This is a genomic window from Dactylosporangium salmoneum, from assembly GCF_039532525.1.
GTDB classification, from domain to species: domain Bacteria; phylum Actinomycetota; class Actinomycetes; order Mycobacteriales; family Micromonosporaceae; genus Dactylosporangium; species Dactylosporangium salmoneum.
Map to the genome: position 1 here is coordinate 1 of NZ_BAAARV010000063.1, position 41,290 is coordinate 41,290.

Sequence of the window (41,290 nt, forward strand, 5' to 3'; positions counted from 1 at the left end):
TCGCGCGTCCTCCTGGGCTGTGTCAGGGCTCTCAGTGCCCGCGCGGTCCGCCTCGCGCGTCCTCCCGGGCCGTGACAGGGCTCTCAGTGCCCGCACAGCCATCGAGGACGATGATGCGAACTATGACGGGGGTGTTGGAACGTCCCGCCGCGCTCATGGTCGCGGTGTCCCGGCCCTGGTTCTGGCCGGTCTCCTGGGTGCCGGCGTATCTCGGCACCGTGCTCGCGGGCCACGCGTGGTGGCCCGACGCCGCCACCGTGCCGCGGGCCGTGGTGGCGCTGCTCGTGCTCGGCCCGCTGATCTGGGGCGCCGTGCTGGCCCAGAACGACCTGCACGACCTGCCGAGCGACCGCGCCAACCCGCGCAAGGCGGACGCGCCCCTAGTCACCGGGGTGGTCTCGGCGACGAGGCTGCGGCGGTGGTACTGGGGGATCTCCCTCGCCGCCGTCGCCGCCGCGGTGTTCGTCGGCCCGCTGTTCGTGCTCGGCGTGCTCGGGGTGCTCGCGCTCGGCTGGGCCTACAGCGTGCCGCCGCTGCGGCTGAAGACCCGGCCCGGCTGGGATGTCGCGGTCAACGCGGTGGTCGTCGGGGTGGTGTCGCCGGCGGCGGGCTGGTCCATCACCCGGCCGCCCTGGGAGTTCCCGTGGCAGTTCGGGCTGATCGGGCTGCTGTTCGCGGCCGCGCTCTACGTGCCGACCACGGTCACCGACCTGGCCGCCGACCGTGGCGCCGGTGACACCACGTTCGCGGTGCGCTTCGGGCCGCGCTTCGCGCACCGGCTCGGCGTCGCGCTGTGGGGCGCCGCGCTGGCCTTCTCGGTGCTGTGCGCGTGGCGGGGCGTGCTGGTGCCCCGCTCGACGCTCGTGCCGCAGCTGGTGATGGTGCCGGTGCTGCTGGCCGGCTACGCGGTGCTGACCGTCCGGCCGACGATCGCGAAGATGGCCGTCGTCTCGCTGCTGTTCGGGGTGCCGACGATCGGCTTCGCCTACGCCTACGTCGGCTGACATATTTCAGGCGTGACTTATATAAGTACGGGGTGACATTCTCGATCCGTGCACGCCTTCGACGTGCTCGGGGACCCTGTGCGGCGCCGCATCCTGGAGCTGCTCGCCGACGGCGAGCGGCCCGCGGGCGCGATCAGCGAGGTCGTCCGGGCCGAGTTCGGGATCTCCCAGCCGGCGGTGTCGCAGCACCTCAAGGTGCTGCGCGAGGCCGGCTTCGCCACGGTGCGCGCCGACGGCACGCGGCGGCTCTACGCCGTCGACGCGGCGCCGCTGCAGGAGGTCGACGCCTGGCTGGAGCGCTTCCGCGGCTTCTGGAGCCAGCGCCTCGACGCCCTGGCCACCGAGCTCGCCCGCGGCCGCCGCAAGCGGTCCGGTCATGCCACTTCCGAGGAGGACACGTGATCGACATCGTCAACCAGGTCAACGCCGTCCACCGCGAGCTCGGCGACGCGGCGGTCACCGGCGGCGCGGGGCGCTCGGTGCTGCTGCGCCGCACCTACGATGCCTCGGTGCAGGACGTCTGGAGCGCCTGCACCGAGGCGGACCGGATCGGCCGCTGGCTCGCCCCGGTCGAGGGCGACCTGCGCCTCGGCGGCACCTACCAGCTCAAGGGCAACGCGGGCGGGCAGATCCTGCGCTGCGAGCCGCCGCGGCTGCTCAAGGTGACGTGGGAGCTGGGCGAGGGCATGCCGACCGAGGTCGAGCTGCGCCTGGCTCCGCACGGCGACGACGGCACGCTCCTCGAGCTCGAGCACTCCGCGCCCGCGGCGATCGTCGACGAGATGGTCAAGGCCTACGGCCCGGGCGGCACCATCGGCATCGGCGGCGGCTGGGACCTCGCGCTGCTCGGCCTGGACCTGTTCCTGCACGACGCCGCCCTCGACGTCGAGGCGTGGCAGGCCGACCCCGAGGTACGCGAGTTCGCCGCCCGCAGCTGCGCCGCCTGGGGCGCCGTCGTCCAGGCCGCCTGGGGCACGTCCAACGAGGACCTCGCCGCCGCCGTGGCCTTCGCCACCCACCATTTCGGCGGCGAAGCCTGACCCGCCGGCCGCCTCGACCGGCCGTTTCCCCGGCGGTGGCGGGACGGTGGCGCTACGCTGATCCGGTCAACCGATGCGGACCGGCTGATCGAATGCCGCTGAGCGGTGGCGCGTTGCCGCTGCCGTCAGCGCCTGGAATGGCGACGTGTGTCGCAGACTGGGACGGTCCATGAACGTCACGATCATCGGCGCTTCCGGATGGCTGGGCGGCACCATCGCGCGCGAGGCCATCAGCAGAGGCCACAACGTCACCGCCGTGGGCCGCGACGCGTCGCGGCTGTCCAGGGTCGAGGGGGCCCGCGCCGTCGTCGCGGACCTCGACGACCCGGACTCGGTGATGGCCGCGGTCGCCGGCAGCGACGTGGTCGTCGCCGCGGTCACCGACCGTTCGACTGAAGATCGTTCCCGCATTCCCCAGGCGGCGCGCACGTTGCTCGACGTGCTTCCCCGGGCCGGGGTGAGCCGGCTCGCGTTCGTCGGCGGTGGCGGTAGCCTGCAGGTCGCCCCTGGTGTGCGTGCCGTCGACGAGGCGGGGTTCCCGGAACAGTACCGCAACGAAGCGCTCGCGCAGGCCGAAGCGCTCGCCGTCCTGCGCGCCTCCGAGGGGGTGGAGTGGACGTACATGAGCCCGCCGCCGCACCACCTCGTGCCGGGCGAGAAGACCGGGCGGTATCGAACCGCGGCAGGCGACAGCCCCGTCATCAACGACCAGGGCGAGGCGACGATCACGAACGGCGACTTCGCCGCCGCGTTCGTCGATGAGATCGAGCACAGCCGCTACGCGCGGCAACGGTTCACCGCCGGCTCCTGACCGCGCGGCCGCGGGGTCCTCGCTCGTTGCACACCGAATCTCCACAGCCGCATGGAAGGATTCGCGGCCGTGGCGGTTGGTTGGCGGGCCGGCTTGGCCGGGTTGCTCCTCGGCGTGGTGACGTTGCTGCTCGGCGACGTGCTGCCGGGCGGCTCGAGCCGCCTGGCCAACTCGGGCGCGGTCTGGGCGGTCGGCGCGTTCGCGGCCGGCGCCGTGTGGCGCGACGGCCGGTGGCGGACCTGGCTCGCCGGCACGGCGGTGCTGGTCGGCGCGGTGCTCGGGTACTACGGCGCCCTGGTCGTGTTCGCCCACCACGCGGTCGACCGGGCGCACGTGCACGGGCCGGTGCAGTGGTCCGCGGTGGGGCTCCTCGGCGGCCCGCTCTTCGCGACCGCGGGGGCGTGGTGGCGCGACGAGCGGCGGCATCGGCGGGTCCTGGGGCTCTGTCTGCTGGGCGGGGTCTTCCTGGCCGAGGGGGCGTACCTGCTGGTGAGCCACCGGCCGGTCGGCGAGGCGGTGATCGTGGCCGTCATCGGGGTGCTGGTCCCGCTCGCCTTGGGCCGGGGCGCGCGCGACCGGGTCTACGGCGCGCTCGCGCTCGCCCCGGCCGCGGCGGTCGGGCTCAGCGGCTACCTCGTGCTGGACCTCGTCATGGATGTCGCCTTCACGAGGCACGGCGGCGGATGACGCCTTGCACCGGACGGGGCGGCGGATGACGCCTTGCACCGGACGGGGCGGCGGCTGACGTCTTGTGCCGAACGGGGCGGGGCGACGCATGACGCCTTTTGCCGGTGGGCCGCGGGGCGGCGGTTGACGCCTTGCGCCGGACGGGGCGGGGCAGCGCATGACGCCTTTTGCCGGTCGGCCGCGGGGTGGATGACGCCGTGCGCCGGACGGAGCGGGGCGGCGGATGAACCCCAGACGAATGGGAGCCGACGGAACGGGCCGATATCCGACGGCGGGCGCAGGGGTGCCGGACGGCTCGGGAATGATGGGCCTATGACGCTGGAGCGCACGCGCGCCGAACGCCTCGGGGACCTCCTCACGGCCTGGGTCGACCGGCTGCCCCCGCGCCTGCGCCGCATCCTGCCGCGGGAGCTGGTCGGCTTCGCGCTGCTCGGCGCGTTCACGTTCGGCATCGACCTCGCGGTGCTGGCGATGCTGCGGCACTGGACGCACCTGCCGATGCCGGTCGCGGTGTCGATCGCCTACATCGGGGCGTTCGGGCTGAACTTCACGCTCAACCGGACCGTCAACTTCCGCTCGCACGCGCCCGTCGGCGGCCAGATCGCCCGGTACGTCGCCGTGACCGTCGGCGACTACCTCATCACGGTCGGCGTCACCACCGGGCTGGCCGCGCTGGGGCTGGACTACCGCATCGCGCGGGTCCTCGCCTCGGCGTTCGTGGCCGTGTTCACGTACACGGCGTCGCGCTGGTGGGTGTTCCGGGACCGGCCCGCGGCCCCGGCGCCCGTCGCCGAGGAGCGCGAGGCGGTCGGCCGGGCCGTCTCCTGAGGCCACGCCACCAGGCGGCCGCATCTTCACCGGCCGGGCGTCGGCGCCCGCTGTCGTGGCTTCCGGCCGCTCCAGGCCAACGCCCGCCTCCTGCGGCGCCGCCGCACGCTTCAGCGCGTCGAAGACCGGAGGGGTTGCTCCAGTTCGACGGCAAAAGCGGCTGATTTCCAGCAATACCAACGGATCCGGGCTGTTACTCTCGCCGACCATGACCGGCGTCGGCACCGCCGCGGTCGCGGGGCTGTACCTGGTCGGCGGCTCCAGCCGGATCCCGCTCGTGGCCACGATGCTGCACGAGACGCTCGGCATCGCGCCCGTCGTGGCGGAGCAGCCGGAGCTGGTGGTGGCCGAGGGTTCGCTGTACGTCAACCGCATGGCCGGCGCCGCCACGTCCACGGCCGCCGTTCCCGCCGCCGCGCCCGTCTCGGCCGTGCCGGACTACCCGCGGACCCAGGCCTTCTCCGCCGCGCCCGTGTCCTCCCCGGCGTACGCCCCCTTGCCGGTCTCCCTGGCCGCGCCGCCAGTCTCGCCGCCGGTCGGGCCGCCAAGCCCGCCGGCGGGGATGCCGTCGTTTGGGCCGCCAAGCCCGTCGGCAGGCATGCCGCCGGTCTACCCGCAGCAGTCGGTCACCGGACCGATCCCGCAGGGCCGGCGCGGCACGTCCCCGGCGCTGCTGGCCGCGCTCATCGTCGTGGGCCTGCTCGTGGTCGGCGGAGGCGTGTACGGCGCGACCCGGCTGTTCAACAAGGACACGGGCGGTCCGTCGAGCTCCGCCTCCGGGGGCGCCGGCGGTGGCGTGCCGGCGACGAAGGGAGGGGCCGGGAAGTACGACCTGGCCAAGCTTCCCGAGGACCTCTGTACCGTCTCCGACCCGACCTCGCTGTACGACCTCTTCGAGGCCGAGAACGCCAAGCCGTTCGCGCAGCGGGTGCCCCAGTCGGTCGTCAACAGCGCGTCGTGCACGTTCATGCGGCTCCACGACGCGAACAAGCCGACCCTGCAGACGGGTACCATCTCGTTCCAGGCATTCGCGTACAATGATGCCTCCGTCGCTGCCACCCAGCACAACAGCGACATCGACACCGCCAAGCTCGCCGGCCCTAACGGCCCCGTGCCCGGACTCGGGGAGGACGCCATCATCTACGAGACGCCCCCGGTCAACGCCGACCTCAAGGGGACCGTGCACCTGACGCTGGCGCTGAAGGACAGCAACGTCATCTACAAGCTGGACTTCAACGGCCAGCGCAACGACGGCGGCGAGTGGAGCCAGAAGTCGAAGAATGACATCCGGGACCGCATGATCACCGCCGTCAAGAACAGCCTTCCCAAGACCCTCGCCGGCATGGCCAGATGACCCGGCGCCGCGCACTGCTGACCACGGCAGGCCTGCTGGCCCTCCTGGCGCTGTGCGCGGGCGCCGCGGTGGTCACCGACCTCGTCCACTACGCGACGGGCAAGCGCGGCACGATCACGGTCCAGGCCTGCACCCAGGACAACGCGGCCCGCAAGCCCCGCTACGAGTGCACCGGCACGTTCGAAACTGCCGATCATTCGGTACGCCGGGACGAAGTCGAATTCGTCGAGACCTACGCCGAGGACCCCGGCGCCCGGGTCCCGGCCACGCTGAACGGCGACACGGTCAACGAGGTGAGCCCCGCCGCGACCGCCGCCGGGGCCGTCGTCACCCTGGCCTCCATCGCCGGCATCGTCGCCCTGCTCGTGGTGCGCCGCCGGTTGCCGCCGCAATAGCCGACGGCCGGCCACCCGTGCGGGCGACCGGCCGTTCGTAGCGCGCTCGATCAGCTCGACGCGATGCCCAGCCCGGCGGAGCCACCGTGGAACTCGGTGCCGTTCATGAACGCGGAGTCGAAGCGGGCCTGCAGGGCGTCCATCTCGCCGAACTCGGCCTGGTGCGCGTTCTCGCTGCCCTCGGCGGCGAACACGTGGTCGTCGACGCTCGCGTCGTGGCTGTAGTTGGTGTACTCGTCGGCCTCGTAGTGCACCGACGGGCCCTGGTCGAACGCGACGTGCGTGCCGTGGTTGTAGTCGGTCGACGTGTCGGCGTGGTGGTCGTTCTCGTACACGCCGTACTGGTTGTTGTAGTCGGCCTCCGAGCCGTGGGCCTGGTGCAGCTGGTCCAGCGCGCCGTGCTCCTGGCCCGCCTCGTAGTGGCCGTAGTCCACGTCGCCGTGGCCGCCGTCGTAGCCCGCGTCGATGTCGCTCATCGTGGTTCCCCTTGTATTCGGAAGGTCTGCGTCCTCGCTGTTGATGAAAACGTTAGGCCCCCGCGGACCGGCTCAAATCCCGGAATCGTGCCACCCGCCGCCGGCCCCCTCGCCGGCCAGGACTCGGGCCGGCCGGGCGTGCCAGCCCCCGTCTCCCGGCTGAGCTTGGGGACCACAGTGGACGGTCCGCCGCCCGGGTGCGCGCCCGCGGGGGTACGGTCGGCGTTATGCGTGTGGTGTCGCTGCTGCCCTCGGCCACGGAGATCGTGTACGCGCTCGGGCTGGGGGAGCGCCTCGTCGGGGTGACGTTCGAGTGTGACGAGCCGCCGGCCGCCCGCTCGGAGAAGACCGTGGTGGTCGGGGGCCGCGACACGAAGGGCATGGCGCCGGGCGAGATCGACGAGTACGTGCGGTCGCAGTTCGCGGCCGGCGCCGACCTGTACACGCTGCACGCCGGGGCCCTCGCCGCGCTCGCGCCCGACCTCATCCTGACCCAGGACCTGTGCCGGGTGTGCGCGCTGCCGTCCGGCCACGTCGAGGAGGCCCTCGACCACCTCGGCTGCCGGGCCGACGTGCTCTCCCTCGACCCGCACACGCTCGACGAGGTGCTGGCCACGATCGTCGCGGTGGGCGAGCGGGCCGGCGTGCCCGACCGGGCGGCCGCGCTGGTCGCGGCCCTGCGCGACCGGCTCGCCGCCGTCGCCGCCCGGGTCGCCGGCCGGCCCCGCCCGCGGGTGCTCGTCGTGGAGTGGGTGGACCCGCCGTTCCGGGCCGGGCACTGGGTGCCGGACCTCGTCACGGCGGCGGGCGGCACCCCAGTCGCGGCCCGGCCGGGCGCCCGCTCGGTGCAGGCGGAGTGGGCCGAGCTGGCCGCCGCCGAGCCGGACCTGGTCGTGGTGTCCCCGTGCGGCTACCACCTCGACGGCGCCGCCGCCCAGGCCGAGACTGTCGCGCGGCACTTCCCCGGCCGCCAGGTGTGGGCCATCGACGCCGACGGCCTGGTCGTCCGCCCCGGCCCGCGCCTGGTCGACGGCGTGGAGGCCCTCGCCGCCGTCATCCACCCCGAGGCCGCCGCCCCGCCACCCCCCGGCGCCGTGCAGAGGATCGCGTAAGGCCGAAGGCACCCCAGGAGCCCCGCAGCTGCGGCTACGGCGGACCGTCGCGTGATCGACGTGCCGAAGGCGTCCCAGGTGCGCCCGGAGCTGCGGCTACGGCGTACCCGGACTTGGTCGGCCTGGTGTGCGTCCGTCCCGCGTACCGCGCCCGCAAAGCGCCCCTGCGTAGACCCCTGGATGCGCCTGCTCCAGCCCGCCGACCTGGCGGCCCCGGTCCCGCTCGCCGCGCAGCCAGGGTGGCGGGGACGGCCGTAGATCGTTTGGTGGCCTATCGTGGGCGCCATGCGGAAGAGCGCCGTCGTCGGCGGCCTCGTGCTAGGCCTGCTAGTCATGGGCATCGGGGTGTTGGGCCTGGTCCCGCTCGTGCCGGGGTTGGGCACGCCGGGGCGGGTCACGACCACCGACTGCGGGACGCTGCCCAAGCACGGCCCGACCTGCTGGGGCGAGTTCACGCCGGACGGCGGCGGCCCGCCGCGGGCGGTCAGCATCGACGACGTGGACGAGGACGACGCGACCGTCTCCGCCAGGATGTACCCGTGGGCGCCGGACCAGGCGTTCCGCACGCCGCCGGGCGTGCGCGCCGTCATCGGGTCGATCCCGCTGACGGTGATCGGCGGCACGTTGCTCGCCATCACGATCGGCCGGCTCGTCCGCGACAGGCGACGCAGGGCACCGGCCGAACCGGGCCGGTAACAGCCCAGGGGAGCCGTAGGGGGCGGGTCAGACCGGGGCCGGGGAAGTGGTCAGGATCGTGACCGCCAGGGCGTGCTTGCACGGGCCGCGGTCACCCCGGTGCTTGGCCCACCACGGGCAGGTGCAGGTCATGGAGCCGTCCGGGAGCCGGCGGACCCGGTACGTCTGATCCCCGCTGCGCACCGTCGCGGCAACGGCCGGCGGGGCGCCGGCGAGCGGGTCGAAGGTGACGGCGCCGGACTCGGCCAGGGCGCGGGCGCCGACCAGGCGCGGGTTGTCGCGCTCGGCGCGGGTGGCGTCGTACGGCAGGACCCGGTGGAAGTACCCCGCCTCGGCGACGTCGTAGCCCACCCGGCCGGCGGTGCCGAGCTGGGCCAGGGCGGCCCGGACCCGGTCCGGCGGGAGGGCGGCCGAGGCGGACAGGTCGGCGACGTCGATGGTGGGGTCCCAGGACAGCAGGGTGCCGATCGCGTCGGCGTCGTCGGTGACCTCGTCGGCGGCCAGTGACGTCAGGGCGGCGCCCTCGCCGGAGAAGCCGCGGTGCGGCTCGGGGGAGAGGGTCAGGGTCAGGCGCAGGGCGCCCGTGTCCAGCTCCCAGGCGCTGGCGACGGCGGACGAGCCCGAGCGGACGGGCGGGCCGTACACGCGCAGGGCCGTGCAGTGCCGCAGGAGGCTCTTCAGGGCGGCGAGGCGGCCCGCCCCGGCCAGGCAGACGGCCCCCGGGGCGGCCCGGGAGGTCAGGCGGAGCGTGCGGCCGGCGGGCACGGCCCACAGGACGGAGCGGTCGCTCGCGCCGGGCAGGCGGCGCAGGAAGGCGGCGGCCTCGGCGGGGTTGAGCTCGGCGCGCAGGTCGAAGGCGGCGGACAGGACGTGGACCTCGGCGAAGCCGCGCAGCCAGCGGGCCGGGAGGGGCACCTTCTTCTCCACGACCGTGCCGTCGAGGGTGGAGGCGGTGAGGTCGTCGGGGCCGACGGACAGGTGCAGCGGGTCGAGGCCGGCGATGCGGGCGAGGGACTCGCGCAGGGGCGGGTTGATGTCGACGTTGGTGGTGCCGTGGCCGAGCATCTCGCCGTCGAGGCCGGCGGGGAGGGCGTCGAGGCGGGCGTAGACGCCGCAGCAGGCGGAGAAGGACTCGAAGCGCAGGCGGTCGGCGCCGCCGGTGACGACCGGGTCGAGGAAGGCGGTCGGGCGGGGCTGGAAGTAGCGGGTGCGGGCCACGTCGGCCACGGCGAGCAGACCCGCGGCGGCGGCCGGGGGCGTGGTGAGGAAGCCGGAGAAGAACCGCGGGTTGGCCGCCGGGCCGCCGCAGGTCTGCAGGGCGACGCCGGACGTGCCGGCGGTGGACGGGGCGAGGTAGCGGTACTCCTGGACGGCGCTCATGGCAGCCAACCTAGCCGGGGGGTACGACAGTTTCAGGCGATGCCCAGGCGGCCCATCATCAGGTGGGCGTGGCGGCGGGCCGCGCGGATGGCGGCGTGGCGCTGGGCCAGTCGGGCCGGCGTCGTCGTCCCGGGCGGGGTCGCGCCTGTCTCGGCGGCGTGCAGCATCAGGTTGACGGTGAAGGGCTCGGCGATGTCGGCGTCGGCCACCCGGTCGTCGATGTCGCGCCGGCTCGGCGCGTCCGGGGCGACGAGGGCCAGGGTGGCGAGGTCGAAGCCGGCGAGGTACATGCCGGCGGCGGCGAAGCCGGTGAGCGCCAGTCGCCCGGACGGCAGCCGCACGACGCTGCCCGGGGTCAGGTTGCCGTGCGCGAAGGCGCGGTCGCCGGCGCAGCGGCGCAGGAGGATGCGCAGGCGCCGGGCGTCGTCGGCGGTGAGCTGGCCGGTGCGCTCGTGGCGGGCGATCCACGCCGGGTAGTCGACCGTCCACGCGGCGGCGTCGCTCGGGTCGGGGCGCCATGTCGACAGCAGCGCGGCGAGCCGGATGACCGCCGACCACTGCGCCGGGTCGGGGTCCGGCCGCAGGGGCTCGCCGGCCGCGCGGGCCAGCACCAGGGTGCGTTCGTCGTGCCAGCGGTACTCGTCCGCGCTCACCAGCGGCGGATCGCGCCGGAACGCCTGGGCGACGGCCACCCGCCGGTGGAAGCGGCGCACGGCCGCCGGGTCGTCGGCGGCGCGGATCACGACCGTGACCGGCTCGCCGTGCCAGCGGCCGGCCAGCGCGATGTCGGGGCCCCCGGGGCGCGGGTGCGGGTCGAGGACGAGGCCGGGTGGCAGCCGGGGCGTCCACAGCGTGCGGCCGGGGACCGGCGAGGGGTCCGCCGCCGGCGAAGGGTCCGCGACCGGCGAAGGGGCCGGCGGGGGCGGGTCGGGCGGCGCGCTCGCGCTCATCAGCTGCAGCCGCCGGCCGCACCGGGCGGCGAAGCCGTCGAGGAGGTTCAGCTCGTCGATGCTCCAGGCCCGGGGCCGCACGTCGATCGCGCCCAGCGCCCCCACCACGTGGCCGTCGCGCCCGTGCACGGGGATGCCGGCGTACCCGGCGGCGGCCAGGTCGCGGACCCCGTCGTTGGAGTGCAGGACCGGGTCGCGGCGCACGTCGGTGATGGCCAGCCGGGCGCGGGCGCCGATGACGTACTGGCAGATGGACCTGGCCAGCGGGGTCTCCCGCCGCTGCTGCAACAGCTCGGGCAGGCCGACGGCGCCTGGGAGGATCTCGCGGTACCGCTCGATGAGCACCAGCAGCACGACCGGCACCCCCACCGCCTGTCCGGCCCGCGCGACGAGGCGATCGAACCAGGGATGCGGGGCTGCCGGCAGGCCGGTCGCCGCCACCGCGCGCAGCCGCGCCGGATCGCGCACGGCCGCCTCGGTGCCCAGCACATCGATCATGGCACCTCCGGCTTCTTCGGCACCGTACATCTCCGGTGTACCGCTCGGAGTGTTTGTGCTGGTATCGGCCACACGGACGGGGCTGCGGCAATTGCGTGCATAGGCATAAGATGAACGGCCGATATGACCGACTTCTCGCTCTGCATCGACAGCCTGGACGGCCTCAGTGTCGGGGACGCGCTGGGCGCCCAGTTCTTCGTTCCCGGCACCAAATTGTCGGACCTTTTCGACGGTACCGCACCAGCAGGCTCCTGGCCGTGGACCGACGACACCGAAATGGCCACCGTGCTCGTGGCCGAGCTGCGCCACCCCGGCCCGCTGGACCAGGACCGGTTGGCCCGGGCCTTCGCCGGCCGCTACGACCCGTACCGCGGCTACGGCGGCGGCGCGGTGGTGATCCTGCACCGCATCCGCGACGGCGAGCCCTGGCGCAGCGTCGCCCGCGACGCCTTCGACGGCGTGGGCTCGATGGGCAACGGCGCCGCGATGCGGGTCGCCCCGCTGGGTGCCCTGCACGCCGGCGACAGCAAAACCGCCGCTCTGGAGGCGATGCGCTCGGCCGAGGTGACCCACGCGCACGCGGAGGGCATCCTGGGCGCGGTCGCCGTGGCGGTCGCCGCCGCCGAGGCCGGCTGGGCCCGCCTGGTGCGCAACCGGCCCACCCCCGCCGAGCTGCTCGACGCGGTGCTCGGCTACCTCGTCGACGGGCAGGTCCGCGACGGCGTGCGGCGGGCCCGGCGGCTGCTCGGCGCGAGCGTCGGCGAGGCCGCGTACGAGCTCGGCAACGGCTCCCGGGTGCTGGCCCAGGACACGGTGCCGTTCGCGCTGTGGGTCGCCGCCAACCATCTGGCCGACTACCCGGCCGCGGTGCTCGCCTGCATCGAGGCCGGCGGGGACATGGACACCATGGCGGCCATCGCCGGCGGGATCGTGGCCGCGCACACCGGTCGGGCCGGCATCCCCCCGCTGTGGCTGGCGCAGCGCGAGCCGCTGCCTTAGGCCTTAGACCAGGTCCTCGATCGCGCGGGCGATCGCCTCGACCTCGTCCGGGGCGAAGCACGCGGTGTCGGCGTCGAGCATCAGCCGTACCGCCCTGAACCGTTGTTCCTGCACGTCGTCCACGTGCAGGAACAACGGTTCGGTCGGCCCGGGTAGCGGCTCGGACCATTCCACCGTGCCGGGCCGGGACGTGCCGAAGGCGTCGCCGAACGCGGTGGCGGTGCTCGATCGCCGGTCGTTGAAGCACGGCGTCGGCGGGGCGTCGAGGGCGAACGGGTCGTAGTAGGCGTGCTTGCGGGCCGGCAGCGCGGCCCGGGCCACCGCCGCCACCGCCGCGTCGAACCCGCCGGAGACGTCGGCGGCGCACAGCCCGAGCTGGGTGATCGGGCTGACCACACCGGACAGTCCACTGCGGAACCGGTTGGACACCACCTGCCGCACCGCGACCGTGCCGCGCCCGGCGACCCTGCCGATCGCGGTCAGGTAGGCGGCCAGCAGCACGGTCGACTCGTCCACGCCGGTGCGCGCGGCCGCGTGGGGCAGCCGGGTGGCGAGCCGGGGCGACTCGAGGAGGCACTTGCGGTACCGCGGCCCGTGCACGACCCGTGGACCGTACGCGTCCAGCCCGGCCGCGTGCCGCTCCCAGTGGCGCAGCGCCCCCGCGTGCTGGCGCACCCCGGCCGGCGAGGCCTGCCAGTCGACGATCTCCAGCGGGGTCAGCCCGGCGACCGGGCCGGCCACCCGGCGGGTGACCTCGTCGACCATGACGGCCGCGCCCAGGCCGTCGGTGACCAGGTGCGGCATGACGGCGACCAGCCGGGCCGGGACGCCGCCGCGGCAGACGACCGCCATCCGCATCGGCCAGTCCCGGGCCAGGTCCGGCTCGGCCTCGCGGTAGGAGCGCTCCACCGCCACGGCGACCTCGATCGGGTCGGCCCCGCCCGCCTCCACGACGTCGAGGCAGGCCACGCCGGCGCCGGCGACCACCTGCGCGGGCGGCCCCTCGCCGCGCGGCCGCAGCCGGGTGCGGAAGGCCTGGTAGCGCTCCATCGTGTAGCACAGCTCGGCGGCGACCGCGGCGACCGTGGTGCCCCCGGCCACGCCGCGATGCCCGCCCATCGGCATCCAGGAGCGCTCCCGGAGCATGGCCTGGTACATCGCGCGCTGGCCCCAGGTCAGCTCGGCCTCGCCGGACCCCTCGCCGGCGAACGGGACATCGACGTGGGTGACCTCCATCGGCCAAGGATCGGCACCACCCGCGCGGCCCGCAAGACTTGATATTTCGGCCGGGATGGGGTTCTCCCCGCGCTCACCCCAGCCGGGCCGGGAAGCCGCCGGTGGCCACCGGGCCCCAGCGCTCGATGGTGATCCGCAGCAGCGACTTGCCCTGGGCCCGCATCGCCTCGCGGTACTCGTCCCAGTCCGGGTGCTCGCCGGCGATGCTGCGGTAGTACTCGACCAGTGGCTCGAGTGCCTCGGGCAGGTCGAGCACCTCGGCCACGCCGTCGACCTGGACCCAGGCGTCGTTCCACTCGTCGGACAGGACCAGCACCGAGATCCGCGGGTCGCGGCGCAGGTTGTGCACCTTGGCCCGCTCCGGGTAGGTCGACACCACGATCCGGCCCTCGCCGTCCACCCCGCACGAGACCGGGGAGGCCTGCGGCCGCCCGTCGGCGCGGTTGGTGATGACGATGCCGTGGTGGCGCCGGGCCAGGAACTCCAGCAGTGCCGCGCGGTCGACCCGGTCGTTGGTCGCGATCTTTCGTGCCATGGGTCGACCGTACCCGCAGCGCCGCCTCGCCGCGCTGACCCCGCGGGAACGGGCCATCCCGCGTGAGGTCGCCCGCGGGCGGTCCGGCGCCGGGATCGCGGCCGCGCTGCTGAACTGCGCGACCGCGGCCTACGAGTCCGGCCGGGGAGCCGAACCGCTACTTGGCCGGGCGGCGGCCGAAGAGCAGCTTCCACGGCATGAGCGCCGACTCCATCTGCACCTTCAGGCTCATCTTGGACGCGCCGTGCGTCCGGTCGGAGAACCGGATCGGGACCTCGGCGATGCGCCCTCCCGCGCGGACGGTGCGGTAGTTCATCTCGACCTGGAAGGAGTACCCGTTGCTGCGGATCGAATTGATGTCGATGCGGCGCAGCGTCGCGGCCTTCCACGCCTTGAACCCGGCGGTGGCGTCGCGCACCTTCATCCGCAGCAGCGTGTCGACGTAGAAGTTCGCCCAGGACGAGAGCGCCTTGCGGTGCCACGACCAGTCGTCGGCCACGGATCCGCCCGGCACGTACCGCGAGCCGAGCACGACGGCGACGCCCTCGTTGCGCAGCGCCTCGATCATCGCCGGGATCGCCGACGTGGGGTGCGACAGGTCGGCGTCCATCTGGATCACGATGTCGGCGCCTTCGTCGAGCGCGCGCTGCATGCCGGCCACGTACGCCCGGCCGAGCCCGTCCTTGGCGGTGCGGTGCAGCACGCCGACCGGGACCGCGGCCTCCACGGCCAGCTTGTCGGCCACCTCGCCGGTGCCGTCGGGCGAGTTGTCGTCCACGACGAGGACGTGCAGGCCCGGCAATTGCAGCGCGGTGAGTTCCGCGACAAGCTCCGGTAGGTTCTCCCTCTCGTTGTAGGTCGGCACGACAACCGTGATCTTCTGCAGCTCGTCTGGCACTGATAATCCCCTAGCGCACCGGGCGCCGATCGATGGCTCGCTGGTCGATGACTATTTGGGCGGATCCTTCGTAGGTTGCACGATATCGGACCGGCCCCACAGGGCCGTCACGACGGCAGGCTAGCGGCCTTGATCAGCGCGCGCCACCGCATCGCCGCAACCCGTCCACGATCCGGTTACGCATCGGGACAGTGCCATTACCCAAAAATCATCGCTCGTACCGCGGGGAAGGCGTCAGTACCGGAACACCGCCACGGTCCGCCGCAGGTCCTCGGCCACGCCGTTGAGCTCGGCGGCCGTCCCGGCGGTCCCGCGGGCCACCTCCGTGGTCTCGTCGGCGACCGCCGCGACGCTCGTCACGTTGCTGTTGATCTGGTTCGCCCGGCCGGCCACCTGGTTCACCGTGCGGCTCATCTCCGCGGTGGTGGCCGACTGCTCCTCGACGGCCGCGGCGATGCCCGCCTGCGCGTCGCGGATGGTGGTGATGACGCCGCTGATCTGCTCGATCGCGGCGACCGCGGCCGAGGAGTCGCGCTGGATCGCCCCGACCCGCTGGGCGATGTCCTCGGTGGCCCGGGCCGTCTCCTGGGCCAGGTCCTTGACCTCGGTGGCGACCACGGCGAAGCCCTTGCCGGCGTCGCCCGCGCGGGCGGCCTCGATCGTGGCGTTGAGCGCCAGCAGGTTGGTCTGCTCGGCGATGGAGGTAATCAGCCGGACCACGGTCTCGATCTCGCCGGAGGACTGGCCGAGCCGGTTGAGCACCCCGGTGGCGTCGGCGGCCTCGCGCACGGCCCGGTCGGCGGTGGCCGCCGCGCCCGACGTGTTGCGGGCGATCTCGTGGATCGACGCGCCGATCTCCTCCGAGCCGGTGGCCACCGTGCCGATGTCCTGGGTGATCTCCTCGGTCGCCCGCGACGCCGTGCGCGCCTCGCCCGAGGAGCGCACGGCGCTGTCGTTCATCGCCCCGGCCGCCCGGGTGAGCTGCTCGGCCGCGGTCGAGACGCGGGCCACGTTGCCGTCGACCTCGCGCAGCGAGCTGCCGAGCCGCTCCAGGCCGCTGTTGAGCGCGGTGCCCATCCGGCCTACCTCGTCGCGGCCGCGCACCTCGAGCCGGCCGCTGAGGTCGCCGCCGGCGACGCCCTCGAGCACCCGAACGGTCGCCCGCAGCGGCCCGGAGATCATCCGGCTGACCGTGGCGACCAGGATGGCGGCCAGCAGTACCGCCGCGAGAATCAGCCCGACGATCAGCCACCGCGACCGGCTGTAGGAGCTCTTGGAGGCGGCCAGGGTGTGCCGGGCCTTCTCGACGACGCTCGCGTCGAGCCGGTCCAGGGCCGCCTGCCCGGCGGCGGTGAGCGGGTCGGCCTTGCTCTTGCGCAGCGCGATGAGCGCCTCGGCGTCGGTCGTGGCGGACCGCGCCACGGGCAGCAGATGCTGCTCGAGCACGGTGCGGTACCCGCCGACGGCGGACTCGAACGCCTGGCGATCGGCCTCACTGCCGGCCGAGGGCAGCGCCCGGAACTGCTGCCACGACTCGTCGAGCGCGCCGTTGGCCTCGTCGATGGCGGCGAGCGCGGCCTTCATGTCCTCGTCGGTGGCGGCCAGGCCAAGGTTCGCCACCTGGTACTGCACCGTCCGGAACGCCAGCGCCACGTCGTCGAGGTCGCCGATGTCCTGGAGGTTGTCGTCGTACATCTCCTGTAGCCGCGACTGGGCCGCCCTGAGCTGGACGATGCCCAGCAAGCCCACCCCGATCAGCAGCGCACACACCACGGCGACCGTCGACGCGAGCTTCGCGGCGATCGGGAGGTTTCGGATCATGACACCCCAATGCGAGTCCGACTCCCTGCGCCCATGCGCATCGGCGGCCCCGGCCCGAAGCTGAGCCCAAAGTGCCCTCGCGTTCAGGCCGCGCCGAGCTGGGCGAGCAGCACGTGGATGTCGGACTTATAACCTGGCGGGGCAAAAGTCAGATAAGTCGTGGCGCGGAGCGCCCGACTTATCTGGTTCGGGGGCTACGGCCCCATTGCGGCCATGCTCAGGGGACGAGGACGACCTTGCCGGTGACCGTGCCGGACTCGGCCAGCCGCATCGCCTCGGCGGCGTCGCGCAGCGGCACCCGGGCCGCGACCTGGGCGGTCAGCGTGCCGTCGGCGAGGCGGGCGAAGACGCGGGTGAGGTCCTCGCGCATCCGGGCCCGGAACGCCTCGGGGCGGCGGTTGCCGGCCCACAGGTTGTAGAAGGACGCACTGCGGCCGTTGGGCAGCGCGTTCCACCACAGCAGGCGGGTGAACAGGGCCAGCACGGGCAGACGGGCGTTGCCGGCGTCGTCGCGGGTGGCCGCCGTACCGTATGAGACCAGGGATCCGCCGCGGGCGACCAGGCGCCACGAGTCCGCGATGCCGGCGCCGCCGACGTGGTCGAACACGGCGTCGTAGCCGCCGGGGGACAGGGCCCGGGCCCGCTCGGCCAGGTCCGGCGCGCGGTAGTCGAGGGGCTCGGCGCCCAGCGCGCGCACCTTGTCGTGGTGGCGCGGCGACGCGGTGCCGACGACCCGGATGCCGTCGTGCCGGGCCAGCTGGGTGAGGGTCGAGCCGACGCCGCCGTTGGCGCCGTGCACGAGGATGGTGCCGCCCGGGCGGGCCTTCGCGACGCGGTACAGCATCTGCCACGCCGTGACGCCGTTGACCACGACGGTCTCGGCGGCCGCCGGGTCGATCCCGTCCGGGACGGGGATCAGCGTGGCGGCGTCGAGCAGGACCGCGGTGGACCAGCCGCCGGTCTTGGTGACCGCCGCGACGCGGGTGCCGACCAGGGCCGGGTCGACGCCGGGGCCGGCCGCCTCGACCCGGCCGACGAGGTCGTAGCCGGGGGTGAACGGGAAGGGCGGCTGGTCGTAGTACTTGCCGCGGCGCATCTGCTGCTCCGCGAAGGACACGCCGGTGGCCTCGACCCGCACGAGGGCCTGGCCGGCGGCCGGGGCGGCGAGTTCCCGGTCGCGCACGAGCAGGCCGGCGGGCTCGACGACGCCGGGGAGGACGATCTCGGTGGCGGTGCGCATGTGCGGTACCCCTTCCTCGGTTTGTATGTGTGCACTCACTTACATCTCGCGCCACGAAAACGGCGCCGGGGTCACGGCACGTGCCGCATCCCATCGGTCAGGGCGCGGGCCCACGACTCGTCGACGCCGTCCAGCCCGGCGGTGACGATGAGGTGGCACAGCTGCCCGTAGGCGACGAACTCCTGGATCTGCCGGTCCGTGGCCCCCGCGGTGCGCAGGAAGTGCACGAGCCGCTTGTAGCCGGCCCGCACCGCCGCGCCGACCTCCGGCACGTCGCTGACGCCCTGCGCGTGGACCTGGAACAGCAGCAGGTCCCGGTCGGCGATGAGGTCGGCGTAGGCGTCGCCGAGGGCCTCGAGCAGCTTCGCCGGCTCGTCGGTGCCGGCCCGCTCGGCGGCGGCCTCCAGCGTGGCCATGATCCGGTCGTAGCAGGCCTCGACGGCCGCCACGAACAGGCCCTGCTTGCCCGAGAACAGCCGCAGGGCGTAGGCCTCCGAGATCCCGGCCGCCGCGGCCACGGCCGTCACCGGGGTCGCGTGGTAGCCGTTGCGGGCGAACACGGACACGGCGCGGTCGAGAACGGCGGCCCGGCGGGCCTCGGCGGTGCTGCGCATGTAAGTCAGTACACACTTACAAACCTGCTCTGTCAACCCGCGCGGACCGTCAGTGCTGGGGGCGGGGGAGGCCGGGCGGCTGCTCGGCCCGGTCCTGCGCGGCCATCGCGGCCATGGCGGTGTGGTAGCGGGCCCGGTCGATCCGGCCGGTGAGCAGCAACCGGACCGCGTCGCGCTCGAACCGGTCGCGTCGGCGCTGGGCGGTGCGGGCCAGCCACAGGGCCAGCCGCGGGCGGTAGCGGTCGTCGGCGGCGCCGCGGGCCCGCAGCGCGATCAGGTGCATGACGACCAGGGCGAGGTACCCGCACACGAGCAGCGCGGCGACGCACAGGGCGGCCACTTCCGGGCTCACGTTCGTCCTCTCCCTCGCTCGGGTTGCGGCGCGGTGCGACTCCATCGACGAGAGTAGGTGGTCCGCGCCCGCCCGGCGATGTTTTCCCCATCAGCGCACAGGTATGCGGGGTGGCGCAGCCCCGGGTCGGTCAGCGCCGCGGCCCGGCCCAACAGGTCCAGCTCCGCCCAGCGCAGCGCGTGCGGCATCGGGTGGGCGCCGTCGATCCAGGCCAGGGTGTGCCGCGCCGGTCGGCCCGGCCCGCGTAGGTGGAGGTAGGTCGCGCCGTGGTCGATGTCGATCTCCAGGACCAGCGCGTGGCCCCCGCCGGCTTCGGCCGTCACCATCCAGCCTGGGTGGCCCTCCCAGCGGTCGCCGTCGAAGGGGCGCTCGCGGGCGCCGTGGTGATCGGCCCAGAAGTCCGGCTCGGCGAACAGGTCGTGCAGATCGGGCGGCAGCGGCACACCGGGCACGATAACGGCAAACCGTAAAGGCGTTGCCGGGCGTGCCGATGGCCGGGTGGAGGGGTGTCGGCATGCAGGAACCGCAACAGCGCAAAGGGCGTTCGCTGCGCGCCCGGGTGTACCTGGTGGTCGCGGTGTGCGCCGTCCCGGCCGTCATCGGCAGCGCCGTCGCGCTCGTCGGGCTCGGCCAGACCCACGGCAGTCCAACGGCAGCTACACGCGGGTCCGGCTCTTCGTCACCGACATCATCCTGCTCGGGCTGGCCCTCGCGGTCGCCGCCGCGCTGCTGCTGACCCGCTCGGTGCTGGCCTCGGCCCGGCGCATCAGCGGCGTGCTGCACGCCGGGGACCGCACCCGGCGCATCGGCGCGAACCCCGACACCAGCGAGATCGGCGACCTGGGCCGGCAGCTGGACCAGATGTTCGAGGCGATGCAGGAGCAGGAGGACCACCTGCAGCGCGAGCGGTCTGCCAAGGAGGCCCAGCTGGTGCGCAACACGGTGCGCCAGCAACTGGCCGAGCAGAGCACCCGCCGGCGGGCCGGGGAGATCCTCGAACAGACCAGCGAGGCGGTGCTCACCGAGCTGCGCAACGTCATGGCCCAGGCCGACGCGGTGCTCGACGCGGCCGACTCGATCGAGCGGCAGGCGTCGTCGGCGCACGAGGTCACCCGTACCGTCGTCGGCCGGGCGTCCACCGTGGACACCGTCGTCGGCGCGGTCAACGCGAGCCTGGGGCGGGTCGACGGGATCGCCACGCTCATCGCCGGCATCGCCGGGCAGACCAACCTGCTCGCGCTCAACGCGACCATCGAGGCGGCCCGGGCGGGCGCCGCCGGGCGCGGCTTCAGCGTCGTGGCCGGCGAGGTGAAGGCCCTGGCCTCCAAGACCAAGGACTCCACCGACGAGATCGCCACCACGGTGGAGGCCCTCGGCGCGGACGCCGCCGCGATGGCCTCGGTCATCGCCGACATGAGCGACGGCGTGGTCTCCGTCGGCGGCGTCACCGCCGAGCTCAACGACGTCTCGGTGCGCCAGCGCGACGTCGTGCACCGGCTGGTGCAGAGCGTCCGCGAGGCGGTCGGCCGGGTCGAGGCGCTCAACCAGGTGACGGACCGCCTCGAGCGGCGCCGGCACAGCCGGGCCGCCGTCGAGGGCCGCACGACGATCCGCGTCGGCGAGCGCAGCCACGACGTGGAGATGCTCGACCTCAGCATCAGCGGGATGCGCTGCTCGATCGTGCCGGAGTGGCACGTGAGCGTCGGCGGCCGGGTCGAGCTGATCCTGGAGCTCGGCGACGAGCGCATCCCGGCCCGCGGCCGCGTCGTGCGCATCATCAACGGCGACTACGGCGAGGAGGCCGGGATCGAGTTCGAACAGCTCGACCCGGCCGCCCAGGCCCGCATCGAGGGCTTCCTGGACCATCTCCTGCGCCTGGAGCCGGCCCAGGAGATGGTCGCCGACTGACGTTTGCCGGGCGCTACGCCGAGTAGCCCCGGGCGGCGATCCAGTTGGCCATGTTCCAGGTCGACATCCAGTAGGTGCGCGGGCCGAACATGCCCGACGGGTCGGCGACCTGCACCGCCCGGCCGCGGTCGCGGTAGCCGACCAGCGTGATGTAGTGGCCGCCGGAGAACTCGTGGTAGACGCCGCTCGCGTCGGTGGCGCCGCCGACGATGTTGGCCACCACGGCCCGCCCGCCGCTCATCGCCGCGACGACGTCGCGCTGCAGCCGCTCGGCCTGGGCGCCGGTGGCCTGCTGGCCCGGGATCCAGTGGGTCTGGTACTCGTCCTTGCCCAGCACCCCGTTCATCGCCCGGGTCACGTCGGCCGCCGAGTTCGTGCCGTTGACCGTGGTACCCAGGCGGGAGGCGACATCGCCCTGCGACATCGAGACGCCAGAGGAGGTCAGCGCCATGCGGGTCGAGGCCGGGCCGCAGTAGTAGTAGTTAGGCTGGAACTGGAAGTCGTAGTCGACGCTGTGCTCCTCCGGCGCGGTCAGCAGCGGGTCCGGGGCGGGCGGGTCTGCCGGTTTGCCGGGGGCGGCGGTGGCAGGTGCGGGCACGGCCGCCGCGGCGACGTGGGCGTCGGCCGGGTCGGACGTCTCGTGGAGCACAGCGGCCGTTGTCACGGCGGCGGCGAGCATGGCGGCCGAGCCGATCAGCGCGGGGATCGGCCGCCTGGCCAACGCACGCCGACCGGCTTCCGCCCTTCGCGCAAGCTTGGGCAGGTCGAGATCTGGGTAGCGCACAGCGGAACTCCTTCCGGTGCCGCCTACCGGGTTAGCTGACGGATTCGGGCGGGAAAGATCGCCCTACCACCGGACCGTGAGGGCCGGCGGATTCACCCCGGGACTGGAATGGGTCCCCGGCTCGCGTACGCGACTCGGCGGATCAGGGCCGGCGCCACCCGTTCGGATGGCAGAGGGTCCGGCCCGGACGCCGCGACATTACTGAGCGGTATCCGGGCCGGGAACTGGGGTCCGAAATGCTGCGACCAGGCGGTCAGACGGCGGCGAGGTCCATGCCCCGGCGGCCGGTCGGGTTGAGATCGGCCAGCTGGAAACGGTCCGGCCAGGCGCGTTCGTAGTGCTCCTCCGGGAAGTCCGACGGGCTCGATCCGGTCTCGAACGCCGCCCGGACGTCCGCCGCGTAGCGCTCGTTGCGCGGGCACCACGGGGCGGCCGGGATGTACATGACGTTGCCCCAGCCGCGCTGGCGCCGCACCGGCGCGACGCTGTGGATCATGTCGCAGTGCCACCACACGGAGTCCCCGGCGCGTACGTCGGGGATGCCCGCCAGCGCCCGCACGAGCAGCGGGTGCCAGCGCTCGTTGGCCGGGAAGACCTGGTTCACCGTCACGCCGCACATGTCGTCCTCGGGCACGTCGGGCAGCAGCGGGCGCAGCATCAGGTACGCCATCGCCGCCGGAATGGGGACGGTGTGCAGGACGCCCTGGTCGTGGTCCATGTCCGACAGCGCGGTCCAGCCCTGGAAGGTGCGGAAGGCCGAGCACATGGTCGAGCCCGGGTACTGCGGCCCGTCGGTGCGGTAGGCCGCGTCCCAGGGGTCGTAGTCCTGCACCGAGCCGTCGAACAGGTGCCGGAACGCCCGCTGGTAGGACTCGGTCATCCACAGGTCGAGCGTCCCCGGGTCGAGATGCGGGTTGAGGCCGGCCGAGTCGGCGCCCTCCGGCCGGCGGCGGATGCGGTCCGGATAGAGCGAGTCGCGGTCCGGGTCGAACCACCGGACCCCTTCCGAGTCGTACTTCCACTGCCGGTTCAGGAACGCCTGGACCCGCGCCATGCGGTCGCTCGTGCGGGCCTGCATCTGGGCCGGGGACCAGTAGATCGGGTAGATCTCAGGCCGCGAGCCGACGGTGCCGAAGAAGTCGTCGCCGGGGCCCCGGTACTGCTCGAAGAAGCGGTTGCCCTCGACGTACTCGACGATGTTGCGATCCCAGCCCAGCGCCTGGTCGCGATCGAAGTGCCCGCGCACGACCACGCAGCCGCGGCGGTGCAGCAGCTCGGCCTGCTCGGCCGGGACGGTGCCGGCGGCGATGTCGGCGTAGTCGATGACCGGCCAGACCTGCTCGCCGCGGGCTCGCGCCGCCTCGATCTGCTCGACCTCGGCCTCGACGCGCCGCTCGACCGCGGCGAAGACCTCCTCCACGGTGCGCCCGGACGCCGCGATGCGGGCCCGGATCGCGGCCTTGACCTCGCGGATCGCGCCGGACAGGTCCGCCGGCGTCTCCTCCCAGTGCGGCAGGGCTGGTGCAGACACGGCCGCCTCCCTCTCGTTCTAGTCAGGACTCCTTATTTGTATTTTCGACGGTACGCACCCGTCCCACTTCTAGGCAAGACTCCTGACTAGAATCGGCACGTGGACGTTGCCAGGCCGTCGCTGGAGCTGGTCCGCTCGCTGACCGACGAGCACGTGCTGCGCGCGCTGATGCGCCACCGCCGCCTGACCCGGGCAGAGCTGGCCGCGCAGACGGGGCTGTCGAAGCCGACCGCGGGCGAGAGCGTGCGCCGCCTGGCCGAGCGCGGCCTGGTCACCGACACCGGCGAGCGCACGCCGGGCGGCCGTGGCCGGGGCAGGGTCGGCGCCTATTACGCCCTGACCCCGGCGGCCGGCGCGGCGCTGGCCGTGTCGATCGCGCCGAGCGGCATCACGGGCGAACTGCTGGACGCCTACGGCGACGTGATCGCCCGGGCCCACCGCACCCTGGACCGCCCGGCGGTCTCGGAGAACGTGGGCGCCGCCCTGGCCGAGGTCGCCGCCGCCCTGGCCGCCGTGGCCGCATCGCCCACGGGTGGGAGCGCCGCCGACCCGGCCGCCGTGGCGGCGTCGCCGGTGGATGGGAGCCCGGTCGGTGGGGGCGCCGCCGAGCTGGCCGCCGTGGCGNNNGGTGGATGGGGGCTCGGTGGGTGGGGGTGCCGCTGAGCTGGCTGCTGGGGCGGTGTCGCTGGTGGGCGGGGGCTCGGTGGGTGGGGGTGCCGCTGAGCTGGCTGCTGGGGCGGTGTCGCTGGTGGGTGGGGGCGGGCCTGGCGGCGGGGTGCGGCTGGCGGTGGTGGCGGCGGCCGATCCGGTCGACCGGGACAGCGGACGGCTGGTGCAGCTGCCCGACTCGCCGTTCCTCATCGGGGAGCTGGACCCGGTGGCGGTGCTCGGGCCGCACGTAGCGGGTCCGGTCGTCGTGGACAACGACGTCAACTGGGCGGCGCGGGCCGAGCGCGAGCACGCCGGGGACGACTTCGCGTACCTCTATCTCGGCGAGGGCCTCGGGTGCGCGGTGGTCGGCGACGGCGAGGTGGCCCGGGGGCGCCACGGGCTGGCGGGGGAGATCGCGCACCTGCTGACCGTCGGGCCGCACGGCCGGGCGGTGCCGCTCATCGAGGTCTTCGGGCCGCTCGGCGTGCGGCTGCCGGGTTCGACCGCGATCGACGCCGATGCCCTGCTGGCCGCGACCGCGGCGCCCGCCCCGCTGGCCGCGGCCAACCGGCGGGCGGTGGGCGTGGCGGTGGCCGGGGTGGTCGCCGCGGTCGTGGCGCTGGCCGATCCCGGGCGGGTGGTCGTGGGGGGCACGTGGGGGCCCGCGCTCATCGACGCGATCCGGGCCGCGGTGGGGGAGCATGCCCGGGCGGTACCGCTGCAGGCCGCCGCCGTGACCCAGGAGCCCGCGCTCGCCGGGGCGCGCCGCGACGCCCTCGAACGGCTGCGCGCGGCCATCGTCGCGGACGCGGCGGCCGAAACCGCCGCATCCGCGTGAGCCGAGCGCCCGGGCGCCGGGGAAGGCCACGCGCGGCCGCGGCGACGGGCAACCGCCCGGCGATCGGGTGGGCGCGCCGGGGGAAGGCCACGCGCGGCCGCGGTCGGAAACCGTCCGGCGCTTGGGTGGGCGCGCCGGGGAAGGCCACGCGCGGCCGTGGTCGGAAACCGTCCGGCGCTTGGGTGGGCGCGCCGGGGAAGGCCACGCGCGGCCGCGGTAGCCGGAACCCGCCCGGCGCTCGGGCGGGCGTCGAGGAAGGTCACGCGCGGCCGCGGTGGCCGGAAAACCGCCCGGCGCTCAGGCCGGGGCGTCGAGGAACGCCAGCACCGCCGTGGCGAGCAGCGGCGAGCTGAAGATCGTGTAGTGGGTCAGGCCGGGCAGGATGGCCAGCGCGTGCCCGCCGCGCGGGCGCCCCTCGCCCGCCCAGCCGCCGTCCCGGGCGCCGCCGTCGAGCAGGGCGAACAGCTCCACGTAGTGCGACGGCGGTGCCATGTCGGCGTCGGCGGCGACCAGCATCGTGGGGACCCGCAGGGCGCGGACCTGGTCGGTGTGGTCGAAGTCCTCGGCCATGAACGCGCCGATCTTGTCCAGCAGGCGGGGGAAGTCCTCCGGGTGCGGGGCCACGCGCTGGTACAGCTCGTACATCGGCGTGTCCTTCATGAACTCGGCCGCGGCGCCGGTGAGCTGGGTCTGCTGCGCGCGCATCTCCGGGTACACCGCGTCGGTGCGGGCGTGGGCCGAGACCGCCACCAGCTTGCCGATCAGCTGCGGGTGGTCGGCAGCGGCGCGCAGGGCCACGCCGCCGCCCAGCGAGTAGCCGACCAGGTCCGGGTGGTCCAGGCCCAGGTGGGTGATCAGGGCGGCGATGTCGGCGGCCATGGACCCCAGGTCGAACGGGCGGTCGACGTCGGCGGTCCGGCCGTGGCCCTGCAGGTCCACCGCGATTACCCGGTGGCCCTGCGCCAGGGCCGGGAGCACGGGGCCGAACATCTCGCCGGAGCCGAGCCCGCCGTGCAGCAGGACGAGCGGGCGGCCCTCGCCGTGGGCCTCGTAGTAGAGGTTGATGCCGTTCACGTCGGCGTACTGGCCAGCAGTCATGTGCCCCACTGTAGGCACATACGGGGCGAATCAGGCGCGGGCGCGGCGGGCCAGGCGCTCGGCGTCGACGATGACGACGCTCTTGCCGTCCAGGCGCAGCCAGCCGCGGGAGACGAAGTCGGCCAGGGCCTTGTTCACCGTCTCCCGGGAGGCGCCGATGAGCTGGGCTAGCTCCTCCTGGGTCAGGTCGTGGTTGACCCGCAGGACGCCGCCGTCGCGGATGCCGAAGGGCCCGGCCAGCTGCAGCAGCTTCTTGGCCACCCGGCCCGGCACGTCGGTGAAGATCATGTCGGCCAGGGCGTCGTTGGTGCGGCGCAACCGCCGGGCGAGCACCCGCAGCAGCTGCTCGCTGATCTCGGGGCGGCGGGTCAGCCAGGGGCGCAGCGCCGGCTTGGTCAGCCGGGCCAGCCGGGACTCGACCACGGCCGTGGCGGTCGCGGTGCGCGGGCCCGGGTCGAAGAGGGCCAGCTCGCCGACCATGTCGGCGGGGCCCATGATGGCGATGAGGTTCTGCCGGCCCGCGCTCGAACCGCGTCCCAGCTTGATCTTTCCGGTGATGACGACGTAGAGGCTGTCGCCGGGCTCGCCCTCGGTGAAGAGGACCCCGCCGCGGTGCAGGTCGACGTAGTCGAGGCCGGCGGCGAGCTCCTCGGCGGCCTCGGGATCGATGCCCTGCATGATGCCGCTGCGGGCGAGCACCTCGTCCACGCCACCGTCCTCCAGTTGTCGAGGCATCGACGATACCGCGCGCGCCGCGCGACCGGACCGACACGGACGGGTACTGATCCCTGTCCGGGCGGGCCGTTCCGCTACCCTGCGTTTGCGCAACGGCCATGCGCCGCCCGGGGCGCGCCATTCGGGCCTTGACTGCCCGGACGGCAATTTGGGCGACACGGGGGCAAACCGCACCGTCGGTGATCAATCGGATCAGGGCAAACCGCATCGAAACCGGTCACCTCTGCGACGCTGCGACGAAACCTGCACGGTCTACCGTTCCGCACGGACCGTGACGGTCTAGGGTAGTCGCGTCGCGGGGGGCGAACGTTTTCGACGGGGAGGAAGTAGCGTGTTGCGACGATTGCTGCCCAGGCCGGACAGTGGCGAGGGGCTGGCGCGCTTCGGCCTGCGGCTGCTCGTCGTGGCGCTGTGCGCGGTGACGCTGCTGCAGGCGATGCGCCCGGCCGTGTACTCCACGCGCAAGGGCGTCGAGTCCATCAGCCCCCACAGTGAACAGCAGGCGTCGATGCGGCACATGGTGGAGCAGCTCGGCCGGGACATCCACGAGCAGATCCCGGCCGGCACCCGGGTCGCCGTCGTGGACGAGGACCCGAACTGGCGGCTCCGGCTGGCCGCCGCGGCGACCGACCAGGGCGTCGTCGTGGTTGGCGACACCATCGCGCCGGGCGCCATGACCGACCCGAGCGCCCAGCTGGAGATCTGGCGGGAGTCCGACCCCGCCGCACCGAACGGCGTCCGCCTCATGACCCGCAAGCCGGTGACCTCGTGATCACCTGTGTGCTCGGCGTCCTGCTGCTGGCCGCGGCCGGGCTGCCGCTCGGCTTCGCGCTGACCCGGTCCTGGCCGCTCGCGCTCGTGTTCTCCCCGCTCACCGGGGCGGCGGTGGCGGTCGCCGGCGTGCTGCTCATGACCTGGTGCACCGGGCCGCTGCTGCTGTGGGTGGCGGTGGCCTTCCTGTTCACCGTCTGGCTGGCCTGGCGCCTGCGGCGGCTCGCCCCGCTGGCCCACGGGCGATGGAGCGACGCGCTGCTGCTGTTCGTGCCGCTGATCCCGCCGTACCTCATGCTCGGCCAGGAACCGATGGGCTGGGACGCCCAGCTGATCTGGTGGATGCACGCCGGCTACTTCGCCCAGGGCGGCGAGTTCACCCGCCTCGCGACGGGCAACCTGTCGATCGGCTTCGGCCACCAGGACTACCCGCCGATGGGCTCCGCCGCCGTGGCGCTGGTCTGGAAGGCGCTCGGCACGCGCGAGTACTACCCGGCCGCGATCGTCACGGGCGTCGTGACGATGGCGGCCAGCGCCACGGTCGTCTACGCCGTGCGCGCGGTGACGGCCAAGGCGCCCGCGCTCGTGTCGTGGCCGGCGGCGATCGCGGTCGGCCTCTCGGCGTTCAGCCCGCTGTGGATCGTGCCGACGGCCGGCTTCAGCGACGTGATGTGCGCGACCGCGTTCGCCGCGGGCGCGGTGCTGCTGCTGTTCGGGTCCGACCCGTTCGGCCGGCGGACCCTGCCGCTGATCCTGTTCCTGCTGTGCTCGGCCGGCCTCATGAAGAACGAGGGCCAGAGCATGGTCATCGCGCTGGCGCTGGTGGGCTCGGTGAAGTACCGCCGAAACATCCGCCATGTCGGGTGGGTCTGGCTTCCGGTCGCGGTCTCGGGCATCTGGTCCGTCACCGCCCGGCTCCTGGGCGCCACGACCGACGTGCTCACCGGCGGCCGGTTCGGCAAGCTGCTGCACGGCGACCCGGACACGGTCGGGCGGTTCAAGCCGATCTTCTCCACCATGTACCACCGGGTCGACCAGATCCTGCTGTTCGCCCTGGCCGTCGTGGTGCTGGGGCTGCTGTTCCTGCGCCGGCGCCGGCGGGAGTTCGGGCTGGAGCACGACCTGTGGCTCTGGGCCGTCGTCGGGCTGTACTGGGGCGCGGTCACGCTCATCTATATGATCACGCCGAACGACCTCAAGTGGCACCTCGGCAGCTCCGTCGACCGGGTCGTGATCTGTGCCGTGGTGCTAGCCTGCGCCAGCGCCGCATGTTGGGCCGCGGTGGCCTGGTACCAGCCCGCCGCGGCCGAACCGCCGGCCGTCGACCCCTCGACGGCCGACACCCACGCTGCCTCCGGGAGTCAACGGTGAAACTGTCCATCCTCATGCCGGTCTACAACGAGGAAGCCCGCCTCGAGGAGGCCCTCAAGCAGGCGCTCAACGTGCAGTACCCCTGCGAGATCGAAATGGTCGTGGTCAACGACGGCAGCAAGGACCGCACCGCCGAGATCCTGGCGGCGGCCACCGACCCCCGGCTCCGCCCGATCCACCACCCGGTGAACCAGGGCAAGGGTGCGGCGATCAAGACCGCGGTGCAGAACGCCACCGGCAAGTACATGGTCATTCTGGACGCGGACCTCGAGTACGACCCCGAGGACATCCCGAAGCTGATGCGCCCGGTCCTCGACGGCGGCGTCGACGTGGTCTACGGCAACCGCACGTTCGGCAGCCACGCCTCGTTCTCGTTCTGGTACGTGATGGGCAACAAGGCTGTCACCACGTTCGCGAACATCATGTTCAACTGCTACATCAGCGACCTCGAGACCTGCTTCAAGCTGATGCCGGTGGAGCTGTACCGCTCGCTGAACATCAAGTCGAAGGGCTTCGGCATGGAGGCGGAGGCGACCGGCAAGCTGCTGCGCCGCGGCATCCGCCCGTACGAGGTGCCGATCACCTATCACGCCCGCACCCGCGAGGAGGGCAAGAAGATCACCTGGCGCGACGGCGTCGAGGCGCTGTGGATCATCACCCGCGAGCGCATCCGCAAGCCCCCGCGCGCCGAGGCCGCCTGACGTTCGCCGAGGAGGCCGCTCGCAGTTACCGGGCGGGCTCTTCGTTCGCGGCCAGGAACGGCTCCAGGGCGCCCACGATGTAGTCGCGGTCGTTGGTGTCCAGGGCCTCGCCGCTCCAGGTCTCGGCCAGCTCGATGGTCTCGCCGCTGTGCAGCGTGACCGAGAACTTGATCGGGAGCTTCTTGAGGATCGCGGCCGAGCGCACGTCCTCGTAGGGCACGAAGCGGTACCGCAAGGCCAGCTTCTCCAGCGGGGCCGAGCGCAGGACCATGATCAGCCGCTGCTTGCCCTTGTCGGTGGACTTCGGGCAGGGCACCAGGATCAGGCCGTTGTTGAGGATGAGCACGTCGTAGTACTGCTTGCCGGGCGCGGTCATGTTGGCGATGCCCCCGAGGAGGTCGGCGCCGTCCGCGCTGGCCTTGGCCGACTGCTGGCGGACCGCGGCGAAGTCGATGCCCAGCTCGGCCAGGCGGGCGCGGGCCTGCGGCACCGTCGCCGGGTCCAGGGACAGCGTGCCGATCTCGCCGACGCCCATGTCGGTGCCGTCGGTCCGCACGAACTTCGCGCCCGCGCTCCACGAGTGCTGCCAGCGGCCCAGGCCCTGGGTGCGGGCGGCGATGGCGATCGCGGCGGAGATGAGGCCGCTCAGTGCCAGGCGCTGGTCGTCGGGGTCGGCGTGCGGCTCGACCGCCCGGGCCAGCTCCGCGGTCCGGCCCTGCTCGGTGACCGCCAGCACCAGCCCGAGGTCGCCCTGCGGGGCGCCGCCGAGGCGGGCCGCGGCCCGGAAGAGGGCGTCGACGCCGCGCTGGGCGCCGGCCGCGATCCCGGCGTCGGTGAGCTCGTCCCAGGGCAGCAGCGTCTTGTCCCCGATGTTCAGGGCTTGCTGCTGCAGCTGCTGGGCGAGCCGGGACGGGTCGGCGAGCAGGACGGCGGCGGGCCGCTCGTCGGGGGCGACGCCGGAGTCCGCCATGGCCTCCATCGCCCGGATGCGGTCCGCGATCGGCGGGTGCGAGTCCCACCGCGACTTCTCGGCCGACGGGGCGCTGGAGCGCAGCTCGGCGAGCTCGCCGGAGCGGCCCTGCAGCAGCTGGCCGAAGCCGCCGAAGACGTCGCGGGGCGCGAGCTTGGCCTCCCAGCCGATGGTGACGTAACGGTTGACGAAGAAGTTCCAGGCGGCGTCGACGACGGGCAGGTCGCGCATCGAGGACACCGCGGCGGCCTTCCCGGCGACCCGCACCGAGAACTCGTCGGCCTCGTACTCCATGCGCCGGCTGACCGCCTGCTCGACCAGCACGTAGAGGCGGGCGTAACCGCGGAAGATGTACCCCACGAACGACGACGACCCGATCTGCACGATGGTCTGCACGATCGCCATCCGCCCGCGGTGGGCCAGCGCGCCGAGCTTGGTGTGGCTGCCGGAGTAGTGCCCCAGCTCGTGGGCGAGCACGGAGCGCAGCTGGCCGACGTTGAACGCCTGCAGCAGCGGCATCCCGACGTACATGATGCGCCGCCCGCCGACCAGGCCGAGCAGCCGCGTGTGCTCCATGACGGCGGCGTTGACGTCCGGGATGAGCCGGATCTCGTCGGGGGCGCGGGTGCCGACCTGGTGCGCGAGGTCGTGGGCGGTGTCCCACAGCCCGCGGGCCTCCTGCGGGGTGAGCGGCAGCCCCTCGGGCTCGCCCGGCTTCGCGCGCAGGATGCGCCAGAAGGCGACCAGCAGGCCGCCGGCGACGGCGAGGGTGACGTACGCGAACTTGCTGGCGATGACGCCCGTGTGCACGCTGTACAGCCACACCGTGATGGCCCCGAGGGCCCCGATGATGACGATGGCGAGCAGGTAGAACCCGGCGAGCAGCGCGACGGAGATGGCCGCGCGGACCGTCGTCTTCATGGCTGTGCTTCCCCCGTTGGTGTGCGTGAAGAGGACAGTATGCGCACCCTTGAGCGAGTTGTCAGCACCGATACGCTGCCGCGGTAGTCTCGACCGGTGATCACGGAGACCGGGGTGGAGCTCGCCGGCGGGCGGCTGTTGCACGTGTACGACACCGGCGGGGACGGACCGGTCGTGTACTGGCACCACGGCACGCCCAACATCGGCGAACCGCCCGTGCCGCTGTTCGAGGCGGCGGACCGGCTCGGCATCCGGTGGATCGCGCACTCGCGGCCCGGCTACGGCGCCTCGACCCCCGCGCCGGGCCGCAGCATCGCCTCCGTCGCCGGGGACGTCGCGGCCGTGGCCGACGCGCTCGGGGTGGAGCGGTTCACGGTCATGGGGCACTCCGGCGGCGGGCCGCACGCGCTGGCCTGCGCCGCACTGCTGCCCGACCGCGTCGGGGCGGTGGTGAGCATCTCTGCGCTGGCGCCCTACGAGCCCTCGACGGCGTCCGGCTTCGACTGGTACGCCGGGATGGCCGACGGCTCGGCGTCCTCCCTCGGCTCGGCGCGCGAGGGCCGGGCGGCCAAGGAGCGGCAGCTGGCGGGCGCGACCGGTGAGGAGGACATCGGGTTCCTGCCGGCCGACTGGGAGGCGCTGCAGACCGACTGGGACTGGTTCGACCGGATCGTGCCGGCGGCGCTGGTGATGGGCCCGGCCGGCCTCATCGACGACGAGCTGGCCCAGGCCGGCGACTGGGGCTTCGACCCGGCCGTCATCAACCGGCCCGCGCTGCTGCTGCACGGCTCCGGCGACCGCATGATTCCCAGCGCCCACGGCGAGTGGCTGGCCGGCCGGCTGCCCGCGGCCGAGCTGCGGATCGTCCCCGGCGCGGGCCACATCACCATCATGCGCCACGCCGCCGAGGCCCTGGAGTGGCTCGCCGCCCACTCGTGAGGCCCGGTCATGCCGAGCGCGCGGCGAGCCAATCGCCGAACTTCGAGGCGTCGATGCGCTCGTCGTGGACCCCCGCCGCGGCGTCCGAGGCCAGCCAGACGATGGGCGGGCCCATCACGGCCGGGTCCAGGAACGTGCGGCCGGTCGCGAGCGCGTCGGGCGGCAGCATCCCGGTCACCGTCGGGCCGCCGGGCAGCAGCAGGTTGACCGTCACGCCCGAGTCGCGCAGCTCCGCGGCCATGATGCGGGCATGCCCAGGCCCGCGTTGTTGACGAGCATGTCCAGGCCGCCCAGCCGGGTCCAGGCCGCGTCGACCGCGCGGGCCACGGATCGTTCGTCGCGCACGTCGAGCTCGAGGCCGACGGCGCCGGGCAGCCGGGCGGCGGCCGCGCCCGCCCGCTCGCCGTCGCGGCCGATGAGGGCGACCCGGGCGCCGGCGGCGGCCAGGGCGGTGGCCATGGCCAGGCCGAGGCCGCCGGTCGCGCCGGTGATCAGCACCCGTGAGACGGTCATGCGGCCGACGCTAGGGATTCGAGCGCGCTCGAAGTCAAGCGGGATGCGGGAAGTGGGTCGAAGCCGGGCATTCACCTATGTAAGCATGTAAATGGGTCTTTCCGTCGGGAAAGAGTTGACAGAACTTGCGGCTGCGCGTACCCATTACGGACATCACCATGCTTCAACATGATCGACCATGCACGGACGCTCTTCGGTAACCAACGAACACACTTCAACAGTTGGTGACACCCCAAATCTGGAGGACGGATGCGCTTCAACGGGCGCACGACCGTGGCCGCGGCGGGCATCGCGCTCGCGCTGCTGGCCGGCGGCTGTGGCAGCGATGAAGGGGACGGCAGTGGCGGTGGTGGCGGCTCCAAGAAGGTGGAGGTCTTCACCTGGTGGGCCGACGGCGGCGAGAAGGCCGGCCTCGACGGGCTGGTGACCCAGTTCAAGACGGACTGCTCGCAGTACGAGTTCGTCAACGGCGCGGTGGCCGGTGGCGCCGGCTCCAACGCCAAGCAGGTGCTCGCCTCGCGCCTGCAGCAGAGCGACCCGCCGGACACGTTCCAGGCGCACGCGGGCGCGGAGCTCACCGACTACATCAAGGCCGGGCAGATCGAGGACCTCTCCGCGCAGTACAAGGAGTGGGGCCTGGACTCGGCGTTCCCCAAGGGCCTCGTGGACAGCCTGACGGTCAACGGCAAGATCTACTCGGTGCCGGCGAACATCCACCGCGCCAACGTGCTGTGGGCCAACAAGAAGGTCCTCGCCGACGCCGGCATCACGTCGGTGGCCACCTCGCTGCCGCAGTTCTTCACCCAGCTCGACGCCGTCAAGGCCAAGGGTGTCACCCCGCTGGCGCTGGGCAAGGACTGGACGCAGGAGATGCTCTTCGAGGCGGTACTCATCTCCGACCTCGGCAACGACAAGTTCATCGGCCTGTGGAACGGCAAGACCGACTGGGCCGGCGCGGACGTCACGACCGCCATCAACGACTACAAGAAGCTGCTCGGCTACACCAACAAGGACCGCGACAGCCTCGACTGGACCGACGCCGAGAAGCAGGTCATGGACGGCAAGGCGGCGTTCCAGCTGATGGGTGACTGGGAAGCCGCGGACCTGGACGCCAAGGGCTTCAAGGACTACTCCTACACGGTCTTCCCGGGCAACGGCAACGCCTACCAGTGGCTGGCCGACTCGTTCGTGCTGCCGAAGGGCGCGAAGGACCCCGAGGGCACCAAGTGCTGGCTCAAGACCCTGAGCTCGGCCGCCGGCCAGAAGGCGTTCAACACCAAGAAGGGCTCGATCCCGGCCCGCACCGACGCGGTGGCCACCGACTACCCGGCCTACCAGCAGGCCGCGATCGCGGACTGGGCCAAGGACGTCGCGGTGCCGTCGTGCCCGCACGGCTCGGCCTGCTCGCAGGCGTGGCAGGGCGCGGTGAACTCGGCGCAGGGCAAGTTCTCCACCGACGGCGACGTCGCCGGCCTGCAGAAGGCCCTCGCGGCCGCCGCGAAGCAGTACGCGGGCAAGTAGCCGCAACATCGAAGCGGCGGGGCGGAGGCGAAAGGTCTCCGCTCCGCCGCCCCAACGTGTGAGGACATCCCGGTGACGACACCCCGCCGCTCGCCCGGCAAGCGCTCCGCGGCGCTGCGCCGCTGGCTGCCCGGTCTGCTCCTGCTCTCCCCGTCGATCATCCTGCTGGCCGTGTTCGTCTACGGCCTCATCGGCTGGACCATCAAGCTCTCGCTCAGCGACGAGCACGACGCCCTCGGCAACCAGGGCTTCGCCGGCCTGAAGAACTTCACGCAGCTGTTCACCGACGACATCAACGACCGGTTCGTGCACTCGCTGAAGAACCTCGGCATCTTCACCCTCGTCTTCATGGTCGGCGCGCTGGTGATGGGCCTGTTCTGGGCCCTGCTGCTGGAGCGCGGGGTGCGCGGCGAGGGCGTCTTCCGGGCCGTCTACCTCTTCCCGATGGCCGTGTCGTTCGTCGCCTCCGGCGTGGTCTGGCGCTGGCTGATGAACTCCGCCGACGGGGCGAACGCCGGCGGGCTCAACCGCATCTTCGAGGACCTGCACCTGGGATTCCTGGAGAATCCATGGTGGACGGACCCGGACTGGGGCATGGCCGCGATGGCGCTGCCGGCGATCTGGCAGCTGTCGGGGTACGTCATGGCGCTGTTCCTGTCCGGCTTCCGCGGCATCCCGGCGGAGCTGCGCGAGGCGGCCGCGATGGACGGGGCCAGCGGCTGGAAGCTCTACCGGCACGTGCTCTTCCCGCAGCTCACCCCCACGGCGCTGTCCGCGCTGATCATCCTCGGCCACATGTCGATGAAGATGTTCGACCTCATCATGAGCGTCTCCGGCGCCCAGTGGCTCACGGAGGTACCGGCCGTCTACGTCTGGCAGACCCTGCTCACCAGCGACTTCGCGAAGGCGGCGGCGATCTCGATCATCCTGTTGCTGCTCGTGGCCATCGTGATCGTGCCGTACCTCATCTACAACAACCGCGTGGAGCGCCGCTCATGACCGCCACCACCGAAGCCGCACCCGCCCTCACCCCGGCCCGGCCCGCGCGGAAGGCGAACGGCGGGATCAACCGGCGCTCGCCGGCCGGGCAGGCGGTGCGGTACATCCTGTTGCTGGCCTTCCTGATCGTCGTGCTCATGCCGGCGTACGTGCTGATCGTGACCAGCCTCAAGTCCGGCCGCGAGATCGGCGTCAACGGTCAGTGGAACCTGCCGGAGCACTGGACCTTCGCGTCGTGGGACAAGGCGTGGACCGCGCTGCGCCCGTCCTTCGTGCGCACCTTCGAGCTGGCCATCCCGGTCGCGGTCATCTCCTCGATCCTCGGCTCGGCCAACGGGTTCGTGCTGTCGCGGTGGCGCTTCCCCGGCGCCGACGTGGTGTTCACGGTGATCCTGTTCGGCATGTTCATCCCGTACCAGGCGGTGATGATCCCGCTGCGGCAGATCGTGCACGAGATCAACCTGGCCCCGGGCATCCCGACCCTGGTGTTCGTGCACTGCGTCTACGGCATCCCGATCTGCACGCTGATCTTCCGCAACTACTACGCGACCACGGTCCCGGTCGAGCTGATCGAGGCCAGCCGGGTCGACGGCGCGGGGATGCTGCGCACGTACGCGTCGGTCATCCTGCCGCTGTCCGCGCCCGGCTTCGTGGTCACCGTCATCTGGCAGTTCACGTCGGCCTGGAACGACTACCTGTTCGCGATCTTCATGTCCAACACGAGGAACGGCCCGATCACGATCGCGCTCAACGCCCTCGCCGGCGCGCAGTCCCCGGACTACGCCGCGTCGATGGCCGGCGCGCTCATCGCCTCGCTGCCCACCCTGGTCGTGTACATCGTGCTCGGCCGCTGGTTCATCGGTGGGCTGATGGCAGGTTCTGTCAAAAACTGAGGTTACCGCGATACATTCATAGCTCCCTATCGATGTTCCGCCAGACATTCGAAGGAGAGCGCCATGAAACGGTTCGTTGCCCCGCTCGCCGCCGTGGTCCTCGGGCTCGGCGTCGTGCTGGGCGTCCCGGGCACGGCGGCGGCCGCGGTCTCACCGTCCGCGGCCGCCAGCGTCGCCGTGCTCATGCAGTCCTACGACCCGAACACGGGCCGGATTGGGTCCGACTGGTGGACCAGCGCCGTGTCGCTGAGCACCGTGATGACCTACCGACAGGCCAGCGGCGACGGGCAGTACGACTACGCGATCACGCAGGCGTTCGCGAAGAACCCGTCGTTCACCAACATGTACATCGACGACACCGGCTGGTGGACGCTGGTGTGGCTGCAGGCGTACGACATCACCGGCAACCGCAGCTACCTGTCCATGGCCGAGACCACGACCCGGTACATGCACGACTACTGGGACACGGCCTGCGGCGGCGGCGTGTACTGGAGCACAGCCAAGGCCTACAAGGCCTCCATCGCCAACGAGCTGTTCCTGGCCGCGACCGCCGGGCTGCACAACCGGATCGCGGGCGACACGACGTACCTCGGCTGGGCCAACGCCGAGTGGAACTGGTTTCGCACCAGCGGGCTCATCAGCGGCAACCTCGTCCGCGACGGGCTCAACGCGTCCGGGTGCACGTTCAACACCGCCAACTGGACGTACAACCAGGGCGTGATCCTGCAGGGCCTGTCGGAGCTGCGCAAGGCCACCGGCGACACGAGCCTGCTCACCACGGCCCGCTCGATCGCCACCGCGGCCGTGGCCCGGTTCAACCGGGGCGGCGTGCTCTACGAGGGCTGCGAGCCCAACTGCTCCGGCGACGGGCAGGCGTTCAAGGGCGTGTTCATCCGCTACCTGCGGGCCCTTGCCACCGCGGCGGGCACCACGGAGTACGACACCTTCATCACCACGACCGCGAACTCCATCCTGGCCAACGACACCAACGCCGCCGGGCAGCAGGGCAACTCCTTCGTCGGGCCGTTCGCGCTGTGGTCGCCGACCACCCAGGCGGCGGCCGCGGCGGCGCTGGTCGCGGCCGGCACCAGCGTCACCCCGCCCGCCACCGGCGTCCTGCGCGGCCGCGAGTCGGGCCGCTGCGTCGACGTGCCCGGCGCCACGCAGACCAACAGCACGCAGGTGCAGCTGTGGGACTGCAACGGCACCGGCGCCCAGTCGTGGACCCTCACCTCGGCGCGGGCGCTGAAGGTGTTCGGCACCAAGTGCCTCGACGTGCGCTCCTCCGGCACCGCCGACGGCACCCCCGTGCAGATCTACGACTGCAACGGCACCGGCGCCCAGCAGTGGACACTGGGCGCCGACGGCAGGGTCGTCAACGTCAACTCCGGCAAGTGCCTCGACGCGCCCGGCCACGCCACGGCCGGCGGCACGCTGCTGCAGATCTGGACGTGCAACGGCGGCGCCAACCAGCAGTGGTCGCGGACCTAAGCGAGGAACGACCGGAGGATGGGCAGGACCGCTCCCGCCTGCATCGCCCCCATGTGATCGAGCCCGTCGAGGACCCGGACCTGCCAGCCGAGCGCCTCGAGGTCGGCCCGCCCGTCGATCAGCGGGCGGGCCATGCTCACGTGGACGCCGCCCCACCGCTCCTCGTAGTCGATCTCGTCGGCCGACCCGGCGAAGACCAGCCGCGGGCAGCGCAGCCGTGACAGGGCGGCCCGCTCGTCGAAGCCCTGGAGGGCCTCGTACAGCGTGACGAACTGCCGGGTCTGGCCCTCCGACAGCGTCAGCTCGGCGGTGGACCAGTCCGCCTCGCCCGGCGATGGCGGCGGCGACGGCGTGCGCCCGGGGTCGACGGCCATCGCATGGGTCGCGGTGGTCACCTGCAGCAGCTCGGCCTGCGGGCCGCCCAGCGGCGGGTAGCCGCCCATCGCCAGGGCCGCGACCCGCTCGGTCCGCAGGGCGAGGTGCAGCCCGGCCAGGGCCAGCCAGGAGTACCCGTAGTAGGCGAACCGGTCCACCCCGGCGGCGTCGGCCACGGCGATGACGTCGGCGGCGATGTTCGCGGGCGTGAGGGTGTCCGGCTTCGGTACGGCGAGCACGTGCCCCTCGTAGTCGAACGCCACGACGGTGAAGGTGTCGGCCAGCCCGTCGATGAGGGTGCGGCCGAGCGCCGGGTCCGCGCCCCACCGGCGCAGCTCCTCGGCCCCCGCCCCCTCGATCGGGACGGGGTTGACGGGCAGCAGCACGGCGGGCCCGGCGCCGTGCACCTCCACGTCGATCGTGCTGCCGTCGTGCAGTCGTGCCTGTTCCGCGAAAGCCATGACCTTTACCGTATCGTTGAACCTGCGTGTGAAGGTCCGACCCGCGCGGCACCGGAGGAGCGAGCCTGAAGTCTCAAACGGCGGTACACCGCCCGGTCGACCTCGCGCGCGAGCACGGCATCTCGCCGCAGACCGTGCGCAACTACGAGCGCGACGGCGTCATCCCGCCCGCCGAGCGCACCGTCAGCGGCTACCGCAGGTACACGGCGGTTCACGCGGCCGCGCTGCGGGCCTACCTGGCGCTGGTGCCCGCCCACGGCTACGCGACCGCCGGCGACGTCATGCGGGCCGTCGCCGCCGGCGAGCCGGACGCCGCGCTGCGCGCCATCGACGCCAGCCACGCCCAGCTGCTGCGCGACCGCGAGACCCTGGACGGCGTGGAGGCCGCCGCCCACCTGCTGGCCGGGTCGCCGCCGTCCCAGCCGGCGTCCGGCCCGCAGCTGCCGATCGGCGCGCTGGCCCACCGGCTCGGCGTGCGCCCGGCGACGCTGCGCAAATGGGAGCGGGCCGGCATCCTGCGCCCGGTCCGCGACCGGGCCACCCGGCAGCGGGTCTACCGGGCCGAGGACGTGCGCGACGCCGAGCTGGCCCACCTGCTGCGCCGGGGCGGCTACCTGCTGCGCCACATCGCCGCCGTGGTCGAGCAGGTCCGCACGGCCGGCGGCACCGAGCACCTGGCCGACCTGCTGCACACCTGGCGGGCCCGCCACGCCGCGAGGGCCCGCGCGATGCTCACCGCGGCCGCGCGCCTCGACGAGTACCTCCGCGTCCTCGACCCGGGTGAGGCACCGGCCGGCGGGTGACAGCGACGGTATGCGCCGTCCTGCGGGGCCGGAAGGGAGCGTCGTGGCTTGGGCCGCATCCGCGGCATGCGCTACGCCGGGCGTCCGGCCAGGTCGTCGGCCAGCGCGGCGGTCACGACCAGGGACTCGATCCGGCGCAGGCCGTCCTCCAGCATCGCCGGGGACACGGCCGTGGTGTCGACCCGCCACGTCAGCTCGATGCCCTCCCCGGCCGCGTCGACGTGCAGGAACGAGGTGGCGTCGAACTCGTCGGAGCGGGGGCCCCAGCGCAGCCGCGAGGCCGGCAGCGCGGCGCTGATCTCGCCCGGGGACGGCGGCGGCCCGCCGGCGCCGTCCTGGGCGGCCGAGCGGCGGCGGTCGTTGAAGTAGCAGAGGGTGTCCAGCTCCTCGCCGCGCTCCCGGCCGACCCGTTCGACAAGCGCCCACAGGTCCTTCGGGTGGTAGTAGGCGTGCATGCCGGCGGCCAGCTGGGCGCTCCAGGCGCGGGCGACGACCTCGTCGAAGGGGGCGGCGGACTCGCTGAGGTCGGCCGGCGACGTGTTGATGACGGCCAGGCCGGCCTGGGCCAGGTTGCTCACCGAGGCGGCGAAGCCGGGGCGGAAGCGGTTGCTGACCACGATCCGGAACGCGCCGACGGGCTGGCCGGACAGGCCCGCCAGCATCACCGCGTAGGCGGCGAGCAGCACCGTGCCGGAGTGGACCTTCGTGCGCCCGGCGACGGCGGCCAGGGCCAGGGCGGTCGCCGGGGTGGTCAGGGTCGCCTCCTGCCAGCGCTCGCCGGCCGGCTCCAGGCGGTCGGGGAAGCGGCGGGGGGCGATGGCGCGCAGGTGCCGCTCCCAGTACCGCAGCGACGCCTCGTGCGCCCGCCGGGCCGGCCGCCCCCGCTGGGCGCGGGCGAGGTCCAGGGGCTGGATGCCATCCACCGGGGCGAGCGCGGCGCCGGTGTCCGGGTCGAGGTTGGCCAGGTCGGCGACGAGGGCCTCGAAGCCGTACCCGTCGATGACCATGTGGCAGTAGAGCGCGACGAGGTGCAGGGCCCGCTCGCCGTCGGCGACGACCGCCATCCGCACCGGCCAGTCGGCCATCGGGTCCCACGGGGCCTTCTCGTAGCGCTCCCGGATCTCCTCGGGCGAGTCGCCGGCGGCGTAGACCTCGAGCGTGACCTCGCCGGCCGGGGCGAGGCACTGCCGCGGCGGGCCGTCGCCGTCCGGGACCAGCCGGGTGCGCAGCGACTGGTGCCGGCCCATGATGAAGCCCAGCATTGTCGCGATGTACCCCACGGTGGTCCCCTCGGCGAGCGCCATCGTGCCGCCCGCCCATTCCGTGGCCTCGACGACCTGCATTGAGCGCCAGGCCGCGAACTGTCCCCAGGTCAGCTCCTCGGTGCCCTCTCCCTCGCCCTTGAATGGCACCGTGATGCGATCGATCAGCGACATGCGTGGTCCTTTTCGCAGTGCGGGGGAGGGTGTGCGCCGGCGGCGTTCGGACGAGCCGCCGGCGCATCATCGAGGTGACCTCTGCTCACTCAGAGCGTGCGCACGGACTTCATAGCGGCCTCCTTCCCGGGTACGGGTGGGTCGTCATGCGAACACTATCGATGTCCGGGCCCGGCGCAATACTCAAGTCATTCGAAAGAGGTCAATTGATGGGAATGTCCGAAGTATTTATGGTGACCCATTGGTAGTGAAGGGTCTGGGTTAGGGTCCGAACGAGGGGGCGGGCCGGTTGAGAATGCCCGCCCCGCCGGTTCGCGAGACATTTCGTACTGGTCCGTTTTGCCGCGAGTCGCCGCGCCTTAGCGCTTCCCGGGGTCGTTACGGGTAGCTGACGACCGTGTGCGGCGTGACCTTGCTCGGCAGGGCGGCGTCGCCGGTGTCGTTGATGACGTGGGTGATCGAGCCCTTGCCCAGCGACACGGTCAGGATGTCGTGGAACATGACGCCGGCGCTGGTGGGCGCCTCGTAGGAGTGGTAGGCGGCGATGGACGGGTCGGTGGTGAAGACGCAGTAGCTGCCCATGCCCCAGGCTTCGTGCGAGGTGACGGTGTTGGCCACCTTGTACGCGGCGTAGCCGGTGATCCCGTCGTGGGA

Annotated in this window: 43 protein-coding genes, 1 pseudogene and 1 riboswitch; of the genes and pseudogenes, 23 read left to right on the top strand and 21 right to left on the bottom strand. The window is 73.1% G+C overall.

Translation table 11 applies throughout. The annotated features are described in order from the left end of the window. Window positions 1–122 precede the first annotated feature (122 nt). The 8 genes from ABD352_RS32615 to ABD352_RS32650 all read left to right on the top strand — a co-directional run bounded on the left by ABD352_RS32615 (window position 123) and on the right by ABD352_RS32650 (window position 6,119). Window positions 123–1,004, top strand: coding sequence for a UbiA prenyltransferase family protein (locus tag ABD352_RS32615; RefSeq protein WP_344616367.1), 882 nt, complete (start codon window positions 123–125; stop codon window positions 1,002–1,004). 48 nt (window positions 1,005–1,052) lie between these two features. Next, on the top strand, window positions 1,053–1,406 hold the full coding sequence (locus tag ABD352_RS32620) for an ArsR/SmtB family transcription factor (RefSeq protein WP_344616368.1): 354 nt from the start codon (window positions 1,053–1,055) through the stop codon (window positions 1,404–1,406). After that, window positions 1,403–2,044, top strand: a complete 642-nt coding sequence (locus ABD352_RS32625) for an SRPBCC family protein (RefSeq protein WP_344616369.1) — start codon at window positions 1,403–1,405, stop codon at window positions 2,042–2,044. The genes ABD352_RS32620 and ABD352_RS32625 overlap by 4 nt, the downstream gene beginning before the upstream one ends. A 169-nt stretch (window positions 2,045–2,213) precedes the next feature. Beyond that, window positions 2,214–2,855, top strand: coding sequence for an NAD(P)-dependent oxidoreductase (locus tag ABD352_RS32630; protein WP_344616370.1), 642 nt, complete (start codon window positions 2,214–2,216; stop codon window positions 2,853–2,855). 69 nt (window positions 2,856–2,924) lie between these two features. Beyond that, window positions 2,925–3,542, top strand: a complete 618-nt coding sequence (locus tag ABD352_RS32635; RefSeq protein WP_344616371.1) for a DUF6518 family protein — start codon at window positions 2,925–2,927, stop codon at window positions 3,540–3,542. A gap of 312 nt (window positions 3,543–3,854) precedes the next feature. Further along, complete coding sequence (locus ABD352_RS32640; protein WP_344616372.1) at window positions 3,855–4,370, top strand: GtrA family protein; 516 nt, start codon at window positions 3,855–3,857, stop codon at window positions 4,368–4,370. Between the two features lie 208 nt (window positions 4,371–4,578). After that, on the top strand, window positions 4,579–5,724 hold the full coding sequence (locus ABD352_RS32645) for a hypothetical protein (RefSeq protein WP_344616373.1): 1,146 nt from the start codon (window positions 4,579–4,581) through the stop codon (window positions 5,722–5,724). Next, window positions 5,721–6,119 carry a hypothetical protein gene (locus ABD352_RS32650; RefSeq protein WP_344616374.1) on the top strand — a complete coding sequence of 133 codons (399 nt, stop codon included), beginning with the start codon at window positions 5,721–5,723 and terminating at the stop codon, window positions 6,117–6,119. Before ABD352_RS32645 ends, ABD352_RS32650 begins: the two co-directional genes overlap by 4 nt. Window positions 6,120–6,169: 50 nt before the next feature. On the opposite strand, the gene ABD352_RS32655 is transcribed toward ABD352_RS32650, so the two are convergent. Beyond that, window positions 6,170–6,595, bottom strand: coding sequence for a hypothetical protein (locus ABD352_RS32655; protein WP_344616375.1), 426 nt, complete (start codon window positions 6,593–6,595; stop codon window positions 6,170–6,172). A 227-nt stretch (window positions 6,596–6,822) separates the two neighbouring features. Between ABD352_RS32655 and ABD352_RS32660 the strand changes: the two genes are divergently transcribed. Together ABD352_RS32660 and ABD352_RS32665 are read left to right on the top strand one after the other, a co-directional pair. Beyond that, a complete protein-coding gene (locus tag ABD352_RS32660) occupies window positions 6,823–7,707 on the top strand; it encodes an ABC transporter substrate-binding protein (RefSeq protein WP_344616376.1) in 885 nt (294 codons plus the stop codon). A 285-nt stretch (window positions 7,708–7,992) separates the two neighbouring features. Further along, window positions 7,993–8,403, top strand: a complete 411-nt coding sequence (locus ABD352_RS32665; protein ID WP_344616377.1) for a hypothetical protein — start codon at window positions 7,993–7,995, stop codon at window positions 8,401–8,403. A 27-nt stretch (window positions 8,404–8,430) separates the two neighbouring features. On the opposite strand, the gene ABD352_RS32670 is transcribed toward ABD352_RS32665, so the two are convergent. Together ABD352_RS32670 and ABD352_RS32675 are read right to left on the bottom strand one after the other, a co-directional pair. After that, window positions 8,431–9,783 (bottom strand): SWIM zinc finger family protein, encoded by a 1,353-nt coding sequence (locus tag ABD352_RS32670; RefSeq protein WP_344616378.1) that lies wholly within the window; start codon window positions 9,781–9,783, stop codon window positions 8,431–8,433. 32 nt (window positions 9,784–9,815) lie between these two features. Next, window positions 9,816–11,231: a GAF domain-containing protein gene (locus tag ABD352_RS32675; RefSeq protein ID WP_344616379.1), complete on the bottom strand. Its 1,416-nt coding sequence runs from the start codon at window positions 11,229–11,231 to the stop codon at window positions 9,816–9,818. A gap of 123 nt (window positions 11,232–11,354) precedes the next feature. Here ABD352_RS32675 and ABD352_RS32680 point away from each other — a divergent pair, with 123 nt between their 5' ends. After that, complete coding sequence (locus ABD352_RS32680; protein ID WP_344616380.1) at window positions 11,355–12,230, top strand: ADP-ribosylglycohydrolase family protein; 876 nt, start codon at window positions 11,355–11,357, stop codon at window positions 12,228–12,230. A 3-nt stretch (window positions 12,231–12,233) separates the two neighbouring features. Here ABD352_RS32680 and ABD352_RS32685 read toward each other — a convergent pair whose 3' ends face one another. From ABD352_RS32685 to ABD352_RS32720, 8 genes are all read right to left on the bottom strand, one after another. After that, window positions 12,234–13,466: a condensation domain-containing protein gene (locus tag ABD352_RS32685; RefSeq protein ID WP_344616381.1), complete on the bottom strand. Its 1,233-nt coding sequence runs from the start codon at window positions 13,464–13,466 to the stop codon at window positions 12,234–12,236. Window positions 13,467–13,539: 73 nt separating this feature from the next. Further along, the gene (locus tag ABD352_RS32690) at window positions 13,540–14,001 is read right to left on the bottom strand and encodes a PPOX class F420-dependent oxidoreductase (protein WP_344616382.1); all 462 of its coding nucleotides are present in this window, start codon (window positions 13,999–14,001) and stop codon (window positions 13,540–13,542) included. Window positions 14,002–14,158: 157 nt separating this feature from the next. Beyond that, complete coding sequence (locus tag ABD352_RS32695; protein ID WP_344616383.1) at window positions 14,159–14,899, bottom strand: polyprenol monophosphomannose synthase; 741 nt, start codon at window positions 14,897–14,899, stop codon at window positions 14,159–14,161. A gap of 234 nt (window positions 14,900–15,133) precedes the next feature. Further along, window positions 15,134–16,720 carry a methyl-accepting chemotaxis protein gene (locus ABD352_RS32700; RefSeq protein WP_344616384.1) on the bottom strand — a complete coding sequence of 529 codons (1,587 nt, stop codon included), beginning with the start codon at window positions 16,718–16,720 and terminating at the stop codon, window positions 15,134–15,136. 217 nt (window positions 16,721–16,937) lie between these two features. Beyond that, window positions 16,938–17,960: a medium chain dehydrogenase/reductase family protein gene (locus ABD352_RS32705; protein ID WP_344616385.1), complete on the bottom strand. Its 1,023-nt coding sequence runs from the start codon at window positions 17,958–17,960 to the stop codon at window positions 16,938–16,940. A gap of 71 nt (window positions 17,961–18,031) precedes the next feature. Continuing rightward, the gene (locus ABD352_RS32710) at window positions 18,032–18,574 is read right to left on the bottom strand and encodes a TetR/AcrR family transcriptional regulator (protein ID WP_344616386.1); all 543 of its coding nucleotides are present in this window, start codon (window positions 18,572–18,574) and stop codon (window positions 18,032–18,034) included. Between the two features lie 49 nt (window positions 18,575–18,623). Continuing rightward, window positions 18,624–18,926, bottom strand: coding sequence for a hypothetical protein (locus ABD352_RS32715; protein WP_344616387.1), 303 nt, complete (start codon window positions 18,924–18,926; stop codon window positions 18,624–18,626). Further along, window positions 18,923–19,369, bottom strand: a complete 447-nt coding sequence (locus ABD352_RS32720) for a hypothetical protein (protein ID WP_344616388.1) — start codon at window positions 19,367–19,369, stop codon at window positions 18,923–18,925. Before ABD352_RS32720 ends, ABD352_RS32715 begins: the two co-directional genes overlap by 4 nt. Before the next feature lie 136 nt (window positions 19,370–19,505). Between ABD352_RS32720 and ABD352_RS32725 the strand changes: the two genes are divergently transcribed. Continuing rightward, window positions 19,506–20,834, top strand: coding sequence for a methyl-accepting chemotaxis protein (locus ABD352_RS32725; protein ID WP_344616389.1), 1,329 nt, complete (start codon window positions 19,506–19,508; stop codon window positions 20,832–20,834). A gap of 13 nt (window positions 20,835–20,847) precedes the next feature. Here the strand turns inward: ABD352_RS32725 and ABD352_RS32730 are convergent, their stop codons facing one another. Together ABD352_RS32730 and ABD352_RS32735 are read right to left on the bottom strand one after the other, a co-directional pair. After that, a complete protein-coding gene (locus ABD352_RS32730; RefSeq protein WP_344616390.1) occupies window positions 20,848–21,618 on the bottom strand; it encodes a C39 family peptidase in 771 nt (256 codons plus the stop codon). Window positions 21,619–21,623: 5 nt separating this feature from the next. Further along, window positions 21,624–21,768: riboswitch (cyclic di-AMP (ydaO/yuaA leader) on the bottom strand. A gap of 103 nt (window positions 21,769–21,871) precedes the next feature. Beyond that, window positions 21,872–23,149 carry a YbiU family protein gene (locus tag ABD352_RS32735; protein WP_344616391.1) on the bottom strand — a complete coding sequence of 426 codons (1,278 nt, stop codon included), beginning with the start codon at window positions 23,147–23,149 and terminating at the stop codon, window positions 21,872–21,874. Between the two features lie 99 nt (window positions 23,150–23,248). On the opposite strand from ABD352_RS32735, the gene ABD352_RS32740 reads away from it, so the two are divergent. Next, window positions 23,249–23,812, top strand: coding sequence for a winged helix-turn-helix domain-containing protein (locus ABD352_RS32740; RefSeq protein ID WP_344616392.1), 564 nt, complete (start codon window positions 23,249–23,251; stop codon window positions 23,810–23,812). 85 nt (window positions 23,813–23,897) lie between these two features. Beyond that, entirely contained in the window at window positions 23,898–24,638 is a 741-nt protein-coding gene (locus tag ABD352_RS32745; protein ID WP_344616393.1) for an ROK family protein, read from the top strand. 297 nt (window positions 24,639–24,935) lie between these two features. Here the strand turns inward: ABD352_RS32745 and ABD352_RS32750 are convergent, their stop codons facing one another. Continuing rightward, window positions 24,936–25,736: an alpha/beta fold hydrolase gene (locus tag ABD352_RS32750; RefSeq protein ID WP_344616394.1), complete on the bottom strand. Its 801-nt coding sequence runs from the start codon at window positions 25,734–25,736 to the stop codon at window positions 24,936–24,938. Window positions 25,737–25,766: 30 nt separating this feature from the next. Then, window positions 25,767–26,444, bottom strand: a complete 678-nt coding sequence (locus tag ABD352_RS32755; protein ID WP_344616406.1) for a Crp/Fnr family transcriptional regulator — start codon at window positions 26,442–26,444, stop codon at window positions 25,767–25,769. A 358-nt stretch (window positions 26,445–26,802) separates the two neighbouring features. Between ABD352_RS32755 and ABD352_RS32760 the strand changes: the two genes are divergently transcribed. From ABD352_RS32760 to ABD352_RS32770, 3 genes are read left to right on the top strand one after another with little or no spacing between them, the layout of a single operon-like run. Then, window positions 26,803–27,243: a hypothetical protein gene (locus ABD352_RS32760; RefSeq protein ID WP_344616395.1), complete on the top strand. Its 441-nt coding sequence runs from the start codon at window positions 26,803–26,805 to the stop codon at window positions 27,241–27,243. After that, window positions 27,240–28,613 (top strand): hypothetical protein, encoded by a 1,374-nt coding sequence (locus ABD352_RS32765; RefSeq protein ID WP_344616396.1) that lies wholly within the window; start codon window positions 27,240–27,242, stop codon window positions 28,611–28,613. Before ABD352_RS32760 ends, ABD352_RS32765 begins: the two co-directional genes overlap by 4 nt. Next, complete coding sequence (locus tag ABD352_RS32770) at window positions 28,610–29,314, top strand: glycosyltransferase family 2 protein (RefSeq protein ID WP_344616397.1); 705 nt, start codon at window positions 28,610–28,612, stop codon at window positions 29,312–29,314. The genes ABD352_RS32765 and ABD352_RS32770 overlap by 4 nt, the downstream gene beginning before the upstream one ends. A gap of 25 nt (window positions 29,315–29,339) precedes the next feature. On the opposite strand, the gene ABD352_RS32775 is transcribed toward ABD352_RS32770, so the two are convergent. Next, window positions 29,340–31,205, bottom strand: coding sequence for a M48 family metallopeptidase (locus tag ABD352_RS32775; RefSeq protein ID WP_344616398.1), 1,866 nt, complete (start codon window positions 31,203–31,205; stop codon window positions 29,340–29,342). A gap of 96 nt (window positions 31,206–31,301) precedes the next feature. Here ABD352_RS32775 and ABD352_RS32780 point away from each other — a divergent pair, with 96 nt between their 5' ends. Continuing rightward, complete coding sequence (locus tag ABD352_RS32780) at window positions 31,302–32,144, top strand: alpha/beta fold hydrolase (protein ID WP_344616399.1); 843 nt, start codon at window positions 31,302–31,304, stop codon at window positions 32,142–32,144. A 7-nt stretch (window positions 32,145–32,151) separates the two neighbouring features. On the opposite strand, the gene ABD352_RS32785 is transcribed toward ABD352_RS32780, so the two are convergent. Both ABD352_RS32785 and ABD352_RS32790 read right to left on the bottom strand, forming a co-directional pair. After that, entirely contained in the window at window positions 32,152–32,385 is a 234-nt protein-coding gene (locus tag ABD352_RS32785; protein WP_344616400.1) for a Rossmann-fold NAD(P)-binding domain-containing protein, read from the bottom strand. Then, window positions 32,355–32,657 (bottom strand): SDR family NAD(P)-dependent oxidoreductase, encoded by a 303-nt coding sequence (locus ABD352_RS32790; protein ID WP_344616401.1) that lies wholly within the window; start codon window positions 32,655–32,657, stop codon window positions 32,355–32,357. The genes ABD352_RS32785 and ABD352_RS32790 overlap by 31 nt, the downstream gene beginning before the upstream one ends. A gap of 249 nt (window positions 32,658–32,906) precedes the next feature. On the opposite strand from ABD352_RS32790, the gene ABD352_RS32795 reads away from it, so the two are divergent. The 4 genes from ABD352_RS32795 (at window position 32,907) to ABD352_RS32810 (ending at window position 37,561) form a co-directional block, all read left to right on the top strand. Next, complete coding sequence (locus ABD352_RS32795; protein WP_344616402.1) at window positions 32,907–34,178, top strand: ABC transporter substrate-binding protein; 1,272 nt, start codon at window positions 32,907–32,909, stop codon at window positions 34,176–34,178. 171 nt (window positions 34,179–34,349) lie between these two features. Continuing rightward, the gene (locus ABD352_RS32800; protein ID WP_344616407.1) at window positions 34,350–35,177 is read left to right on the top strand and encodes a carbohydrate ABC transporter permease; all 828 of its coding nucleotides are present in this window, start codon (window positions 34,350–34,352) and stop codon (window positions 35,175–35,177) included. Further along, window positions 35,174–36,070, top strand: coding sequence for a carbohydrate ABC transporter permease (locus ABD352_RS32805; RefSeq protein ID WP_425553725.1), 897 nt, complete (start codon window positions 35,174–35,176; stop codon window positions 36,068–36,070). The genes ABD352_RS32800 and ABD352_RS32805 overlap by 4 nt, the downstream gene beginning before the upstream one ends. Before the next feature lie 63 nt (window positions 36,071–36,133). Then, on the top strand, window positions 36,134–37,561 hold the full coding sequence (locus ABD352_RS32810) for a glycoside hydrolase family 76 protein (RefSeq protein WP_344616403.1): 1,428 nt from the start codon (window positions 36,134–36,136) through the stop codon (window positions 37,559–37,561). On the opposite strand, the gene ABD352_RS32815 is transcribed toward ABD352_RS32810, so the two are convergent. Beyond that, window positions 37,558–38,397 (bottom strand): alpha/beta fold hydrolase, encoded by an 840-nt coding sequence (locus ABD352_RS32815; RefSeq protein ID WP_344616404.1) that lies wholly within the window; start codon window positions 38,395–38,397, stop codon window positions 37,558–37,560. The genes ABD352_RS32810 and ABD352_RS32815 overlap by 4 nt on opposite strands. 65 nt (window positions 38,398–38,462) lie before the next feature. Here ABD352_RS32815 and ABD352_RS32820 point away from each other — a divergent pair, with 65 nt between their 5' ends. Beyond that, window positions 38,463–39,200 (top strand): MerR family transcriptional regulator, encoded by a 738-nt coding sequence (locus ABD352_RS32820; protein WP_344616409.1) that lies wholly within the window; start codon window positions 38,463–38,465, stop codon window positions 39,198–39,200. A gap of 71 nt (window positions 39,201–39,271) precedes the next feature. On the opposite strand, the gene ABD352_RS32825 is transcribed toward ABD352_RS32820, so the two are convergent. Together ABD352_RS32825 and ABD352_RS32830 are read right to left on the bottom strand one after the other, a co-directional pair. Then, window positions 39,272–40,636: a condensation domain-containing protein gene (locus ABD352_RS32825; RefSeq protein WP_344616405.1), complete on the bottom strand. Its 1,365-nt coding sequence runs from the start codon at window positions 40,634–40,636 to the stop codon at window positions 39,272–39,274. Window positions 40,637–41,014: 378 nt separating this feature from the next. Then, a pseudogene (locus tag ABD352_RS32830) lies at window positions 41,015–41,290 on the bottom strand (discoidin domain-containing protein); the annotation flags it as partial.

Bases quoted from the DNA above. Each gene is read 5' to 3' on its own strand.
- ABD352_RS32615 (WP_344616367.1), top strand. From the start codon at position 123: ATGACGGGGGTGTTGGAACGTCCCGCCGCGCTCATGGTCGCGGTGTCC.
- ABD352_RS32630 (WP_344616370.1), top strand. From the start codon at position 2,214: ATGAACGTCACGATCATCGGCGCTTCCGGATGGCTGGGCGGCACCATC.
- ABD352_RS32640 (WP_344616372.1), top strand. From the start codon at position 3,855: ATGACGCTGGAGCGCACGCGCGCCGAACGCCTCGGGGACCTCCTCACG.
- ABD352_RS32645 (WP_344616373.1), top strand. From the start codon at position 4,579: ATGACCGGCGTCGGCACCGCCGCGGTCGCGGGGCTGTACCTGGTCGGC.
- ABD352_RS32650 (WP_344616374.1), top strand. From the start codon at position 5,721: ATGACCCGGCGCCGCGCACTGCTGACCACGGCAGGCCTGCTGGCCCTC.
- ABD352_RS32655 (WP_344616375.1), bottom strand. From the start codon at position 6,595: ATGAGCGACATCGACGCGGGCTACGACGGCGGCCACGGCGACGTGGAC.
- ABD352_RS32660 (WP_344616376.1), top strand. From the start codon at position 6,823: ATGCGTGTGGTGTCGCTGCTGCCCTCGGCCACGGAGATCGTGTACGCG.
- ABD352_RS32665 (WP_344616377.1), top strand. From the start codon at position 7,993: ATGCGGAAGAGCGCCGTCGTCGGCGGCCTCGTGCTAGGCCTGCTAGTC.
- ABD352_RS32670 (WP_344616378.1), bottom strand. From the start codon at position 9,783: ATGAGCGCCGTCCAGGAGTACCGCTACCTCGCCCCGTCCACCGCCGGC.
- ABD352_RS32675 (WP_344616379.1), bottom strand. From the start codon at position 11,231: ATGATCGATGTGCTGGGCACCGAGGCGGCCGTGCGCGATCCGGCGCGG.
- ABD352_RS32680 (WP_344616380.1), top strand. From the start codon at position 11,355: ATGACCGACTTCTCGCTCTGCATCGACAGCCTGGACGGCCTCAGTGTC.
- ABD352_RS32685 (WP_344616381.1), bottom strand. From the start codon at position 13,466: ATGGAGGTCACCCACGTCGATGTCCCGTTCGCCGGCGAGGGGTCCGGC.
- ABD352_RS32690 (WP_344616382.1), bottom strand. From the start codon at position 14,001: ATGGCACGAAAGATCGCGACCAACGACCGGGTCGACCGCGCGGCACTG.
- ABD352_RS32700 (WP_344616384.1), bottom strand. From the start codon at position 16,720: ATGATCCGAAACCTCCCGATCGCCGCGAAGCTCGCGTCGACGGTCGCC.
- ABD352_RS32705 (WP_344616385.1), bottom strand. From the start codon at position 17,960: ATGCGCACCGCCACCGAGATCGTCCTCCCCGGCGTCGTCGAGCCCGCC.
- ABD352_RS32710 (WP_344616386.1), bottom strand. From the start codon at position 18,574: ATGCGCAGCACCGCCGAGGCCCGCCGGGCCGCCGTTCTCGACCGCGCC.
- ABD352_RS32750 (WP_344616394.1), bottom strand. From the start codon at position 25,736: ATGACTGCTGGCCAGTACGCCGACGTGAACGGCATCAACCTCTACTAC.
- ABD352_RS32775 (WP_344616398.1), bottom strand. From the start codon at position 31,205: ATGAAGACGACGGTCCGCGCGGCCATCTCCGTCGCGCTGCTCGCCGGG.
- ABD352_RS32785 (WP_344616400.1), bottom strand. From the start codon at position 32,385: ATGGCCGCGGAGCTGCGCGACTCGGGCGTGACGGTCAACCTGCTGCTG.
- ABD352_RS32790 (WP_344616401.1), bottom strand. From the start codon at position 32,657: ATGACCGTCTCACGGGTGCTGATCACCGGCGCGACCGGCGGCCTCGGC.
- ABD352_RS32795 (WP_344616402.1), top strand. From the start codon at position 32,907: ATGCGCTTCAACGGGCGCACGACCGTGGCCGCGGCGGGCATCGCGCTC.
- ABD352_RS32805 (WP_425553725.1), top strand. From the start codon at position 35,174: ATGACCGCCACCACCGAAGCCGCACCCGCCCTCACCCCGGCCCGGCCC.
- ABD352_RS32810 (WP_344616403.1), top strand. From the start codon at position 36,134: ATGAAACGGTTCGTTGCCCCGCTCGCCGCCGTGGTCCTCGGGCTCGGC.
- ABD352_RS32815 (WP_344616404.1), bottom strand. From the start codon at position 38,397: ATGGCTTTCGCGGAACAGGCACGACTGCACGACGGCAGCACGATCGAC.
- ABD352_RS32825 (WP_344616405.1), bottom strand. From the start codon at position 40,636: ATGTCGCTGATCGATCGCATCACGGTGCCATTCAAGGGCGAGGGAGAG.